This is a genomic window from Arthrobacter sp. ASL1, assembly GCF_056680475.1.
Window position 1 is genome coordinate 1,361,502 of record NZ_CM155284.1, and the last position, 54,164, is coordinate 1,415,665.

General features: G+C 66.9%; 62 protein-coding genes, 3 tRNA genes and 1 pseudogene (2 of these 66 cut by a window edge). 23 read left to right on the forward strand and 43 right to left on the reverse strand.

The genetic code is table 11. The features are described from left to right. From fliQ to AC1MEQ_RS06540, 26 genes are all read right to left on the reverse strand, one after another. On the reverse strand, positions 1-266 hold the 5' portion of the coding sequence (gene fliQ / locus AC1MEQ_RS06415) for a flagellar biosynthesis protein FliQ (RefSeq protein WP_479795015.1). The gene continues 10 nt to the left of window position 1, outside the view; 266 of the gene's 276 nt are visible here — the first part of the coding sequence; its start codon is at positions 264-266; its stop codon lies beyond the left edge, outside the window. 1 nt (position 267) lies between these two features. After that, complete coding sequence (fliP, locus tag AC1MEQ_RS06420; RefSeq protein ID WP_479795017.1) at positions 268-1,110, reverse strand: flagellar type III secretion system pore protein FliP; 843 nt, start codon at positions 1,108-1,110, stop codon at positions 268-270. Next, entirely contained in the window at positions 1,089-1,652 is a 564-nt protein-coding gene (locus tag AC1MEQ_RS06425; protein ID WP_479795019.1) for a FliO/MopB family protein, read from the reverse strand. The genes fliP and AC1MEQ_RS06425 overlap by 22 nt, the downstream gene beginning before the upstream one ends. Next, on the reverse strand, positions 1,653-2,399 hold the full coding sequence (gene fliN, locus AC1MEQ_RS06430; protein WP_479795021.1) for a flagellar motor switch protein FliN: 747 nt from the start codon (positions 2,397-2,399) through the stop codon (positions 1,653-1,655). Beyond that, entirely contained in the window at positions 2,396-3,331 is a 936-nt protein-coding gene (locus tag AC1MEQ_RS06435) for a flagellar motor switch protein FliM (RefSeq protein ID WP_479795023.1), read from the reverse strand. Before AC1MEQ_RS06435 ends, fliN begins: the two co-directional genes overlap by 4 nt. Positions 3,332-3,401: 70 nt before the next feature. After that, positions 3,402-4,220, reverse strand: coding sequence for an OmpA/MotB family protein (locus AC1MEQ_RS06440; RefSeq protein WP_479795025.1), 819 nt, complete (start codon positions 4,218-4,220; stop codon positions 3,402-3,404). Next, complete coding sequence (locus AC1MEQ_RS06445; protein WP_479795027.1) at positions 4,217-5,032, reverse strand: motility protein A; 816 nt, start codon at positions 5,030-5,032, stop codon at positions 4,217-4,219. Before AC1MEQ_RS06445 ends, AC1MEQ_RS06440 begins: the two co-directional genes overlap by 4 nt. A 3-nt stretch (positions 5,033-5,035) precedes the next feature. Further along, the gene (locus tag AC1MEQ_RS06450; RefSeq protein ID WP_479795029.1) at positions 5,036-5,296 is read right to left on the reverse strand and encodes a flagellar FlbD family protein; all 261 of its coding nucleotides are present in this window, start codon (positions 5,294-5,296) and stop codon (positions 5,036-5,038) included. Positions 5,297-5,524: 228 nt separating this feature from the next. After that, entirely contained in the window at positions 5,525-6,352 is an 828-nt protein-coding gene (locus AC1MEQ_RS06455) for a flagellar hook-basal body complex protein (RefSeq protein ID WP_479795031.1), read from the reverse strand. Positions 6,353-6,424: 72 nt separating this feature from the next. After that, positions 6,425-6,916, reverse strand: a complete 492-nt coding sequence (locus AC1MEQ_RS06460) for a flagellar hook assembly protein FlgD (protein ID WP_479795033.1) — start codon at positions 6,914-6,916, stop codon at positions 6,425-6,427. An 11-nt stretch (positions 6,917-6,927) separates the two neighbouring features. Continuing rightward, a complete protein-coding gene (locus AC1MEQ_RS06465; protein WP_479795035.1) occupies positions 6,928-8,397 on the reverse strand; it encodes a hypothetical protein in 1,470 nt (489 codons plus the stop codon). Next, positions 8,394-9,170, reverse strand: a complete 777-nt coding sequence (locus AC1MEQ_RS06470) for a C40 family peptidase (RefSeq protein ID WP_479795037.1) — start codon at positions 9,168-9,170, stop codon at positions 8,394-8,396. Before AC1MEQ_RS06470 ends, AC1MEQ_RS06465 begins: the two co-directional genes overlap by 4 nt. Beyond that, entirely contained in the window at positions 9,167-9,595 is a 429-nt protein-coding gene (locus tag AC1MEQ_RS06475; protein WP_479795039.1) for a flagellar FliJ family protein, read from the reverse strand. Before AC1MEQ_RS06475 ends, AC1MEQ_RS06470 begins: the two co-directional genes overlap by 4 nt. After that, positions 9,595-10,950 (reverse strand): FliI/YscN family ATPase, encoded by a 1,356-nt coding sequence (locus AC1MEQ_RS06480; RefSeq protein WP_479795041.1) that lies wholly within the window; start codon positions 10,948-10,950, stop codon positions 9,595-9,597. The genes AC1MEQ_RS06475 and AC1MEQ_RS06480 overlap by 1 nt, the downstream gene beginning before the upstream one ends. Further along, a complete protein-coding gene (locus AC1MEQ_RS06485) occupies positions 10,947-11,570 on the reverse strand; it encodes a FliH/SctL family protein (protein ID WP_479795043.1) in 624 nt (207 codons plus the stop codon). The genes AC1MEQ_RS06480 and AC1MEQ_RS06485 overlap by 4 nt, the downstream gene beginning before the upstream one ends. Next, positions 11,560-12,606: a flagellar motor switch protein FliG gene (fliG, locus tag AC1MEQ_RS06490; protein ID WP_479795045.1), complete on the reverse strand. Its 1,047-nt coding sequence runs from the start codon at positions 12,604-12,606 to the stop codon at positions 11,560-11,562. Before fliG ends, AC1MEQ_RS06485 begins: the two co-directional genes overlap by 11 nt. Next, on the reverse strand, positions 12,603-14,237 hold the full coding sequence (gene fliF, locus AC1MEQ_RS06495) for a flagellar basal-body MS-ring/collar protein FliF (RefSeq protein ID WP_479795047.1): 1,635 nt from the start codon (positions 14,235-14,237) through the stop codon (positions 12,603-12,605). Before fliF ends, fliG begins: the two co-directional genes overlap by 4 nt. Continuing rightward, on the reverse strand, positions 14,237-14,545 hold the full coding sequence (gene fliE, locus AC1MEQ_RS06500; protein WP_479795049.1) for a flagellar hook-basal body complex protein FliE: 309 nt from the start codon (positions 14,543-14,545) through the stop codon (positions 14,237-14,239). The genes fliF and fliE overlap by 1 nt, the downstream gene beginning before the upstream one ends. Further along, positions 14,545-14,937: a flagellar basal body rod protein FlgC gene (locus AC1MEQ_RS06505; protein ID WP_479795051.1), complete on the reverse strand. Its 393-nt coding sequence runs from the start codon at positions 14,935-14,937 to the stop codon at positions 14,545-14,547. Before AC1MEQ_RS06505 ends, fliE begins: the two co-directional genes overlap by 1 nt. Before the next feature lies 1 nt (position 14,938). Then, positions 14,939-15,280, reverse strand: coding sequence for a flagellar basal body rod protein FlgB (gene flgB / locus AC1MEQ_RS06510; protein WP_479795053.1), 342 nt, complete (start codon positions 15,278-15,280; stop codon positions 14,939-14,941). A 172-nt stretch (positions 15,281-15,452) separates the two neighbouring features. Then, positions 15,453-15,719, reverse strand: coding sequence for a hypothetical protein (locus tag AC1MEQ_RS06515; RefSeq protein WP_479795055.1), 267 nt, complete (start codon positions 15,717-15,719; stop codon positions 15,453-15,455). A gap of 25 nt (positions 15,720-15,744) precedes the next feature. Further along, complete coding sequence (fliS, locus tag AC1MEQ_RS06520) at positions 15,745-16,164, reverse strand: flagellar export chaperone FliS (protein ID WP_479795057.1); 420 nt, start codon at positions 16,162-16,164, stop codon at positions 15,745-15,747. Positions 16,165-16,166: 2 nt separating this feature from the next. Further along, entirely contained in the window at positions 16,167-17,477 is a 1,311-nt protein-coding gene (fliD, locus tag AC1MEQ_RS06525) for a flagellar filament capping protein FliD (RefSeq protein ID WP_479795059.1), read from the reverse strand. 133 nt (positions 17,478-17,610) lie between these two features. Continuing rightward, positions 17,611-18,483, reverse strand: coding sequence for a flagellin N-terminal helical domain-containing protein (locus AC1MEQ_RS06530; RefSeq protein ID WP_479796073.1), 873 nt, complete (start codon positions 18,481-18,483; stop codon positions 17,611-17,613). Positions 18,484-18,651: 168 nt separating this feature from the next. Beyond that, positions 18,652-19,506: a flagellin N-terminal helical domain-containing protein gene (locus tag AC1MEQ_RS06535; RefSeq protein ID WP_479796074.1), complete on the reverse strand. Its 855-nt coding sequence runs from the start codon at positions 19,504-19,506 to the stop codon at positions 18,652-18,654. Positions 19,507-19,617: 111 nt separating this feature from the next. Beyond that, the gene (locus AC1MEQ_RS06540) at positions 19,618-20,433 is read right to left on the reverse strand and encodes a sigma-70 family RNA polymerase sigma factor (protein WP_479795061.1); all 816 of its coding nucleotides are present in this window, start codon (positions 20,431-20,433) and stop codon (positions 19,618-19,620) included. 251 nt (positions 20,434-20,684) lie between these two features. Here AC1MEQ_RS06540 and AC1MEQ_RS06545 point away from each other — a divergent pair, with 251 nt between their 5' ends. From AC1MEQ_RS06545 to AC1MEQ_RS06575, 7 genes are all read left to right on the forward strand, one after another. After that, a complete protein-coding gene (locus tag AC1MEQ_RS06545; protein WP_479795063.1) occupies positions 20,685-21,170 on the forward strand; it encodes a flagellar protein FlgN in 486 nt (161 codons plus the stop codon). A 9-nt stretch (positions 21,171-21,179) separates the two neighbouring features. Beyond that, positions 21,180-22,568 (forward strand): flagellar hook-associated protein FlgK, encoded by a 1,389-nt coding sequence (flgK, locus tag AC1MEQ_RS06550; RefSeq protein ID WP_479795065.1) that lies wholly within the window; start codon positions 21,180-21,182, stop codon positions 22,566-22,568. A gap of 11 nt (positions 22,569-22,579) precedes the next feature. After that, positions 22,580-23,482, forward strand: coding sequence for a flagellin N-terminal helical domain-containing protein (locus AC1MEQ_RS06555; RefSeq protein WP_479795067.1), 903 nt, complete (start codon positions 22,580-22,582; stop codon positions 23,480-23,482). Beyond that, a complete protein-coding gene (locus tag AC1MEQ_RS06560; protein ID WP_479795069.1) occupies positions 23,479-23,859 on the forward strand; it encodes a flagellar assembly protein FliW in 381 nt (126 codons plus the stop codon). Before AC1MEQ_RS06555 ends, AC1MEQ_RS06560 begins: the two co-directional genes overlap by 4 nt. A gap of 146 nt (positions 23,860-24,005) precedes the next feature. Then, entirely contained in the window at positions 24,006-24,593 is a 588-nt protein-coding gene (locus AC1MEQ_RS06565) for a hypothetical protein (RefSeq protein ID WP_479795071.1), read from the forward strand. Further along, positions 24,590-25,063, forward strand: coding sequence for a HEPN domain-containing protein (locus AC1MEQ_RS06570; RefSeq protein ID WP_479795073.1), 474 nt, complete (start codon positions 24,590-24,592; stop codon positions 25,061-25,063). The genes AC1MEQ_RS06565 and AC1MEQ_RS06570 overlap by 4 nt, the downstream gene beginning before the upstream one ends. A 54-nt stretch (positions 25,064-25,117) precedes the next feature. Further along, positions 25,118-26,020 carry a DUF4031 domain-containing protein gene (locus tag AC1MEQ_RS06575; protein WP_479795075.1) on the forward strand — a complete coding sequence of 301 codons (903 nt, stop codon included), beginning with the start codon at positions 25,118-25,120 and terminating at the stop codon, positions 26,018-26,020. Positions 26,021-26,124: 104 nt separating this feature from the next. On the opposite strand, the gene groL is transcribed toward AC1MEQ_RS06575, so the two are convergent. The 3 genes from groL to AC1MEQ_RS06590 all read right to left on the reverse strand — a co-directional run bounded on the left by groL (position 26,125) and on the right by AC1MEQ_RS06590 (position 29,205). After that, complete coding sequence (gene groL, locus AC1MEQ_RS06580) at positions 26,125-27,762, reverse strand: chaperonin GroEL (RefSeq protein WP_479795077.1); 1,638 nt, start codon at positions 27,760-27,762, stop codon at positions 26,125-26,127. A gap of 357 nt (positions 27,763-28,119) precedes the next feature. Continuing rightward, entirely contained in the window at positions 28,120-28,851 is a 732-nt protein-coding gene (locus AC1MEQ_RS06585; RefSeq protein WP_479795078.1) for a LytR C-terminal domain-containing protein, read from the reverse strand. 54 nt (positions 28,852-28,905) lie between these two features. Further along, entirely contained in the window at positions 28,906-29,205 is a 300-nt protein-coding gene (locus AC1MEQ_RS06590; protein ID WP_479795080.1) for a DUF3263 domain-containing protein, read from the reverse strand. A gap of 143 nt (positions 29,206-29,348) precedes the next feature. On the opposite strand from AC1MEQ_RS06590, the gene AC1MEQ_RS06595 reads away from it, so the two are divergent. Further along, entirely contained in the window at positions 29,349-30,071 is a 723-nt protein-coding gene (locus AC1MEQ_RS06595; RefSeq protein WP_479795081.1) for a uracil-DNA glycosylase, read from the forward strand. A gap of 10 nt (positions 30,072-30,081) precedes the next feature. Here the strand turns inward: AC1MEQ_RS06595 and AC1MEQ_RS06600 are convergent, their stop codons facing one another. Beyond that, a complete protein-coding gene (locus AC1MEQ_RS06600; RefSeq protein ID WP_479795083.1) occupies positions 30,082-32,412 on the reverse strand; it encodes a threonine/serine exporter family protein in 2,331 nt (776 codons plus the stop codon). Between the two features lie 214 nt (positions 32,413-32,626). Here AC1MEQ_RS06600 and AC1MEQ_RS06605 point away from each other — a divergent pair, with 214 nt between their 5' ends. Then, on the forward strand, positions 32,627-33,658 hold the full coding sequence (locus AC1MEQ_RS06605) for an LLM class flavin-dependent oxidoreductase (RefSeq protein ID WP_479795085.1): 1,032 nt from the start codon (positions 32,627-32,629) through the stop codon (positions 33,656-33,658). A 55-nt stretch (positions 33,659-33,713) separates the two neighbouring features. After that, complete coding sequence (locus AC1MEQ_RS06610; RefSeq protein ID WP_479795087.1) at positions 33,714-34,061, forward strand: hypothetical protein; 348 nt, start codon at positions 33,714-33,716, stop codon at positions 34,059-34,061. Between the two features lie 53 nt (positions 34,062-34,114). Here AC1MEQ_RS06610 and AC1MEQ_RS06615 read toward each other — a convergent pair. The 3 genes from AC1MEQ_RS06615 to AC1MEQ_RS06625 form a co-directional block, all read right to left on the reverse strand. Then, positions 34,115-34,191: transfer RNA gene (locus tag AC1MEQ_RS06615), tRNA-Val, on the reverse strand. A 193-nt stretch (positions 34,192-34,384) separates the two neighbouring features. Continuing rightward, positions 34,385-36,466, reverse strand: a complete 2,082-nt coding sequence (locus AC1MEQ_RS06620) for an SH3 domain-containing protein (protein ID WP_479795089.1) — start codon at positions 36,464-36,466, stop codon at positions 34,385-34,387. A gap of 211 nt (positions 36,467-36,677) precedes the next feature. Then, complete coding sequence (locus tag AC1MEQ_RS06625) at positions 36,678-38,912, reverse strand: SH3 domain-containing protein (protein ID WP_479795091.1); 2,235 nt, start codon at positions 38,910-38,912, stop codon at positions 36,678-36,680. Between the two features lie 235 nt (positions 38,913-39,147). Between AC1MEQ_RS06625 and AC1MEQ_RS06630 the strand changes: the two genes are divergently transcribed. The 6 genes from AC1MEQ_RS06630 (at position 39,148) to AC1MEQ_RS06655 (ending at position 44,881) form a co-directional block, all read left to right on the forward strand. Next, positions 39,148-39,348: a helix-hairpin-helix domain-containing protein gene (locus tag AC1MEQ_RS06630; protein WP_479795093.1), complete on the forward strand. Its 201-nt coding sequence runs from the start codon at positions 39,148-39,150 to the stop codon at positions 39,346-39,348. Further along, complete coding sequence (locus tag AC1MEQ_RS06635; RefSeq protein WP_479795094.1) at positions 39,345-40,100, forward strand: MgtC/SapB family protein; 756 nt, start codon at positions 39,345-39,347, stop codon at positions 40,098-40,100. The genes AC1MEQ_RS06630 and AC1MEQ_RS06635 overlap by 4 nt, the downstream gene beginning before the upstream one ends. A 190-nt stretch (positions 40,101-40,290) precedes the next feature. Next, positions 40,291-40,521 (forward strand): hypothetical protein, encoded by a 231-nt coding sequence (locus AC1MEQ_RS06640; protein WP_479795096.1) that lies wholly within the window; start codon positions 40,291-40,293, stop codon positions 40,519-40,521. A gap of 178 nt (positions 40,522-40,699) precedes the next feature. Continuing rightward, entirely contained in the window at positions 40,700-42,541 is a 1,842-nt protein-coding gene (locus AC1MEQ_RS06645; protein ID WP_479795098.1) for a PAS domain S-box protein, read from the forward strand. Further along, complete coding sequence (locus tag AC1MEQ_RS06650) at positions 42,538-44,205, forward strand: NAD(P)/FAD-dependent oxidoreductase (protein ID WP_479795100.1); 1,668 nt, start codon at positions 42,538-42,540, stop codon at positions 44,203-44,205. Before AC1MEQ_RS06645 ends, AC1MEQ_RS06650 begins: the two co-directional genes overlap by 4 nt. Positions 44,206-44,215: 10 nt before the next feature. Continuing rightward, the gene (locus AC1MEQ_RS06655) at positions 44,216-44,881 is read left to right on the forward strand and encodes a TMEM175 family protein (protein WP_479795102.1); all 666 of its coding nucleotides are present in this window, start codon (positions 44,216-44,218) and stop codon (positions 44,879-44,881) included. 283 nt (positions 44,882-45,164) lie between these two features. Here AC1MEQ_RS06655 and AC1MEQ_RS06660 read toward each other — a convergent pair whose 3' ends face one another. Next, positions 45,165-45,383: a hypothetical protein gene (locus AC1MEQ_RS06660; protein ID WP_479795104.1), complete on the reverse strand. Its 219-nt coding sequence runs from the start codon at positions 45,381-45,383 to the stop codon at positions 45,165-45,167. Between the two features lie 14 nt (positions 45,384-45,397). Beyond that, positions 45,398-45,748 carry a hypothetical protein gene (locus AC1MEQ_RS06665; protein ID WP_479795105.1) on the reverse strand — a complete coding sequence of 117 codons (351 nt, stop codon included), beginning with the start codon at positions 45,746-45,748 and terminating at the stop codon, positions 45,398-45,400. Between the two features lie 315 nt (positions 45,749-46,063). Between AC1MEQ_RS06665 and AC1MEQ_RS06670 the strand changes: the two genes are divergently transcribed. Together AC1MEQ_RS06670 and AC1MEQ_RS06675 are read left to right on the forward strand one after the other, a co-directional pair. After that, entirely contained in the window at positions 46,064-46,456 is a 393-nt protein-coding gene (locus AC1MEQ_RS06670; protein WP_479795107.1) for a hypothetical protein, read from the forward strand. Positions 46,457-46,540: 84 nt separating this feature from the next. Beyond that, the gene (locus AC1MEQ_RS06675) at positions 46,541-46,816 is read left to right on the forward strand and encodes a helix-turn-helix domain-containing protein (protein ID WP_479796075.1); all 276 of its coding nucleotides are present in this window, start codon (positions 46,541-46,543) and stop codon (positions 46,814-46,816) included. Between the two features lie 153 nt (positions 46,817-46,969). Here AC1MEQ_RS06675 and AC1MEQ_RS06680 read toward each other — a convergent pair whose 3' ends face one another. The 6 genes from AC1MEQ_RS06680 to AC1MEQ_RS06705 all read right to left on the reverse strand — a co-directional run bounded on the left by AC1MEQ_RS06680 (position 46,970) and on the right by AC1MEQ_RS06705 (position 49,540). After that, positions 46,970-47,164 carry a hypothetical protein gene (locus AC1MEQ_RS06680; protein ID WP_479795109.1) on the reverse strand — a complete coding sequence of 65 codons (195 nt, stop codon included), beginning with the start codon at positions 47,162-47,164 and terminating at the stop codon, positions 46,970-46,972. A gap of 166 nt (positions 47,165-47,330) precedes the next feature. Then, positions 47,331-47,403: transfer RNA gene (locus AC1MEQ_RS06685), tRNA-Ile, on the reverse strand. Positions 47,404-47,657: 254 nt separating this feature from the next. Next, complete coding sequence (locus tag AC1MEQ_RS06690; RefSeq protein ID WP_479795111.1) at positions 47,658-48,263, reverse strand: hypothetical protein; 606 nt, start codon at positions 48,261-48,263, stop codon at positions 47,658-47,660. After that, positions 48,253-48,498 carry a type II toxin-antitoxin system HicA family toxin gene (locus AC1MEQ_RS06695; RefSeq protein WP_479795112.1) on the reverse strand — a complete coding sequence of 82 codons (246 nt, stop codon included), beginning with the start codon at positions 48,496-48,498 and terminating at the stop codon, positions 48,253-48,255. The genes AC1MEQ_RS06690 and AC1MEQ_RS06695 overlap by 11 nt, the downstream gene beginning before the upstream one ends. Positions 48,499-48,648: 150 nt before the next feature. Next, the gene (locus tag AC1MEQ_RS06700) at positions 48,649-48,873 is read right to left on the reverse strand and encodes a hypothetical protein (RefSeq protein ID WP_479795114.1); all 225 of its coding nucleotides are present in this window, start codon (positions 48,871-48,873) and stop codon (positions 48,649-48,651) included. Beyond that, positions 48,866-49,540, reverse strand: a complete 675-nt coding sequence (locus AC1MEQ_RS06705) for a hypothetical protein (protein WP_479795116.1) — start codon at positions 49,538-49,540, stop codon at positions 48,866-48,868. The genes AC1MEQ_RS06700 and AC1MEQ_RS06705 overlap by 8 nt, the downstream gene beginning before the upstream one ends. A gap of 107 nt (positions 49,541-49,647) precedes the next feature. Here AC1MEQ_RS06705 and AC1MEQ_RS06710 point away from each other — a divergent pair, with 107 nt between their 5' ends. Further along, positions 49,648-49,929, forward strand: coding sequence for a site-specific integrase (locus AC1MEQ_RS06710; RefSeq protein ID WP_479795118.1), 282 nt, complete (start codon positions 49,648-49,650; stop codon positions 49,927-49,929). Next, positions 49,865-50,071, forward strand: a pseudogene (locus tag AC1MEQ_RS06715) (hypothetical protein); the annotation flags it as partial. The gene AC1MEQ_RS06710 and the pseudogene AC1MEQ_RS06715, both read left to right, overlap by 65 nt. 216 nt (positions 50,072-50,287) lie before the next feature. Here the strand turns inward: AC1MEQ_RS06715 and AC1MEQ_RS06720 are convergent. Together AC1MEQ_RS06720 and AC1MEQ_RS06725 are read right to left on the reverse strand one after the other, a co-directional pair. Further along, positions 50,288-50,361, reverse strand: a tRNA-Thr gene (locus AC1MEQ_RS06720). A 113-nt stretch (positions 50,362-50,474) separates the two neighbouring features. Next, positions 50,475-51,353, reverse strand: coding sequence for a DsbA family protein (locus AC1MEQ_RS06725; RefSeq protein WP_479795120.1), 879 nt, complete (start codon positions 51,351-51,353; stop codon positions 50,475-50,477). A gap of 249 nt (positions 51,354-51,602) precedes the next feature. On the opposite strand from AC1MEQ_RS06725, the gene AC1MEQ_RS06730 reads away from it, so the two are divergent. The 3 genes from AC1MEQ_RS06730 to AC1MEQ_RS06740 all read left to right on the forward strand — a co-directional run. Next, positions 51,603-53,048, forward strand: coding sequence for an alpha,alpha-trehalose-phosphate synthase (UDP-forming) (locus AC1MEQ_RS06730; protein WP_479796076.1), 1,446 nt, complete (start codon positions 51,603-51,605; stop codon positions 53,046-53,048). Between the two features lie 2 nt (positions 53,049-53,050). Beyond that, positions 53,051-53,827, forward strand: coding sequence for a trehalose-phosphatase (gene otsB / locus AC1MEQ_RS06735; RefSeq protein WP_479795122.1), 777 nt, complete (start codon positions 53,051-53,053; stop codon positions 53,825-53,827). Between the two features lie 62 nt (positions 53,828-53,889). After that, positions 53,890-54,164 carry the 5' portion of an ABC transporter ATP-binding protein gene (locus AC1MEQ_RS06740; RefSeq protein ID WP_479795124.1) on the forward strand. Its footprint extends 871 nt past the window's final position, so only the first 275 of its 1,146 coding nucleotides appear in the window; its start codon is at positions 53,890-53,892; the stop codon falls past the right edge of the window.

The window sequence follows — 54,164 nt, forward strand, 5'->3', positions numbered from 1 at the left end:
TGCAGCAGGGAAGGCAGCTTGTCGAAGAGGTCGTGGGTGAACAGGATCATCTCCGAGATCATCCAGTGACCGCAGATGACCAGGGCGATGGCCACGGCGACGGCCTTGGGCACGAAGGAGAGCGTGATCTCCTGGATCTGCGTCATTGACTGCACCAGGGAGATGGCAAAGCCGACGACCAGCGAGGTAATGAGCACCGGTGCCGCCAGCTTGGCGGCGACCAGCAGGCCCGATAGCCCGATGTCCAGCACGGCATTGGTATCCATGTCAGCCACCACCCGACCCGTAGCTGCCGATCAGGGCCGTGATGATCAGTCCCCACCCATCGACCAGGACGAAGAGCAGGATCTTGAACGGCAAGGAGATCATCACCGGCGGGAGCATCATCATGCCCATCGACATCAGTGCCGAGGCCACGACCAGGTCGATGACCAGGAACGGAACGAAGATCACGAAGCCGATGATGAAGGCGGCGCGGAGCTCGGAGATCATGAAGGCGGGGATGAGCGTCGTCAAGGCGACATCGGCCGGGGTGCCGGGGTTCTCCATGCCCGCGGCGCGGGTCATCAGGGCGATGTCCTCCTCGCGGGTATGGGCCACCATGAAGTCCTGCAGCGGGGCGACGCCGGCTGAGAGGGCCTGGTCCAGGTCGATGGTGCCGTTCAGGTACGGCTGGACCCCGAGGTCGTTCATCTGCGTCAGCACCGGGGCCATGATGAACAGCGAAAGGAACAGCGCCAGGCCGGCGAGCACCTGGTTCGGTGGGATCGTCGGCAGTGCCAGGGCGTTGCGGGTCATCGCCAGGACCACGAAGATCTTGGTGAACGACGTCATCATCAACAACAGCGCGGGCGCGACCGACAGCAGCGTGATGGCGATGAGCGTGACGACGGCCGAGCTCGGCGTCCCGTTGGGGCCGTTGATGTCGATCGACAGACCGCCATTGTCGGGACCCGGTGACGGCTCAACGGGGGCGGCATGGCCGGTGGCGGCGGTGGCCAGCATCAGGCCGACTGCGGCCAGGAGCACGACGGCCGACAAGGCCAGCCAATGCAGGCGGCGGGCCGGGGCGTGCCGGAGTGCGGTACTCACGACGGGCCGCGGCGCCATGCCGCGGCAGCCTGTCGCCAGGTCTGTGCCGAGAGGATCGAGCCGGCCAACGGGGATGCGGGTTCCGTGCTGCGGGCGGCAGCGACCGGCAATCGGTCGAACCGAAGGTCTCGGCGGGTCAGGGGTGCTTCCTCTTCACCGCTGGCGGTCGCGGTCTCCGGGGTTTCGGATGCGGCGCCGGATTCGGAGCGAGCCGTTGACGGAAGACGACGGGTACGGTGGCGGGCGTCGTCCAGGTTCAGCGCGAACAGCCGGCCGCCGTCGCCGGCGGAGGGATCCTGCTCCTCGGGGACGGGCGCCGCGTAGCTGTCGAGCACGCTGACGGACTGCTCCCCGACGCCGAGCAGGTAGCGCTTGCCACCCACGTCGACGATCGCGACCGAGGTCTTGGCGCCGACCCCCTGCCGGGCAACCACGGAGATTTCACGCCGCTGTCCGGCGCCGCCGGCGCGGGGCAGCAGCTTCCGGCGCAGGACATAGAGCAGCCCCAGGACCACCGCCAGGGAGACGATGACGCGCAGGACAAGGAACAGGTTCTCCAACTAGCCGAGGCCTTCCGCGACGTCGAGGATCTGCGTGATGCGGATGCCGTAGTCCTGGTCCATCACCACGACCTCGCCGTGGGCGATGAGCCGCCCGTTGAGCAGCACGTCGGCGGGTGCGCCGGCGGAGCGATCCAGTTCGACGACTGCGCCGGGTTCCAGGTTCAGGACGTCGCGCACGGCCATACGGGTGCGACCGATCTCCACGGTGAGGGCCATCTCGACGTTGTTGATGCGTCCCAGCCGGGAGCCGACGTCGTTCCCGGCATCGGAGGTGGCGGACACGGTGGCGTCGTGGCCGGCGTGGCCGCGGATCCGCAGACCAAACCAGCCGGCCGCCTGGCCGTCGGATTCGAGGGCGAAGACGACGGTCTCGTTGTCGTCCAGCAGGGCTTCGGCGGTGGCCGCCGTCGCCGGGGACAGGACCCCGGTGCCGAGCACGCCGGTGGCGGATTCCAGCGCCGGGCGCAGGACGTCGGCGACGGAGATGAGCGAGGCATCCATGCCCTCGGTGCCGGCGAGCAGGCTGCCGTCGAGGTGGACGGCCACGTCGGCCGAGAGCTGGCCCACGAACGTGGCGGTGACGGTTTCGCCCGAGCCGCCAAGCAGCGTCCAGTCGCGGGCACCGGTGTGGATGCGGGCCGTCAGGGAACGCGTGGTCGGCAGGACGGAGGCCAGTGCCTCCGCGGCGGAGACGTAGAGCTCGGTCGAATGCAGGACCGGCTGGCTGGTCTGGTTGATGGTCATGCGGGGTTCTCCTCGGTGGAAACGACGACGGCGGCAATGCGTCCGCTGCGGGTGCCGACGGCGGCACGACCGAGACGACGCCCGTCGACGGTCAGCTGCAGCGGTTGGTGGGACGGGTGCGGCAGGGACAGCACGTCGCCCACGGACAGGTCGAGTATGGATTGCGGGGTGACCCGCTTGGGGGTCATGACCAGTGCGACGTCGATGGGGATCGCGGCCAGCTGGCGGGTGATCTGCTCGACGGGGTTGCCCGCTTCGGCCTCGGAGTGCGCGCCTGAGTGGGCGGCCCCGAGATGCGGGAGCATCGCATCGGCCGGAAGGGCGATGGTGGAGGTGATGGTTCGCTCCCCCACACGGACGTCGAACGTGGCGACGATGAACACTTCGGATTTGGGAGCGGCCTGGGCGAACTGGGAGTTGTACTGCACCGTGTCCACGGTTAGCGGGGCCTCGAGCAGCGTGCCCAACGAGTAGTGCAGGTCCTCGAGCGTCTCGTCCAGCATGCGACGCAGCAGCGTGAGCTCGATCCGGGTGAAATTGCGTTCGGGGACGTCGACGGGCGTCGGGCTACCCAACATGTGTGAGGCCCAATTGAGGGCCCCCGCGGCGGGGAACTGCACGACTGCCTTGGCCTCCAGGCCCTCGATGTCGCACAGGATCATCGCAGTGGTGTCGGGAAGATCGGCGACGTAGTCGTCATAGGTGCTCATGCAGACGCGGAGCAGGGTGACCTGGGACATGACCCTGACCTTGGCGGTCAGCTGGGTGCCCCATTGGCGGGCGAAGGTCTCGAAGGCCAGCTCGAGGATGCGGGAATGTTCCCGGGCCAGCGTGGCGGGACGACGGAAGTCGTAGACCTGCACGGTCCGGGTCAACGGGGATTCGGGATCGGGCGCCCCCACAGCGGGCCGGTCCACAGACGATACTGTCACGGGGTCCACTATCGGACGGTTCGCCGTCGATGTAAGCCATGTGTCGGAGGTTATAGGCCCGCTGGTTCTGCTAGGTACGGGACGGCGCAGTGGACAGCAGAGACCGAACGCTTTCGGGCTGGTCGGACAGGACGACCACGTCGACGCGCCGGTTCAGGGCGAGGTTCTTCTTGCCGGGGACTGGGCGGGCATCGCCGTAACCGACGGAGGCGATCCTATTGCCGCGCACGCCGCCGTCCTCGACCAGCGAACGCAGCACGCGGGTCGCCCTGCTGGCCGAGAGCTCCCAGTTGGTCGGATAGGGGTCCACGGGTTTGCGCACGTCGGCGAACCCCTCGATCTCGAAGGACCGGTCGGTGGGAGCCAGGACCGGGGCGATGGCCTCGAGGATCTCGGTGGCGTTGTCGGTCAGGTCGGCGCTGTTCGGCTTGAAGAAGGTCTCGGCGCTGACCAGACGGATGGTCAATCCGCGTTGGTTGATGGTGAATGCGGCGGCACCCTTGTGGCCGGTCTTGTCCAGCCGTTGTTCGATTTTGCGGCGCAGTTTCTCGAGGTCGGCCTTTTCGGCCTCTGCGGCCTTCATCAGGTGCTCGCGGGTATCCAGCGCCACCTGTTGATCCGTGAGCAGGCCCTTCTTGCCGACCTCCTCGGGCCGGACGATGACGCCCTCGGCGGTGTCGACGGTCTGCGACTGCTCGACCCCGAAACCGGTGGCCAGGGAGGCCTTGAGTTTCTCGAACTTCGCCGTATCGACGGTGGACATGGCATAGAGGACGATGAACAGACACATCAACACGGTGACCATGTCCATGTAGGAGGCCATCCAGCGTTCCTCGCCGCCATGCCCTTCTTCCGGCTTCTTGCGGCGACCACCCCGCCCGCGGCTCATGCTGCTTCCTGCAAACCGTCCGCGGCCGGGCCGTCAGCCTTGCCCTTGGCCTTGCCCTCCGCCAGTTCGTGGGCGGGCACCATGGCACGCAGGCGTTCGGCGAGCAGCATGGGCTGGCTGCCGGCCTGGATGGAGAGCACCCCTTCCATCGCCAGGACCATCCGGTCGGCTTCGAGTTCGGAGAGCCGCTTGAGCCGGGCGCCGATGGGCAGCCACATGAAGTTGGCGGAGACCAGTCCCCAGAGCGTGGCGACGAAGGCCGCGGCGATCATGTGCCCCAATTCGTCGGGCTTGGAGAGGTTCTCGAGCACGTGGGTCAGCGAGACCACGGTTCCGATGATGCCGACGGTGGGGGCAAAGCCGCCCATGGTCGCGAAGAACTTGTGCCCGATGGCGTCGGTGCTTTCCTTCGTCGCGATGTCGTCTTCGAGCTGCAGGCGCAGGTCCTCGCCGTCGACGCCGTCGGCGAGGTTCTGCAGTGCACGCGAGAGGAAGGGGTCCTTGGTTTCAGCTGCCTCGTGCTCCATCGCGAGCAACCCGTCCTTGCGGGCGACTTCGGCGAGCGACACGAGGCGGTCGATGAGGGCCTTGGGTGACTCGATCTTCCCCTTGAAGGCCTTGGGCAGTGCCTTGACCGCTACCAGGGCGTCACTGATCGTGCCGCTGGCAACGCCGACGGCGATGGTCCCGAAGAACACCAGGATCATCGGTGCCGGCAGCAGGATCGACGTGATGCTGGCACCCTCCATGATCAGCATCGTGAACATGGCGCCAAAGGCCAGCACGAGCCCAATCAGGGTTGCGGGATCCATATGTTAAACCGTCCTCGGGCGCAGCGGGAGTGTTCCATCGGGGGTCGGGTCCGTGGGCGCCGCGGAATCCAGACCGCGCGCCGAGGAGACGACGCGGGAACGGAATTGCACGATCAACTCAATGACCTCGTCCATCGGTTCCACCACCACGTACTTCGCGCCGTTCAACATGATCAGCACGGTGTCGGGGTTTTCCTGGATCCGTTCGATGAGGTCGGGGTTGATCGCAAAGCGGCTGTGGTTCAGCCGGGTCACGACGATCATGGGCCCGTCCTTTCACGACCCACTGTCGGCAGCCTGGGCGGCGGCGTTAGCCGTGGACAGCCTCCGGTCGGAGGCCTGCGTCACGGTGGTCGGTGCGGCCGGCCGCTCCGGCGCATGCGCCGTCCGCGGAACGGCGCCGGAAACCAACCACCTCGACGATCCCCCCAAAAGCGAGGACGGGGACCATGATCTTCATGGTCCCCGTCTTCCGGTCTGCCGGAACCGGCGTTAGCGCTTGAGGTTGGCCAGTTCCTGCAGGACCTCGTCGCTGGTGGTGATGATGCGGGCGTTGGCCTGGAAACCGCGCTGGGCCACGATCAGGTTGGTGAACTCCTGGGCGAGGTCGACGTTGGACATCTCCAGTGCTCCGCCGATGATCGAGCCGGCGCCGTTCTGGTCCGCGGTGGCGACCTGCATGGTCCCCGAGTTGGCGGTGACGGTGTAGCTGGAACCCCCGGCCTTCTGAAGGCCAGCCGGGTTGGTGACGGTGCCCAAGGCAATCCGGGCGATCGCCTGCTGGGACCCGTCCGTGAAGTTTCCAGTCAGGGTTCCGTCCGAGCCGAGGGTGTAGGACTCCAGGTTCGGGAGGTTCGGATCCAGCCTGATATCGCCAATCGGACCTCCGACCACACCGTTGGTGGCCGTCCATCCCTGGACGATCCCGCCGTCCGGGCTGGTCAGCCGGCCATTGCCGTCGAAGTCGAAGGCCCCGGAGCGGGTCAACGAGGTGGCGTTGCCCTGCTTGGTGATGAAGAACCCGTTGCCGGAGATCATCATGTCGGTGGCCTTGCCGGTGCTCTGGGTGGAGCCCTGGCCGAAGTTGGTGCTGATGCCGGCGACCTGCACGCCAAGCCCGACCTGGGCGGGATTGCCGCCGCCGGTCCCCGCCTGTGGTGTGGTGGCACCCTGGCTCATCTGGGACAGCGTGTCCTGGAACTGCGTCGAGGAGGACTTGAAGCCGACGGTGTTGACGTTGGCGATGTTGTTGCCGGTGGTGTCGAGCATCGTCTGGTGGGCGCGGAGGCCGGAGATGCCGGAATACAGCGAGCGGAGCATGATGTGCCTTTCAGCGGAACGGTCGGTGGAGCTGGTCGGTAATGCTGGTGGGTCGTGCCGGGGTGCGGTGGTTTAGGCGGAAGTGGCCGGAGCCGGGTCAGGATCCCCCGGGCCGGCTTCCGTCGGAGCAGGTGCCGGGTCGGTGGTTTCGGCCGGTCCTTCGGCCGCACGGATGGAGGCGATCTGTGAGTACGGGATCTGGGTGGTGCCAATGGTGACCATGGGGTCCGTACCGGAGAACGAGACGGCGGTGACGATCCCGGTCTGCGGCCTATCCCCGGCGGTCGTGACCTCCTGGCCCATGAGCGAGGCCGCGGCCGCACGCTGCTGCATCGCCAGCGCCGAATCCTGGGTCGAACTCAGTGCGTTGAGCCGCTCCATGGACGCCAGCTGGGTGGTCTGGGCGATCATGTCGTTGGTGTCCATCGGCGAGCTCGGGTCCTGGTTGGCCAGCTGGGTGACCAGCAGGTGCATGAAGACCTCGCTGTCCATGGTCTGTTTCGGGGCGCGGACCGGTTGGGCCGTCGCGCCCATCTGCGCCGGGTCGATCGCTGGAACTGTCATGGTTTTCCTTCCTAGGCCAACACGTCGAGGCGGGATGTGTCGGCGGGGGTGCCGGTCGTGTCGGTCGGCTGGTCGAGGACGGGGACGACGTCGGATGCAGGCTCCGGTAGCCCGGTTCCGGTGGTCTGCCCTGGGGTGGCGCGGCTGCCGGGGTGTTGTCCGGCGGCGCCCTGCTGCTGCCCGCTGCCCGGTGTTCCAGGCTGTTGCCCGCTGCCCGTCCCGGGTCCCGAGTCCTGCCGGTCCGGAGTCGCCAGGCTCACCGACCCGTGGCCGAGGAGCGCCAGGTCACGCCTGAGGTCACCGAGCAGGTGCCGCAGCGCGTCCCGGCCGGCGTCCGTCGGGGCCATGAGCTCCACGCGCAGGCCATCGACCCCGAGGTGGGCCTTGACGGTGACCGGGCCGAGCCCGTCGGGGGCGACGTTGACGGTCATCGTCCGGTCCCCGTGCGGGCCGGCGGCCAGCGTGGCAATGGGGCCGGCGAGTTGGCGGTTGAGCGGTTCGGGCTGCTGCGGTGCCGCGGCAGGCGTGGCGGCGGTCGGTGCGTGGACGGGTTGGAGCGCGGGTGATGACTGCACCGAGAAGGCTCCGGCAGGCTGCACCGCGGTGGTCGTGGCCGGTGCAGACCCCGACGTCGCAGGTGTATCGCCCGTAGCGGCCGGCGATGTCGATACCGAGGCATTCGCGGTGGCCACGGTGGCGGCGGCGATCGGTGTTGCCGCCGGGAAGGCGGTGGTTGCGTTGGATGGTGCCGCGCCCGTGGTGGTGGTCGTGGCGCCGGATGGTGCCGCTCCGGCGACGGGGGTCGCCGGGGATCCCGCCACAGGAGCGGCCAAAACAGCGGGGGCTGGACCCGGTGCCGCGGCCTCGGCGTTCGGGACAACTGAAGGTGCCGACTGTGGCTGGCCTTGCTGTGCCGCGGGCGTGGCCATGGCCTGGGCCGTGGCCTGCGCCGTGGCCGGGACCTGGGCGCCGGATGACGCGGGCGCCGGGATTGACGCAACATCGGCACCGGAATCCGCAGGAACCCCGGACCCATCGACGCCGACGTCAGTGGTCACGGCATCGACGGGAGCAGCTGCCGGATCGTCGGTTGCCACGACCGTATCGACAGTGTCGGAGCTCGTCGCCTCGGGCCCGATCGCAGATGTCGCGGGAGCGGCGGCGGGCAGCGGGGCCTGTCCGGGGAGCACCAGCGTCGGTGCCACTGGTGCGGCTTCGGCCGCTGGGCGGGAAACTACGGTTGCCGGCGCCCCGGCGGTGTCGGGCTGCGCGGACCTCTGGTCGGTGGTGCCCGATTGGCCGGTTTGGCCGGTTTGGTCGGGCTGGCCGGACGCGGTCGTGCCGGGTGCGGTGCCGCCGAGCTGCTCGGCGAGGGCCGCGCCGAAGGAGGCGCCGCCGTCGTGCACGGTGGAGGCCTTGCCTCCGGTTCCAGCGGCCGGCGCGGCGGTGGTGGCGGGCGCGGGGCTCAGGACGGCGTTCATGATGCCGCCCCGGCGAAGGCCGCCTGCTGCAGGGCCAGGGCGGCCGCAGCCCCGGACGACGCGGCCGGAGCCACCGTGGCCTGGGCCTCGGCCGGGACGATGCGGCGGATGGTCATGATGTCCTTGTCCTTCTCGAACAGTTCGCGGATGCTGACCTTCTCCCCCGGCCGGGGTGCGTGGATCATCTGGTTGTCGCCGAGGTAGATGCCGATGTGCTTGCCGTTGCGCAGCACCAGCAGATCGCCGGGCTTGGCCTGCGCCAGCGAGGGGACCTCGGTGCCGACGGTGGCCTGCTGGCGCGCAACGCGTGGCAGGTCGATGCCCAAATCGCGGAAGGTGTGCTCGACCAGCGACGAGCAGTCCAGGCCGATCGCCGGGTTGTTTCCGCCCCAGACGTAGGGCACGCCGAGGTACTTCTTCGCGGTGGCGACCACGTCGGCCCCGGTCGTTTCGCCGTGCTTCTTGACCGGGCCGACCTCGTCGGCGGTGCCGGTGCGCTTCGCGCCGGTGGCGGCCGCGGGGTCCTGCTTCAGTGCGGTGGCCAGGGCGCCGGAGAACGCGTCGGCGCCGGTGGTCCCGGATCCGCCGGCCACGCCGGCGGCGGAGCCGGCCAACGTGGTGGCCGCCAGCTGGGCGGCTGCGGAGGCGGCGGTGTTCGACGAGGACCCGGTCGCCGCGGCGGTGGCCGAGGACGCGCGCTGCTGGGCGCCGGAGACCTGGGCCAGCGTCGACTGGATGGTGGTGATGCGCCCGAGCGCTTCGGTGATGCTCATGATCCGTTGTCCTTTGTGCGTCGTCCACGGGACGCCACTTCATCGAGTGCTGCCTGTTCACGGGCCAGGTCCCCGGCGGCCAGGGCCGCGTGGTGGCGATCGCCGAGCTTCTGCAGCACGAGCGCGTCGCGGCGGGCCAGCCGGTAGTGGTCCCTGGCGGCGTTCGCCTCGTCGGCGAGGCTTTCGACCAGTCCGTCCAGTTCGACGAGCATCCCCCGGGTGGAGGCCCTCACGGCGGCGACGGCCTGCAGGGCCTCGATGCTGTCCGCTTCCAGTGGGGTGGCCTCGGCGCGGGCGCGCAGCCGATTGACGCGTTCGTGTCCCTCGCGCAGCCCGGAATTGGCGGCGGCGAGCTTCCCGGCGGCCTGGGCCTCCTGGGAATCGCGCAGGCGCAGCAGGCCGGCGAGGCGGAAGGCTCGGGACATCAGGCCACCCCCATGTTGTTTACGAGAGAGGTGAGTTCGGACCAGGCCGCGGTGGCCGGTACGGGGGCGTCGAGCCGCTGGCAGAGGAACGCGTTGATGTCGTCCTCGTGATCGACGGCGGCATCGACCAGCGGGTTGGTCCCGCGCTGGTAGGCACCGACGTCGAGCAGGTCCTGGGCGGCCCGGCGGGCGGCCAGGATGCGGCGCAGCGACGCGGCGGTGGCCGCATCGTCGCGGGTGGTGACCCGGGAGGCGACGCGGGAGACCGAGCCCAGGACGTCGATGGACGGGAAGTGCCCGGCGACGGCGAGCTTGCGGTCCAGGACCACGTGCCCGTCGAGCAGGGAGCGGGCCGAGTCGGCGATGGGTTCGTTGTGGTCATCGCCATCGACCAGGACGGTGTAGATCCCGGTGATGGACCCCGTGGCGTCGGTGCCGGCGCGTTCGAGCAGGCGGGCCAGCAGCGAGAAGGTCGAGGGCGGGTAGCCGCGGGTGGCCGGGGGTTCGCCGGCGGAGAGGCCGATCTCGCGCTGGGCCATGGCCACACGGGTCAGCGAGTCCATCATCAGCAGCACGTCGGAGCCGCCGTCGCGGAAGTGCTCGGCGATGCGGGTGGCGGCGAAGGCGGCGCGAAGCCGCATGCGGGCGGGCTCGTCGGAGGTGGAGACGACGACGATGGACCGGGCCAACCCCTCGGGTCCGAGGTCCTCCTCGAGGAACTCGCGCACTTCGCGGCCGCGCTCGCCGACGAGGGCGATGACGTTGACCTCGGCGTTGGTGCCGCGGGCGACCATGGACAGCAGGGAGGACTTGCCGACGCCGGAACCGGCGAACAGGCCGATGCGCTGGCCGCGGCCGACGGCCGTCATGGTGTCCAGGGCGCGGACCCCGAGCTGGAGCTGCTCGCTGATGCGCGTGCGGTCCATCGGATTGGGCGGCTCGTTCTCCAGGGCGACCAGTTCGTGGCCACCGAGCGGTCCCTTGCCGTCGATGGGCCGGCCCAGTCCGTCGATGACCCGGCCCATCAGGGCGTGGCCGACCGGGATCAATGCCGGGCGCCCGGTGGTGCGCACTTCGTCTCCGGCGGAGATGGATTCCAGGGCGCCCAACGGCATGCAGTGCAGGGTCTTGCGGGTGGCGGCGACGACCTCGGCCGGGACGCGGGCCTCGCCGATGTGCACGACGGCGCCGACGGGGCAGGACAGCCCGGAGACCTCCAGGCCGAGGCCGAGGATGGAGGTGACGACGCCGACGCGGGCGGGAGACGCTGCGGCGAGCACTGGCGGCAGCTCGGGCAGCCGGGATCCCACCGTCGGTCTGGGTCCCGTTCTGGGTTCCGTGGCCAGCGCGTTCATGCGTCATCACCACGCAGGGCGGCCCGGCAACGGGCCAGCGCCTCGCCGATGCGTGCGTCGAGGAAGCCGTCCTCAAAATTGGTGACCGCGTCGCCGCGCTCCAACCGGGGGTCGGCGACCAGGTCGATGCGCCCGTCCAGGTCAAGCCCGGTGGGCAGGACCGCCAGGTCGTCGGGGTGCAGGCGCACCGCTTGGACGGTGGAGGCATCGACGCCGGCCAGAGCGCGGGAGAGGGCGGCGCGGGCACCGTGTTCGGTGTCCAGCAGTTCGGTGCCCAACACGGCCTGGGCCAGGTCGAGGGCCGACTCGGCCAGCAGCTGGGAGGCGTCCTCGATGACCGGCAGCATGCGCCGGTGCAGCGCGACGGCGGCGGCGTTCAGGGTGGCCACTGCCGCGGAGAGATCTCGTTGGCGTCCGATTTCGGCGGCGTGGTGCCGGCGCTGGATTTCCGCGCGCAGGTCGCGGACGTCGGCCTCGGCGGCGCGCCGGCCGGCCGCGTAGCCCGCCGCGTAGCCGCTGGCCCGGGCCGCGGTGGCCTCGCCGGTGGTCGCCGCGGTGCCGACGGCGGAGAAGACCGCGGGACGGAAATCTGCCGGGTCGGTGATGGTCTCAGAGAACATAGTCGTCTTCGTCCCCGCGTTGCACGGTGATCTCGCCCTCGGATTCGAGTTGGCGGATGGAGCGCACGATGTCGGCGCGGGCCTGTTCGACCTGCGAGACCCTGACCTTGCCCATGGCCTCGATCTCGCCCTTGAGGATCTCCTGGGTGCGGTCGGAGATGTTCGCGCGGATCGTGTCCACCACGGGTGCGGCTGCGCCCTTCATCGCCAGGGCGAGGGTCTTGGGGTCGATGCCGCGCAGCACGCGCTGGACGTCGCGGCGGTCGAACTTCACCAGGTCGGCGAACGTGAGCATCCGCGAACGGACCTCCTCGGCGAGCTCGGGGTCGTTGGCGTCCAGGCTGGCCAGCAGGTCGCGTTCCATGGCGACGTCGGAGCGGTTGATGATGTCCACCAGCGGCTGGATGCCGCCGACGACGTCGGCCTCCTCGCGGGGGCCCACCATGGAACCGGCGCGGGCCTTGAGCGCTTCGGCGACGATCTTGATGTACTCCGGGGAGGCCGAACCCATGGCGGCCAGGGCCCGGGCGACGTCGGTGCGCAGCTCGGACTCGAAGCCGGCCAGCACCGCCGAACCGATGTCGGCGGGCAGGTGGGCGATGACCAGGGCGATCGTCTGGGGCAGTTCGCCGTCGAGCAGCGAGACGATCTGGGTCGCCTCGGCCGCGCCGAGGAACTCGAAGCTGCGCCCGGCGTTGGTGCTGGCGATGCGGTCCAGCACGGAGGAGGCTCGTTCGGACCCGAACGATGCCTCGAGCAGGCCGGCGGCGAAGTCCTTGCCGCCGCGGGTCCCGGCCTTGCCGGAACTGGTCAGTTCATGGACCTCGGCCAGCGCCTGTTCGGCGACCTTGCTCTCGACCCGGCGCAGGCGCACGAGTTCCGCGGCGATCTCGTCGGCCTCCGCCTCGGAGAACTGGCGCATGACGGCCGCGGCGTTGGCCCGGTCCATCTGCATGAGCACGATGGCGACCTTCTGGGTGCCGGTCAGTTCGGTGACGGTCGGCTGCGCGCCGGCCATTTCGGTGACGGAGCTCATGCGTTGGCCCGATCATCCATGACCGTGCGCAGGTAGTCCGCCATCATGGCGGGGTCGGAGGCCGCCATGGCGTCGAGATCCGTGCGCTGCTGGGCCGCATTGGCGTCCGCTCCGAAGCCCGCTGTAGCGACCGGTACCGGGATGGGCGCCGCTACGGCCGCAGGGGTCGGGATGGACGGAATGGAGGTGGTCGACGGGGAACCGAGGGACTGGAAGGTGTCCTTCAGCGGCTCGTATTCGTGGAATTCCCCGATGTCCAGCGGTTCGCGGTTCTGCCGGTTGCGGCGGCGGAACAGGATGACGGCCAGGATGAGCAGCAGGCCGAGCACCGCGGCACCGGCAATGACCAGGGTCCGCATCAGTTCGGCCTGGCGGGCTGCCTCGGCGTCGGCGGTCGCTGCGGCCAGGGCGTCCTTGGCAGCGGTGGCGTCCGTGGCGTTGAACGGGATGAGGTTGACGCTGACCAGGTCGCCGCGCTTGGCGTCGACGCCGGCGGCGGCGCCGATCATGTCGGTGACCTGCTTGACGTCCAGGCCGGGGGCCGCGTTGGCGTCCAGGGCAACGGAGATGGTCTGGCGTTTGAGCGTGCCGGCCGGGATGGTGCGGTCCTCGGTGACCTTGTTGACGGCGTTGGTGCGGTCGCTGTTCTTGGAGGTGAAGGTGCCGTCGCCGTTGGCGTTCTCCGGCACCGCGATGTTGTCCGGGCCCAGCACACCGGCGCTGGTCCCGCCGCCGCCGGCGTAGTTCTCGGTCTTGGTGGATTCGGTGAGGGCGGGCTTGCCGTCCGGGTTGGTGAAGGATTCCTCCTTGCGCTGCGCCGATTCCATGCTCATGTCCGCGGCGACGGCGACGGTGGCGTTGCCCCGGCCGACGACCCGGTCGAGCATGCCCTGCACTGCGTTGGTGGTGCGCTCTTCGTAATCTGAGGACTGGGCGTCCACTCCGCCGGTGGCGCCGACGCCGACGGCGGAGAGCAGCGTGCCGGCGGAGTCGACGACTGCCACGTTGTCGGGCTTGAGCCCGTCGACGGCGGCGGAGGCAAGATGCACCACGGATTGGACCTGGTCGCGCGTCAGCGTGGTCCCGGGGGTGGTCTCGACGAAGATCGAGGCGGTCGGGTCGACCTTGGAGTCCACGAAGACGGTCTCCTCCGGGATGGCCAGCTTCACCGAGGCCATCTTGACGCCGTCGAGCGCCTCGACGGTCTTGGCCAGCTCGCCCTCGAGGGCGCGCTTGTAGGTGACGGACTGCTGGAACTCACTGGAGGTGACCCCCATGTTGTCCAGCAGCGAGTAGCCGGCCTGGCCCGCACCGGCGGTGGGCATGCCGGCGGCGGCGGCCTTCAGCCGCGCGTCGTACACGTTCTCCTGCGGCACCATGATGGTCGAGCCACCGTTGCTGAGCTCGTAGGGCACCCCATCGGTCTTGAGCTGGTCGACGATCGCCGACGCGTCCGCACCGTCCAGCCCGCTGAACAGCGGCGAGTACTTCGGCTGCGTCATGAAGGTGCCCAAGGCGATGGCGCCCAGGACCAGCACGGCGATGCCGATGATCGCGACGGTGCGCTGGCCGACGCTGAAGCCGCGGAGGGTGGCGCCGAGCTTGGCCAGCGGCGCGGGAACGTTTGCCATCAGGCTTGCATCCTCATGACCTCGTTGAACGCCTCGACCCCGCGATTGCGGAAGGTGGCGGCCATTTCAAGGGCGATGGAAGACCGGCTGGAGGCCAGCGTGGCGGCGTGGATGTCGGTGAGGTCACCGGTGACTGCCTTGATGGCCAGGTCGTTGGAGGTGGACTGCAGCGACTGCACGTTCTCCAGGGCGCCGGTGAGCGTGGAGGCGAACTGGGAACCGTCGGTGGACGGCATCTCCGTCTTGGGCGCGTAGCCGGTGGCGGTGGTCGGTGAGACCCCCATGACGGGAGGGATGACGGCGGGCATCAGTTGCGTCCGATCTGGAGTGCGGCCTGGTAGGTTTCCTTGGCCCGGTCAACGACGGCGGCGTTGGCCTGGTAGCCGCGCTGGGCCATGATCAGCGCGCCCATCTGCTCGGAGTAGTCGATGTCCGGGTAGCGGACGTTGCCGTTCGCGTCGGCGAGCGGATTGCCCGGCTCGTGCACCACCCGGCCGGCGGCGTCGCCGAGTTCGGTGCCGGCAACGTACACCCCGTTGTCGTCTCCCCCGGCCTGGGCCAGCACGTAGCGGGCCCGGAAGGCGTCGCCGCTCGTCGCGGTGGCGGTGTTGATGTTGGAGAGGTTGTCCGCAACGGCGTCGAGCCACTTGCGGTGTACGGTCAGGGCGGTTCCGGCGATGCCGATGGCGTCCAGGGGCATGTCAGTTGCTCCTCAGTGCGGTGCGGATTCCGTTGAAGGTTCCGGAGGCGGCCTGCGTGGCGAACTGGTAGCGCAGCACGGTGTCGATGTTCGACAGCGTCTCGGTATCCATGTTCACGTTCGAGCCGTCGAGCCGGGTCGGCTCCAGCGAGGTGGCCTTCGTGGCCGTCGCGTGGCCGTCGCCGTTGGCCACGGAGCGGGCCAGCGTGTCCTCGAAGGAGACGCGTTCGGCGTGGTAGCCGGGCGTATTGACGTTGGCGATGTTGTTGGCGATGGCACGCTGGCGCATGGCCAGGCCATCGAGGGCGCTTTCCAGCGCGACCGACGTGACGGATTCGAACACGGCTTACCGCTCCAAGGTCGAGACACTGCCCGTCCGTGGGCCATAAAGGGGTGAGCAATCCGTGCTCACTGGCAACCATCGGCCGGTGATACCGGTCCGTTAGCGGTTGCTTCAAGATTCGATGAAAACTTTCTGTCAATCCGAGATACCGGGTCCAACCGCGAAGCGCAGATCAGCCCGAAACGTCTAGGTAGACGGACGAGCCGCCATCTTCGGCCAGCGGCACCGAGCGCACCGCGGCCAGCTGCCGGGCGATCTCGTCCCGCGCCGCGGCGGTTCGTGCGGCGGCCTCGTTCAACGCGGCGAGCAGGCCCTGCGCACGGGGTGCCAATTCCGCGGGCAGTGGACCAAGCCCGGACGGCGGCGTCCAGGGCGCGACGACGGTGCCGACTTCGGGGGCCCGGTTCGCTTCCAGCTGGTACTCAAGGTCTTCCAGCACGTGTGTCCAGGCAACATGGGCGGTCCTATCCAACACTCAGGGCCCCGGCGGCCAACGGCGCGGCAGCTACCTGCTGCTGCGCGGCCTCGTGCCAGCTTTGGCGCAGCGGTTCGAGCAGCTCGATGCATTCGCGCGTCCTGGCTGCGTCGCGGGTGGTGTTGGCGTTCATCATCGCAGTGGTGGCATAGGTGTAGAGCGCCATCAGGTCCGCGGCGCCGTCCCAGACGTCGAGCTTCAACGTGCTGGAGAGCTCGGCGACGATGGCCTGCGCGTGGATCAGGTTCTCCGAGGCCACGGTCCATTGCTCGTTCTGCTGGGCGGCCTCGGCGCGGCCGAGGTCCAGGAGCAGACGATCGTAGAGCATCGTCAGCAGGCGTGCCGGGCTGGCGGAGAGGACGGCCTCGCGGTTGAGCTGGGCGCGTTTCTGGGCTGCATTCATCATCATGGTTAGCTTCCGTTCGTGCTCGGGAGCGAGGACAGTTGGGCGGTGAGCCAGGAGGACTGGGAGTTCAGCGAACTGAGCTGGACCTCCATGGCGGCATAGGTCTTCTCGAGCGTGGCGCGACGGGTGGCGAGGCGGCGGTCCCAGTCCATGACCTGGTCATCCAGGCGGTTGATGGTGGATTCCTGGCCTTTGATACGGGCGGTAATCTGGCCGTCGTACTTGTCGGACATCGCAACCGCTGTGGTGTTGATCCGCGACGCGATCTCCTGCAATGTCGCCTCCACGGCTGCGGGGTTCGCAGCCAGGGCGGCCTGGAACTTCTCGTCGTCGTAGTCGATGGTGCCGGACTTGTTGATGCTGATGCCGATCTCAGACGGCGACTTGCCGTTAACCGGTAGCGTGGCGGCTGAGAGGATCCGCTGGTTCACGTCTCGGGCCGTGCTATCGCCAGTGAAGATCATGGCCTTCGTCGCACCGTCGGCGGCGGAAGTGACCGAGGAGTTGGCGGAGATGAATTTGAAGAGCCCATTGAGGTTGTCGACCAGGCCCTTGGCGACTATGCCGGCTGCTTCCCGGTCGCGCTCCACGGTGACCGTCACGGATTCGGTCGAGGCCTTGGCGACGGTGATGTCCACGCCGGGCAGCAGGTCCTCAAAGGTGTTGGTCGACGAGGAGACAACCTGCTCGGCGGCGGTACCAGACCAGAGTGTGACGCTCGCATCTTGAGCGGTTTTGACCGGGATCAGCGCTCCCCCGGCTGCGCCGGAAATACTGAACTCCCCCGCGGCCCCGGTTTCGGCGGCCGAGAACTGGAGGCGATAGGTGCCGTTGCCCGCTGCGACCTTGACGGCCTTGACTCCGGCTTCGGAATTATTGATAGCGCGGACCACATCGTCAAGCGAGGTGGAATCGGCGGCGATATCGACGGCGGTGCCGTCGGACTTCGTGATGGAGAATGAGGATTCGGTCCACTCCGTGACGGGCGCGGATACGGCTACCTTGGCCTGGGCGACAGCACTGACGACGAAGTCGATGGAACCCGGTGAAGCGCCACTCCCCGCGCTGGCTTTGGCGGCGTCGGAGCTGCTGGATGTGGTGAACAACTGCAGGGAGTCTGGCTTGGCCGTCTTCTCCGTCAGGTCGGCCAGGTCGGCGACCTTGGTGTTCAGGGCCTGCAGCGCGGAGATCATGGTCTGCGTTGCGGAGACCTTGTTCTTGAGGATGTTCTGCGGGATGGCCTCGGCCTGCATGAGCGTGTTGATCAGGGCCGTGGTGTCCAGGCCGGACGATAGACCGTCGAGCGCGATGCCCATGCTGTCCCCTTTGGTGGTTTCTGGTAGTACTTGATGCGTTCCGCGAACGGCGCGTGGCGGCCGTTATCTGGCGGGGGGCCGGTCCGGCCGCCACACACCGTTCGTGGAACTTTCAGTTCAATGCGTCAGTGGCCTAACGCAGGAGCTGAAGAACTCCCTGGTTCGCCTGGTTCGCCTGGGCCAGCATGGAGGTGCCTGCCTGGGAGAGGATGTTCGAGCGGGTGAACTTCACCATCTCGGCAGCCATGTCGACGTCGCGGATCCGGGACTCGGCGGCCGTGAGGTTCTCACGGCCAACGTTCAACGAATTGATCGCGGATTCGAAACGGTTTTGCACGGCACCGAGTTCCGAACGATTCGTTGAAACTGCAGTGATTGCCGTATCAATGGCGGTGATCGCCAATGCGGCATTCGCGGCCGTGTCGAACATGAAGTTCGCGGCGTCAGGCGTATGCGTGCTCGCGGCCCCTGCCGCTCCGTAGGTAATCGCTGTGATCGACGCCAAGGAAGCCTTCATGTCGGTCATGTTGACCTGGATTTGCGACGACGTCGAACCGTCAGCGCCGACCTGGAACGACATGGCAGCACCCTTGAGCAGGTCAATTCCATTGAACTTCGTCGTATCCGCGATCCGCACGAGTTCATCCGTGAGACCCGTAACTTCTTCCTGGATCGCCGTGCGGGAGTTTGCGTTGTTGGAGTCGTTGCCGGCTTGGACGGCCAGATCACGCATACGCTGAAGGATGGAGTGGACCTCGGTCAGGGCGCCTTCAGCGGTCTGGATGACCGAGATGCCGTCCTGGGCGTTGCGGGCGGCAACGGTGTAGCCGTTGACCTGCGAACGCAGGCCCTCGGAGATCGCCAGGCCAGCCGCATCATCGGCGGCCCGGTTGATGCGCAGTCCGCTGGACAGCTTCTCCAGCGACTTGGAGAGGTCATTCTGCGTGTTGCCCAGGTTGCGCTGTGCGTTGATCGCAGAAAGGTTGGTGTTAACGGTCATACCCATGGTGATTTCCTCCGTGAAGTGGGTGATTGCGCGACGTTCGTCCATGAACGTCGCTTTCGTAGGTTCCCAGAGCAATTCTGAGAACACATCTGGACAGCCTTCTCCGACTTCGTATCAACGTGGACGCAGAAGACTGGCTATTCCGGTCGCAGTTCATCGATGAACGAATCAGCGGAGAAGCTGCAGGACACCCTGGTTCGACTGGTTCGCCTGGGCCAGCATGGAGGTGCCGGCCTGGGAGAGGATGTTTGAACGGGTGAACTTGACCATCTCGGCAGCCATGTCGACGTCGCGGATCCGCGATTCAGCGGCAGTCAGATTTTCACGCCCAACATTCAGACTGTTGATGGCCGACTCAAGGCGATTTTGTGAAGCGCCCAGTTCGGCGCGTGCGGTGGACACGCTGGTGATTTGCGTGTCGATGGCGGTGATGGATGTGGCGGCCGCCGTGGCGGTGGCAAAGCCTGCCGTCGCCAGCGTGGTGATTGCAGTTCCGATGGCTGCCACATCGGCCGGCTTCAGGTCGACGATGATCTGGTTGCTGGATGTCCCACCGGCACCAACCTGGAAGCTCAGCTGGCCCGTTCCATCACCGGACGTGGCACCCGTCAACAGCGAAATACCGTTGAAGTTCGTGGTCGCAGAGATGCGGGTGAGTTCCTCGCCCAGCTGTTCGACTTCGGTCTGGATCGCAGTGCGGGAATCTGCGTTGTTGGAGTCGTTGCCGGCTTGGACGGCCAGATCACGGACTCGCTGAAGGATGGAGTGGACCTCGGTCAGGGCGCCTTCAGTGGTCTGGATGACCGAGATGCCGTCCTGGGCGTTGCGGGCGGCAACGGTGTAGCCGTTGATCTGCGAACGCAGGCCCTCGGAGATCGCCAGGCCAGCCGCATCATCGGCGGCCCGGTTGATGCGCAGTCCGCTGGACAGCTTCTCCAGCGACTTGGAAAGGTCATTCTGCGTGTTGCTCAGGTTGCGCTGTGCGTTGATCGCAGAAAGGTTGGTGTTAACGGTCATACCCATGGTGATTTCCTCCGTGAAGTGGGTGTTCATGCGAGGTCCGTCCGTGGACCTCAACCACACCTATCGGCAGGACTCCCTATGGGCGTTAGTTGTATGGAAGAAAAGATTCCGTCAGAGCGCCGGCGCAGCCGGATTGAGCCGGTGTACGACGTCGGCAGTGCGGGCGATCCCGCCGGCAGCCTGCTCGCCAAAGGCCTTAAGGTATCCGCTACGACGTTGGGCCGCCACGCGAGAAACCGGTTCGGGAGCAGCTTTCTGCTCCGTGTCGGCATAGTGGGCCTGCATACCGTCGCGGAGCAGACGCATGGCCTCCGAGCGTTGCTGGGAGACTGCCGAGTGGGTGATTCCCAATTCGGCGGCAACTTCCTTGACCGTCGATCCCTCGAAGTAGATGCGCTGGACGATGTGGCGCATCTTCTCCGGGAGCACCTTGACGGCGGTGCGGACCATTGCAGTGCGCTCATCGGCGAGCAGTCGCTGCTCGGGAGTTTCGGTTTCGGCGACCAGGTAGTCGGCCATGACATCGTCGATGCCGACGACGGTACGGGCGGCATCCTGCATAGCAGCGTGGACTTCGTCTTCGGCGACGCCCAGTGCGTGGGCGAGCTCCGCCGTCGTCGGCGTGCGCCCTAGGCCAGCGGTCAGCGCTTCTTGGACGCTCTTGGTTTCCTTGATGCGCTTGCGGGCGCCACGTGTGGCCCAGTCGCTGGAACGCATATCGTCGGCGAAGGCGCCCACGATGCGCCGGCGGGCATAGGCGCCGAAGGGGACACCGAGCGTCGAATCGAAGGAGTCGGCTGCCGTGATGAGGGCGATCGTGCCCACTGAAACCAGGTCCTCGCGTGAGAGATGGGTGGCCTTGGCACACATCTCGGCGGCCAAATAACCGACCAACGGAAGATTGTCGACAACCATCTGGTTGCGCACAGAACTATCCACTTACTCGCCCCAATCAAGTAAATAGCGGCCAGCCATACCGACCGCTTGGGGCAGAGCGAAAATCCCCCCCACAGCAGATATTAGTTTAACTTTGTGGAATTTGGATACCCCTAATTTCGTTCTTCTTGTGTGGGGCTCCTAACGGTGTCGAAAAGCCAGCCGATAGACTCCTGTATGCCGGGGGGCAACATGGAAGATAGGCGTGAGGTCTACCCGACAAGCCGAGGGGATCGTGGCGCATGAGTGCCAATGAATTATCCGCACTGTTGTGGAAAGAACGTGAGCTGCTGGAGCTTCTCCAGTTCAAGCTCGAGGAAGAACAGCTCCTCTTGGTTTCCGGGAAGAGCCGCTGGATCGGCATGGCCACCCGCGAAGTCGAAAGCATCCTGGAGAAGGTGCACACTGCCGGGCTGACGCGTTCCGTCGAAGCGGCCTCGGTCGCAACCGCGTGGGGACTGCCCGCAGACGCACCGCTGGCCGACATTGCCGCCCAGGCGCCCAAGGGCCCTTGGACCGACATCCTGGCCGCACACTTGACCGCGCTGCGGGAGATCACCGACCAGATCGCCACCCTGCGCGAAGCCAACGAACAATACCTGCGTGCGGCCTACCGCTCCACCCAGGAGACCCTGGCCACGCTCGACGACGAACGACCCGGCTACGACAAGACCGGAACCGGGGCTGCCACCCGCGTCGGCGCACGCATCATCGACACGAGCCTCTAGGACGAGACCATGAGCACCTTTAGCGGATTGAACACGGCGATGACCGGGCTGAATGCCGCCCGCATGGGCCTGGAGACCACCGGTAACAACATCATCAACGTCAACACCCCCGGCTACACGCGTCAACGCGCCGAACTCACTGCCGTGGGTGCTCTGGCGTCCACGGGGCTGATCGCCTCCCGTCCCGGCCTCGGCCAAGGAGTTTCGGTTGCCGGCATCGCCCGGCTGGCCGACGCCCACCTGGACGCCCGGTTGAACTCAACGTCCGGTGCCGTCGGCCAGGCCGATACCCGGGCCGCGGCGCTCATGGACATCGAGGCGACCCTGCGCGAGCCCGGTGAGAACGGGCTGTCAGCCCTGCTGGGCAAGTTCTGGAACGCCTGGGAGGGCGTCGCCAACCAGCCAGGCGAAGCGGCGCCTGCGACCGTCTTGATCTCCAGCGCGAACGCTGTCGCCGACCGGCTGGAGCTCATGCACGGCGAGCTCTCCGACCAGTGGTCCGCGCAGCGCACCGCGCTCGACACGATGGCCTCGGAGTTGAACTCCACTGCGGCACGTGTGGCCGAACTCAACGGAAGCATCAAGTCCACGATCGCTGCTGGCGGCAACGCCAACGAAATGCTGGACCACCGCGCGATGCTGGTCAATCGGCTGGCCGAGCTCTCCGGGGCGACTTCAAGCGAAAATGCGGGCAGCTTTGAGGTGAAGATCGGCGAGAAGGTCCTGGTTTCCGGTACGGCTTCCACCCCGCTGACTGTCGCCGGAGGCGAAGCCCTCGGAAGTGCTGATGGCGGCCCCACCGTGGACTTCGATGTGCAGGGCGGACGCATTGCCGGCGCACTGTCGCTCCTCGGCCCGGCCAATGGCACGGGAACCGGTGGCGCCATCGCCCAAATGGCCGCTTCGCTGGATGGCGTAGCCAAGAACCTCGTCGAGTCCGTCAACCAGGCCCACCGGCAAGGTACTACGGCCGGCGGCGTCACGGACAGTAATTTCTTCGATCCAAACAAGACGACTGCCGCTGACCTCTCCGTTATTGTCGGCTCCGCAGCCGAACTTGCAACGCGTGGCGAAGACGGCGGGAAGCTGGACGGTTCCAATGCCTCTCTCATTGCCGATCTCGCGACGAGCAAGGACGGCCCAGACAAGCAATGGTCCACTGTCGTCGTCTCCGCAGGCCTGGCAGCCCAGGCCGAAGCGCAGCAGTCTGTCACCGCTGCTCTCGCCCACAACGCGGCGGCAGCCCAGCAGCAATCGGCGACCGGCGTTTCACTCGATGAGGAAAACGTCGCACTGCTCGCCTACCAACATGCCTACCAGGGCGCCGCGCGCGTCATGACCGCAGTCGATGAAATGCTCGATACGCTGATCAACCGCACCGGCATCGTCGGACGCTAGGGGAAGGAACCATGATCACCCGCATCACGAACGCCGGCATCAGCGCCGCCGCCACCCGCAATCTGCAGACCGCCATGCAGCGGCTGGCCACGGCGCAGACCAATGCCTCCTCGCTCGAAGCGATTTCCAAGCCCAGCGACAACCCCGCAGGCGTGGCCACCTCCATGGCGGTCCGTGCCGAGACGCGCGCCAACGCCCAGTACAGCCGCAACGTCGGCGACGCCCAAGGGTGGCTGGCCACCGCGGACACCGCGCTGGCGTCGGCGACCACCGTCCTCAATCGCGTTCGTGAGCTCACCGTTCGCGGAGCCAACGACGGCAGCATCAATGCCAACGGCAAAGAAGCCATCGCCATCGAGCTCGAGACGCTGCGCGACAGCCTGATGGATGCGGCGAATACCCATTACGCCGGGCGCACCATCTTCGCCGGAACCTCCGACGCCGGCGTTGCCGTCGTGAAGAACGACGACGGTTCCGTCACTATCCCGCCCTCCGGCGGCAGCGTCGACCGACGCACAGGAGCCAACACGACCATCCGCGTGGACACGGATGCCACGGCCGTCTTCGGCCCTGCCGAGGAAGGCGGAGACGACGTGTTCTCGCTGATCAGCAACATCATCAAGGACCTGCGCGCCGGGACGAACATCTCCTCCCGCATCGATCAGGTCGACGCCTCCATGCAGCAGGTACGGGACGCCCAGACCTCCGTCGGTGTCCGCCATGCCACGGTCCTGGCCGCGAAGTCGTCGCTGCTCGACGACGCCGTCGTCTTGGAGGGCCGGCGCTCGGCCGTCGAGGACATCGACCTGGGCACCGCGATCCTGGACCTGAAGACCCAGGAGGTCGCCTACCAGGCGGCCCTGGCCGCCTCGGCCAAGGTCCTGCAGCCGACGCTGATGGACTTCCTGCGATGAGCACGCGTCTGGCCTTCGCCGCCCCAATGCCCGGGCTCACCGACCTGACCGAGTTCACCCTCGAACCGGTCCAGGATGCCGTGGGCCTTTACTCACTCGATTCGGCCACTAGCCCGGACATCCGCTTTTTCGTGTTGGATGCGGCCACGCACCTGCCGGACTACACTCCGCGGTTCTCCGCCGAGCAGCTGGCCCTCGTCGGTTCCCCAGCGAAGCAGCAGCTGTCCGTGCTGACCCTGGTCAATACGTCGGATAGCGAGGCCACGGTGAACCTGCTGGCCCCGGTGCTCGTGAACCCCGAAACCGGGGCCTGTGCCCAGGTGATCCTCGAGGGCCAGGATTGGCCGCTGCGCTCCCCGCTGGGCGCCACTGCCTGAACAAGTGACATCAGGGCCGGTATATGCTCCGCGGCCGCGGGGCGTAGAGAGGTGAAAGGGGGGGGAGTCCTTGCCCGGCCCGTCGCTCCGTCGATGAGGCCCACACGGCTTCACTTTCACAATCGATGAATGTACCATCACCGAATATGAAGAGTCATAGCCCATCTCTCTCCCCGTTCATGCGTTCTGACGCACAGGGCGACATCCTCGCCGTGCTTCTGCTGAGCCCCGACCGTGAGTTCAGCCTCAGCGACTTGGCCCGGCAAACTGGAGCCCTCGGAGCCACGGTGCACAGGGAAGTCGAACGTTTGATTGAGTTCGGGCTCCTTCTCGATCGCCGTGTGGGCCGAACTCGCGTCATCAAGGCGAACACCTCCAACCGGATTTATGGCCCGATGTCGGAGATCATCATCGATACGTACGGACCGCGGCCCGTCCTCCAGGACGTCCTGTCAAGTGTCAATGACGTGGAGTCCGCATATATTTACGGTTCGTGGGCAGCGCGCCGGTCCGGCATCCCCGGACCGCCGCCCAACGACATCGATGTCCTGGTGCTCGGGTCGCCTAACCGCACGGAGCTGGCGCGCGCTGCGACGGAGGCAGGCCGCCGCTTGGGTCGTGAGGTCAACATCCATAGATCCACCCGCCAAGCCTGGGAAAACGGTGACGGGCCGTTCGAGCGGACCGTCAAGGACCAGCCGATCGTCGAACTTTCCTTACAGGCTGCGGCATGAGTATCAACCGCTGGGCGCAGGGTCGGGCAGTCGTCGATGATCTCCTGAAGCGGGGACAACTCGAACGGGTCGCCGCCAGCCGCGAGCTCGCAGACCTCATGATCGATCAGGCCGTAAAACACCTGGAGTCAGCACTGCTACTCGCACCAGTGGACACTGCAGGGGCTTTCCAGCTGGCCTACGACGCCGCGCGGAAGGCCTTGGCGGCCGTCTTGGCCAATCAAGGACTCCGCGCCAGAGGCGCGGGCGCCCACGCCACTTTGTATGAGGCCGTACGAGCACAGTTGCACCCGCCACTAGGCAGAGATCTTGAGCCTTTCGGTTGGATGCGACCACTACGCAATGACACCGAATACCCCAGTCTGGATCGGCCGGTCGCCACGGCCGATGATGTAGAAGAAGCCACCGCGGCCGCCGCCGTCATCATTCAGCGGGCCGCCAAGGTGCTGGGCAGCATGCCCATCTACTAACCCCGCTGGGCGCCACGGCCTGATCGGTCGCGGCGCTCCGGGTAATCTGGGCCCATGGCCATCCTCATCGATCCCCCACTGTGGCCCGCCCACGGCACGGAGTTCTCGCATCTGGTCTCCGACGTCTCGGTCGAGGAACTCCATGCCTTCGCCGCGGCCGCCGGACTCACCAACCGCGCCTTCGACCGCGACCACTACGACGTGCCGCGCAAGCGGTTCGACGATCTCGTCGCCCGCGGTGCGCTGCCGGTACCGGCCTCCGAGCTCGCCCGGCGCCTCATCCGTTCCGGCGTGCGCATCCCGGCCCGGCAGCGCCCCGAACGCCTCGACGGCGTCCTCACCGACGCGTGGGACCGCCTGCTGCCGGGCCATCCGGGTCTTTCCGCCCGGCTGATCAGCCGCTGGTCCGAGCCCCACCGGCAGTACCACGACCGCGCCCACCTGCTCGCGGTACTGCGGGCCCTGGACCTGCTGCGCTCACGCGGCGAGCCGGTCGGCCCCTACCCGCGGGCACCGTGGCTGGCCGCCTGGTTCCACGACGCCGTCTACCGGGGCGTCGCCGGGCAGGACGAGGAGCAGTCCGCCCAACTGTCGGAACGGCTGCTCCCGTCCGCAGGCGTCCCCGCGGACGAGGTGACCGAGGTCGCCCGCCTGGTGCGGTTGACCGCCAGCCACTGGCCAGAGGCGGACGACGCCGGCGGACGCCTGTTGTGCGACGCGGACCTGGAGGTCCTGGCCCGGCCCCGGCCCGCCTACGCCCGCTACGCGGCCGCCGTGCGCCGCGAGTACGCCCACGTCCCCGAGGCGGACTTCGCGGTCGGCCGTGCGGAGGTGCTGCGCACCCTGCTGGCGACGGTCCCGCTGTACGCCACGGCCACCGGCCAGCAGTTATGGGAAGTGGCCGCCCGGGAGAACCTCACCGCCGAGCTGGCCGACCTGGGTTACCCGGCGCCCTGACCCCGCTCCGAGGCAGCCGCCGGTTAAAGCCGCCGGCGCGGCCACCTCCGTGAGGTGGCCGCGCCGGCGTCGTACTAATGGGTAGGGCTGGAAGGCCCGGGTGGCTAGAAGCCTCCCATGCCGCCCATGCCGCCCATGTCATCGCCGCCGGGCATGCCGGCACCAGCCTTTTCCGGCTTGTCGGCGACAACGGCCTCGGTGGTGAGGAACAGGCCCGCGATGGACGCCGCGTTCTGCAGGGCAGAGCGGGTCACCTTCACCGGGTCGTTCACGCCGGCCTTGAGCAGGTCCTCGTAGACGCCGGTGGCGGCGTTGAAGCCGTGGCCCGAGGGCAGGCCCTTCACCTTGTCGGCGACGACGCCTGGCTCCTGGCCGGCGTTGAAGGCGATCTGCTTCAGCGGAGCCTCGATGGCGACCTTGACGATGTTGGCGCCAGTGGCCTCGTCGCCTTCCAGGGTCAGCTTCGCGAAGGCCTTCTCGCCGGCCTGGATGAGGGCTACGCCGCCGCCGGCGACGATGCCCTCTTCCACTGCTGCCTTGGCGTTGCGCACTGCGTCTTCGATGCGGTGCTTGCGCTCCTTGAGCTCGACCTCCGTGGCGGCACCGGCCTTGATGACTGCCACGCCGCCGGCCAGCTTGGCCAGGCGCTCCTGCAGCTTCTCGCGGTCGTAGTCCGAATCGGAGTTCTCGATCTCGGCGCGGATCTGGTTGACGCGGCCGGAGATCTCCTCGGCGTCGCCCGCACCCTCGACGATGGTGGTCTCGTCCTTGGTGACCACGATCTTGCGGGCGGTGCCCAGCTGGTCCAGGGTGGCGGTCTCGAGCGAGAGGCCGACCTCCTCGGAGATGACCTGGCCACCGGTGAGGATGGCGATGTCGGCCAGCATGGCCTTGCGGCGGTCGCCGAAGCCCGGTGCCTTGACGGCGACGGACTTGAAGGTGCCCTTGAGCTTGTTGACGACCAGGGTGGCCAGGGCCTCGCCCTCGATGTCCTCGGCGATGATCAGCAGCGGCTTGCCGGACTGCATGACCTTCTCGAGGATGGCGACCATGTCCTTGACGGACGAGATCTTGGAGTTGACGATCAGGATGTACGGATCCTCGAGGACCGTTTCCTGGCGCTCGGCGTCGGAGACGAAGTAGGCCGAGAGGTAGCCCTTGTCGAAGCGCATGCCCTCGGTCAGCTCGAGGTCCAGCCCGAAGGTGTTGGACTCCTCGACGGTGATGACGCCTTCCTTGCCGACCTTGTCCAGTGCCTCGGCGATGAGCTCGCCGATCTGGGTGTCGCCGGCGGAGATCGACGCGGTGGCGGCGATCTGCTCCTTGGTCTCGATCTCCACGGCGGAGGCGAAGAGCTCGGCGGTCACTGCCTCGACGGCCTTCTCGATGCCGCGCTTGAGCGACAGCGGGTCGGCGCCGGCGGCAACGTTGCGCAGGCCTTCCTTGACCAGGGCCTGGGCCAGCACGGTGGCGGTGGTGGTGCCGTCGCCCGCGATGTCGTCGGTCTTCTTGGCGACCTCCTTGACCAGCTCGGCGCCGATCTTCTCGTACGGGTCGTCCAACTCGATTTCCTTGGCGATGGAGACGCCGTCGTTCGTGATGGTGGGGGCGCCCCACTTCTTCTCGAGGACGACGTTGCGACCGCGCGGGCCGAGGGTCACCTTGACGGCGTCGGCCAGGGTGTTCAGACCCCGTTCGAGGCCGCGGCGTGCTTCCTCGTCAAATGCAATCATCTTGGCCATAGTGGCTAGTGGTCCTTTCGGGACAGTCATGCGAATTCATGGTCCAGCTGAAACGCCCGCGACGGACGGGTGGGGGTCCTGCGTTGTCTGAACGCCGTTCCCCTACCCTCGTTGCAACTGATCCGGGGGTCACGCGGTGTGTGTGGGGCCGCGCTGCACGACGACGGATTCGATCCGTGCCGCGCTTAGCAGTCCCAACACCCGAGTGCTAAGTCAATTATTGGCACTCCCCACCCGAGAGTGCAAGCCGTTGGCGCGGATTTCGTGAAAATACACCGAAGTTGACCGGCAAGCGTTCGCCAGGAGCACAGGTTCCGGGCGTGTCCGCCGGGTGTCCGCCGGCGGTGCGGCTCGTTCCTAGAAGTCGGAACCGAGGACGACGGCGATGGAACCGGGGATGTTCGAGGTCTGGTAGACCGTGCCGATCCCCAGGGCGCTGGCGGCCTTCTCGGCCGTGGCCTTGTCCGCATCGGACTTGTAGTAGACGATCGACGTGTTGACCTTCTTGGTCCAGTTTGCCGCGCCGACGTTGGTGAACCCGGCGCCGGAGAGCGTGCTCTGGCCGGAGGCCGCCAGTCCGGAACGGCGCGATCCGTTGAAGACGCCGATCTTCGTGGTCAGGTCGGGCCCGGCGTTGGCCGCGCTGGACGATGCGGCGGCCGCCGAACTGGAGGAGGCCGCGGCCTCGGATTCCTTTGCCGCGGAATCGGCGGCGGCAGACTCGGCTGCGGCCTTCGAGGCGGCAGCCGCGGCGGCCGCGGCGGATTCGGATGCACCGGCACCGTCGGTCGCGGCCCCGGAGGCGCCCTGCGTCGCGGACGATGCACCGGCGTCGCCCGAGGTGGACGCGGACGGAGCGCTGGATGAGCTGGAGGATGCTGCAGCGGTGGTGGCGACCGGCTCGCCGGTCAGCTGCGGCAGGACGAAGTAGCTGAAGAGCCCGACGACCAGGGCGAGGACGCCGAACGCCACGATCCACCCCAGCGGCGAGCGGCGCGCGGCCGTCCCGACGATGGCCTGGCGGTGGACACCCTTGCGGTTGGTGAATTCCGGGACCCTGTCGAACTCGTCGTTCGGGTACTTCGTCATCGCTGTCCTTGGTTCCTTTGGTGCGTCAGGCAGGTGGTGGCGCGGCCCTCCGCCCTACGCATCGCCTGCCAGCCGGCGGGCGCTACGTGCGCGGTGCCTCGTCGATCGAAGTCTACGCAATCTTTTGACCAACATCGGGTCATGGGCCAACGCGGCGTCCGTGTCGATCAGCGCGTTGAGCAGCTGGTAGTAGTTCGCCGCCGACAAGTCGAAGAGCTCGCGGATGGCCTGTTCCTTGGCGCCGGCGTACTTCCACCATTGGCGCTCGAGGGCCAGGATCCGCTGGTCACGTTCGTCCAGGGCACTGGTCTCGTCGACGTCGAACTCCAGCTCGCCGGCTTGAACCGCCATCATGTGCCTCCTCGGGCCGTCTCTGTTGCTGCATCCCGCGGCCCGGCCGTCGCCGGCGCGCGGGGTCTTCCCCACCCTCCATGATAGGGGCGAATCACATCGATGTCATTTGGCGTGCGGCGCGTCCCGCCGGGCAGAATGGGCCCATGGACACCGATGCGCCGCAGACCCCCTGGCCAATGGCCCCGGATTGGGCGCTGGCCCTGGATCCGGTGCTGCCACGGTTGCGCGAGGTCGAGGCCGAGCTGTCGCGGCGCCGCGATGCCGGGGAGCTCATCCTTCCCGCCCCCGGACACGTGCTGCGCGCCTTCCACCGCCCGATGGCCGAGGTCAAGGTCCTCGTCCTCGGCCAGGACCCGTATCCGACGCCAGGCCACTCGATTGGGCTGGCCTTCGCCGTGGACGCCGCCGTGCGCCCGCTGCCGCGCAGCCTGGCCAACATCTTCGCCGAATACACCGCCGACACCGGCAACCCGTTCCCCGCCACCGGCGACCTCACGCCGTGGGCCGACCAGGGCGTGCTGCTGCTGAACCCCATCCTCACGGTTGCCGCCGGGCAGACCAATTCACACCAGAAGCTGGGCTGGCAGGAGATCACGACCGCGGCGCTGACGGCACTGGCCGGCCGCGGCACCCCGCTGGTCTCGATCCTCTGGGGCCGGCACGCCCAGCGCTTCGAACCCCTGCTGGGCACGACGCCGGTGATCACCAGCGCACACCCCTCTCCCCTGTCTGCGCGGCGCGGCTTCTTCGGCTCGCACCCGTTCACCCGGGCCAACGAACTGCTGGCGGACCAGGGGGCGGAGCCGGTGGATTGGCGGCTCCCGGCCGCCGAACCGGCCCCCGAAAACACCCTGCCAGGGCTGTAGGAGAGCGCGGTCAGCGCCGGCGGATGCGCCGGCGCTCGTGGGTGTTCCAGCCCTTGGTCAGGGGACGGGCCACGGTGTCGCCGAGCACGACGCCGCCGGCGATCGCCAGGATGATCGTGAAGGCGTTGAACATCTGGATCAGGCCGATCGACATGTCGCCGGCATCGATCGTGATCCCGTACATCGCACGGAAGATCATCAGGCCGGGCAGCAGGAAGGCCACCGCGGGGACGGCGACCACCAGCTGCGGGGCGCCCATGCGCAACGCGACCCAGCGCCCGAGCCCGCCGACCACGACCGCGGCCACCGCCGGGGTCAGCCGCTCCCCCACGCCGAGCTGCTCGGCCAGCAGGTAGGCCAGGTAGCCGGTCATGGCGACGCCCGCGGTGGGCAGGACGAGGGAGTGCGCCGTCTGTTCGAACACGCCGACGCAGGCCACGGCCACAAAGACCAGGAACACCAGGAACGGCTTGGGGTAGTCGATCTGGGCCACGTTGGCGACGTCCAGACGTTTCATGCCCAACATGGCGCCGGTCACCAGGGCCGCGGTGATGCCGGCGATGATCGCCCCGTAGATCAACATCGAGGAGAAGAAACGCCCCGCGGCGGTGACCGGGAAGCCGTTGATGGCGTCCTGTACTGCCGAGACGAACCGGGACGAGGGCAGCAGCAGCATGATCCCACCGGCCACGACCACCGCCGGGGAGATCGGCGCATTGACCGCCCATAACAGCATCGCGATCGCCGTCGTCACGGCCGAGCCGAGCCCGATGGTGAAGAACTCGGGGACCCGCCAGCGGCCGACGGTGTCCATGATCTGGGTGATCAGGCAGAAGGAGACGAAGCCCAGCAGCGCCCCGAGCCAACTGCCACCGATGAAGACCACGAAGGCTGCGGTGAACCCGCCACCGCCGGCGGTGGCCATCCAGCCGGGGAAGGGCTTGGGCTGGCGCAGGATCTGGTGCAGCCGGTCAGCCGCCTGGGTGCGGGTCACCTCGCCGGCCACGATGTCCGAGACCAGTCCGTGCAAGTTCGCCAGGCCGCGGTAGTTGCTCGTCCAGGACCGCACGACGCGCAGCAGTGCGACCGGGTTCTGGTCCTTCGGAGCGTAGTTGAGGTGGATCGACTGGTTGGTGATTTCCACGTCGACGTTGCGCAACCCCAGCGAGGCCGTCACGGCGATGACGCTGGTTTCCGCCTGCAGGGCACCTGCCCCGAACCGGAACATGGCCTCGGCCATGTCCAAGGCGAACTCCAGGATCTGGCGGGCGTTCGCATCGAACTCCGGTGCCTGCTGGATCGTCGGGTTGGCATACGGGCTGCCGACCAGGCGGTCCACGATCGAGAACGCCTGCGTGGGCGGCGACTCGGTGTGCATGATCTTGGAGAACATGCGCCGGGCCACCGGATTGGCCCTGCTCGCGGCCCGCGCCACGGTGGGCAGCGGGTTCGCCGGACGCACCGGCGCCCACGGCGAACGGGTCGTACCCGGGACAACGACCTGCTGGGCAGCGGTCTGCAGTCCGGTTCGGGCCTCCGGCGGCACCACATTGCCGACACGGGCCACCGCGGGGTCGATGGGGACCGTAGTGGTCGGCGGGGGCACCGAGGGTGCGGGCTTGGGCCGCCGGGCCGCCGGGATCTTCCAGGCGGTGGGCTTGCGGGGGCCGCCGGGGGCCGCCGGTGCAGTGGTGCCGGTCCCGGGCGCGGTGGAGCGGTTCGATGGCCTGCCGGGGCGTCCGGGCCAGCCGGGACGGGTCTTGCGGCCCCTGCCGGAGGGCGCGTCGGACGTCGCGGGGGCCGACGCACCCGCTGGACCGGTGTGGGCGGTGGCCGGGGTGGGGGACGTTTCCGTGTCAGCCGGGGCAGCAGCCGCCGATGCGCCGGTGGCGGGGGCTGGGGTCTTGGGGGTTCCGCCGGGGGCAGACACGATGGGTGCCTCGGCGGTTCGCGGGGTCACGCCGTCCCAGTCGGGTTCGGTCTTTGAGCGGTCATCCGGTGAGCCGGGCAGGTCGACGCTGCCGCTGGGCAACACGTGGTCGGTGCGCGGGCGGGCCTGCTCGTCGGTTTCGAGGGCCTCAGGGATGTAGGCCAGGGCGCCAGTGGGCTCGGTCTTCACCCAGTCCTCGTGGAAGCCTGGGGACGCATCGGCATCGCCGGTGGCGCCGGGATCGCCGTCATCCTCGGTGGCACGGGAACCGGTCAGGCCCAGGCGGCTGAACAGACCGGCGGGTTGCTTGATCTCTGACGTCGGGATCCGCGGCATCGACCCGACGGGTGGGTTCGGGTCCTCCGGGCGCTCGGTGGTCTCGGAGGGCTCCGGCGTCTGGCGGTCGGGCACGAAGTCTCCTGTTCTGGCGGGGTGTTCCGCAGCCAACTCTACAACCGCGGCGGCCCCCGCAAGAGGGCCTTGCGGGCCAGTGTGTCCAACGTCAAACGGCGGCCGTCAAACCGGCCGGCCACTCGGCGGAACAGGACCCCGGCCGGGCGGGAATACCCGCCGCCACAAACGGGTTATTGTATGCGAATGCATGTAAACCACTTCTGGAGGATCCATGACACAGCTTGAGATCGGCGTCGAGACGTTCGGCGACGTCACCGAAGACGACGCCGGCGCCCTGCTCCCCCACGCCCAGGTCATCCGCAACGTCGTCGAGGAGGCCGTGACCGCCGAGCAGGCAGGCCTGGACTTCTTCGGCGTCGGCGAACACCACCGCGACGACTATGCCGTCACCGCCCCCGAGGTGGTGCTGGCCGCGATCGCGGCACGGACCGAACGCATCCGGCTCGGCTCGGCCGTCACGGTGCTCAGCTCCGATGACCCCATCCGTGTCTTCGAGCGGTTCGCCACCCTGGACGCCCTGTCCAACGGGCGGGCCGAGACGATCCTGGGCCGCGGATCCTTCGTCGAGTCGTTCCCGCTGTTCGGGTTCGACCTAGCCGACTACGAGGTGCTCTTCGATGAGAAGCTCGCCCTGTTCGCCAAGCTGCTCAAGGAGGAACCGGTGACCTGGAGCGGGCGCACCCGGGCACCGCTGAGCGGCACGCGCGTCTTCCCGCCGACCGCCAATGGCCTCACGGCCTGGGTAGGCGTGGGCGGCAGCCCCGAATCGGTGGTCCGCGCCGCCCGGCACGGCCTGCCGCTGTTCCTGGCGATCATCGGCGGGAATCCGCTCGCGTTCGAGCCGCTGACCCGGCTGTACCACCGCTCGCTGGAGGAGTTCGGCCAGCAGCCGCAGAAGATCGGCGCGCATCTGCACGGCCTGGTGGCGGACACCGACGAGGAGGCCGCCGAAATCCTCTGGCCGCACTACAAGCGCACCATGGACCGGCTCGGCGCCGAGCGCGGTTGGCCGCCGGCCAGCCGGATCCGTTTCAACGCCTCCGCCGGGGAGAACGGCAACCTGCTGCTCGGCTCCCCCGAGACGGTCGCGCGCAAGATGGCCACGATCGCCGGCACGCTCGGGCTCTCCCGCATCGACATCAAGTACAGCGCGGGAACGCTCCCCCACGGCCCCATGCAGCGCAGCATCGAGCTGCTCGGCGACAAGGTCAAGCCGCTGGTGTTGGACATGCTGGCGGGCTGAGCCGGCCCCTGGACGCGACGACCCCCGGCAGGTGCCGGGGGTTTTTCGTGTCTGGATGCCGCTCCCCCATCTCCAATCCGTAACGATCTCCGGCCGGCAGTGGCTCACCAAGATCCGCGCCGACAGCGTCGCCGGGCTCGCGGTGGGATTCCGGCTCATCGATTCCTGGTCCTCCTCTGCGCCCGGGGAACTCGTGGTCACCATGGATGCCTCGCTGCCGCACTCCACGGTGGCACAGATGCCCTATTGGACGATCGACCAGGAGCTACGAGGGACCGCCGTCACGATCCTCGACAACATCTACTTCGACGCCCCGGAGCTGGAACGGATCACCGTGAAGCTCAACGGTTCGGCCCATGCGGAAACGGTTACCCGGACCGACAAGTGGTTCCAACACGACTGATTCGGCGGTCCGCGCACGCAAAAACCCCCGGCGCCTGCCGGGGGTTTTTCGTGTGGTGGATCTTACTGGACTCGAACCAGCGACCTTTCGCGTGTGAGGCGAACGCTCTAACCAACTGAGCTAAAGATCCGGGGTCGTGCGCCGCGGAGGCGTACCTAGAAAGGGTACCGGAGGCTCCGCCCGGCACCAAATTCACCGGTGCCGAATTCGCCGACCCCGGACAGAGGACGACGGCGGTGCCTCCACCCCGGCCACCGCACCCCGGTGGGGGTGAAGACCGAGGCGGGGACACCGCCGTCGTGCTGCTTGCTACCGGTCCTGCGCTACTTCAGGTACTTCGCCGAGGCGTAGCCGGTCTTGCCCTTGTAGGTGACCTTGGACCAGCCCCTGGACGTCGAGGCCACGGTGACCCTGGCGTTCTTCGGGATGACGAGCACCCGCTTCTTGGAGGTGGAGGCTCCGGCGCGCAGGCTCAGGTTCGCCGTCGTCTTCTTGCTGGAGGTTTTGACGACCTTCTTGGCCGGCGCCTTCTTCACCGGTGCCTTCGCGGCGGCCTTGCGCACCACGGGCTTCGCCGCCACGTTCTGCAGGTAGCTCGCCGACACGTAGCCGATTTTGCCCTTGTAGGTGACCTTCGACCAGCCCCTGGACGTCGAGGCCACGGAGACCTTCGCGTTCCGCGGGACGACCAGCAGCGACCTGTGCTTCGTGCTGGCCCCCGAGCGCAGGTTCAGGTTGGCCTTGGTCTGCTTCGTGACCGTTTTGACGACCTTGGCGGGGGCCTTCTTGACCGGTGCCTTGACGACCGGCTTGGGCTTGACGACCGGCTTCTTCACCGCGGGCTTCGCCGCCGCCACGTTCTTCAGGTAGCTCGCCGACACGTAGCCGGTCTTGCCCTTGTACGTGACCTTCGACCAGCCCCTGGACGTCGAGGCCACGGAGACCTTCGCGCTCTTCGGGATGACGAGCAGGCGCGCCGTCGAGGTCGAGGCGCCCTTGCGCAGGCTGAGGTTCGCGCTCGTCTGCTTGGTGGTCGTCTTCGCCGGGGCCTTCTTCACCGGCGCCTTGGCAGGAGCCTTGACGACCGGCTTCTTCACCGGGGCCTTGACGACGGGCTTGGGCTTGGCAGGGGCCTTGGCCGGGGCGATCAGGTAGGCCGTGGACGTGTAGCCGGTCTTGCCCTTGTACGTGACCTTCGACCAGCCCGCCGAGGCGGAAAGCTGGGCGACCTGGGCGCCCTTCGGCAGGACCATCACCACTGCCTGCTTGGTGCTGGCGCCCTTTCGCAGGTAAACGTTCGACTTGACCTGCAGGGTAGTCGACTTGGCCGGCACCGACGGCTTGACGACGGGCTTGGGCGCCGGTTTGGCCGGGGCCTTGACCGGCGGAGCGGCCGGCCGGGTCCGGCTCAGGTAGGTGGCGGAGATGAATCCGGTCTTGGACCCGTACGTGACGCGCATCCAGCCGCTGGACGTGCCGGTGACCTTCACCTGGCCACCCTTGGGCACCGTGCCCAGCACCGAATACCCGGTCGAGGGGCCCTGCCGGTAGTTCACGTTGGCGGTGGCGTAGTAGTAGAGGCCCGCCGCTACCGGCTTGACGTCGATCTTCTGCGGGTTGGCGGCCACGCGGGACGGGGAAACGGCGCCGTGCAGGGCCCAGCCGTTGGTGCCCCCCGCGGTCACCCGCACGTAGCCGTTCGCGTAGGCGCCGGGCACGGAGGTCATCGGCGTTCCCTTGCGGACCAGCTTGACCAGCTTGGACGACGACGATGAGGTCGCCCGCAGGTTCAGGTCGCTCGCGGCCCAGTAGTTGCAGCTCTTGGGCAGCGTGAAGTTGTAGACGGTCGTGGCGTGGCGCTTCATGTCGACGCCGTACCGCTTCAGCCACGCCATCGGGTCGATGGTCGGGCCCTTCATCCAGCCGGCGGAGCCCCACACCTCGAAGTGCAGGTGAGGTGCCGTCGAGGCACCGGAGCTGCCGACGTCGGCGATCCGCTGGCCGGCCTTGACGCTCTGGCCGACCCGGACGTATTTCCCGGCGTTGTACATGTGGATGTAGGCGGTGTAATAGGTCTTGCCGCCGAGCAGGTGGCGCACGACGATGTAGCCGGCGGTGCCGCCGTACACCCCGTTGTGCGTTGCGGTCACGACGCCGTTGGCCACCGCGTAGATCGGGTTGCCGTTGCTGGCCGCGAGGTCCTGGCCCAGGTGCATCGTGGTGCCGTTGCGCACCGGGATGCAGCGCGGGCCCTGGGTGGAGGAGAAGCGGTAGGTATTGGGTTTCAGCGGGGAGACCACGGTCTCCTTGGCCGGTGCCGCGTACACGGGTCCGGCGCCGATGGTGCCGGCAATCAGTGCCACCGCGGACATGGTGGACCACAGCAGTTTCTTCGTCTTGTTCATTTTGGCGCCCTACATTCACAGGTCGGGATAACGGGGTACTGCCCTTGGTGTGGATGAAGTGGGCAGCGAAAAAGCCGCTTTCCCCCTGCTTGCGGGCAGAGTGCCCCAAGCGGCGCTGGACCACCCAGTTCCAGCGCACTTTGATCATAGGTTAGGTTTCATGGCCATGTGGTCCTGCTCGGTCCGGGACGGCCAGGCCCGGACCGGACCACTACCGGCCGGCCATGCCGGTCACCCAGGAGCTCTTGGTGGCGATTCCGGAGCGGAACTTCGATCCGCTGATCGTGCGCACCATGCCGGTCGAGGTGGTGGCGGTCGCCGATTTGATCGTCAGGTCGCTGTTTTTGGCCACCTTCACGCCGGTCACGTTGCTGGCGCCGAAGGCCCTGGCCACCTGCGACTGGGAAGCCGTGTTGGTCCAGGAGCGGTTCGGGTTGCCGCTGGAGGCCAGCAGCGACCAGTGGTCGTCGCGGGACTGCAGGTAAGCGTGGTTGCTGCCCCATACGGTGGCCGAGCTGCGGGTCCGTCCGCCGGTGGACGATGAGTAGACCGCGTCGATCAGCGAGCCGGAGTACAGCAGGACCGCAGCGGAGACCGGGGTGCCGGCCGAATTGCGACGGTTGGTCGCGTCGACGGCTGCCTTCCAGCGTTTGCCGTAGTAGGCGCCGGATCCCTCGTTCTCCTTGTTCCACGCGGTGAACTTCTGCGAGGCGACCTCGTCGTAGACGTTGCAGTCGCAGCTCTTCTTCAGCGACGACATGTTCCGCATGGCGTAGGTCCGCCCGGCCACGGCCTGGGCCTGCAGTGCCGCGGGCTGCCACGACGACGGCATCTCTGCGAGGCCGTAGAGGTATTCATCGTTCAGCCGCACGATGTTCACGAGGTTCAGCCGGCCCGCGAGCACCCCGACCTCGATCTTGCCGTGGCGGTAGTTCACCGTGCCGTAGCCGTCGTTGGCCTTGGGGACGGCAACGGTCGTGGCCTGCGAGCCCGAGCGCCAGAACCGGGTGTTCTGCCACTGAACGGTCAGCTTGCCCGCGGGGCGGTAGGTTTTGGAACCGATCTTGGCGCTCACCTTGCCCGATGACACCGACAGGGAGACCTTCCCGCTCGTCGTGGCCAGGACCTTGGAACCGTCCAGGAGCCGCAGCGAACCATTCGCGGGGTCCACGGAGGACGTCGATGCCGAGAGGACCTGCACGCGGATATCCGACGCCGCCCGGGACGTCGTGTAGGACATCGTCGCCGGTGCGTAGTAGTGGTTCAGGATCGCCGCTGAGCTGCGGCCGGCCTTGGCCTGGCCCTGGGCGCCGTACTGGCTCATGCCCACGCCGTGTCCCCAGCCGGCACCGGTGACGGCAAAACTGGTGGGGACCCTGGTGGCCGAGGGCTTGGCCGCCGTCCTGAGGAAGGCCTGGGAGACCCACCCGGTTGTCGTTCCGTACTTCACCTGGACCCAGGTGCCGCCCTGCGCCGCCGAGCCGGTCTTCGTGACCGTGTCTCCGGTCGGGATGGTCACCAGGACCGAACCGGACGGTGCCGACGTGCGCAGGTTGAGGTTGACCGTGGTGGCGAAGTTGACGGGCGTTGCCGGCTTGGCCGGCGTTGGTTTCAGCTTTGCGGGTGACGGCTTCGGTTTCGCGACGGGCTTGGGCTTCGGCTTGGAAACCGGCTTCGGAGGGTTCTTGAGGTACTTCGAGGACAGCCATCCGGTCTTACCGCCCGTCGCGACCCGGGACCAGGATCCCTGGGTCGAGGTGACGGAGACCCTGGCGCCCTTCTTCACCAGGGTGATGACCTTGTATTTCGTCGAGGCACCGGAGCGCAGGTTGACGTTCGTCGTCGCGACCTTGGCGACCGGCTTCCTCGCAGGTGCCTTGGCTACCGGCTTCTTCGCCACCGGCTTCGGCGCGTGCTTGAGGTACTTGGAAGACAGCCATCCGGTCTTGCCGCTGGCCGTGGCCCTGGACCAGGTGCCCCTGGTCGAGCTGACGGAGACCTTGGTCCCCTTCCTCACCAGGGTAATGACCCTGTACTTCGTCGAGGCACCGGAGCGCAGGTTGACGTTCGTCGTCGCAATCTTGGCGACCGGCTTCTTCACGGGGGCCTTGGCTGCTGCCTTCTTCGTGGGAGCAGGTTTCTTCTTGGCCGGGGCTGGCTTGACCAGGTACCTCGACGACACCCAGCCGGATTTCTTCCCCACGGAAACCCTGGACCAGCTGCCCCTCGTGGAGGAGACGCTGACCTTGGTCCCCTTCTTGAGCGTCGTCACCACACGGGACGAGGTGGACGCGCTGGTCCGCAGGTTCAGGTTGGCGGACGTCTGCTTCGCCGTGGCCGCAACCGCCAGGTCCGCGACGGGCCCTCCCATGGATCCGGCGACGAGCGCGACGGCCAGGGCGAAGGCCGCGAGCAGGCGCCGGGCCGGGTGGTCGAATTTCTTCAACGGTGTCTCCTATCGGGGGCCGTCGCCTGGTGGGGCCACGGTCGAAGTGCATCCGGCGTGTTGCCGCGGCACCGTGGACGTGTTCGAGTATTATTCGCGCGTCACAAGCGTCCGGCTGCTACTGTCGACCGCCGTCGAACATCGGTAAGGGGAAACGGCCTGCCATTCCCGGCCGCGGCCGTGCGGCCCGCACCGGCCGTTCCCCGCAGTGGTGCCATGCGGTAAAGTCCGCCCCATGGAGACCACCCCGGGGAGCGACCTGCCGCGGACAAGCGCCCCTGCAGAGCGCGCCTTGGCCGCCGCCGGCATCACCTCGCTCGCGGAGCTGTCCAAGCGCCCCTGGAACGAGGTCTCCCAAATGCACGGCGTGGGGCCCCAGGCACTGCGGATCTGGCAGGCAGCGCTGGACGAACATCGGCCCAAGGAGAGCCCATGATCCTGGGCGTCGGGACCACCTGGTGGCAGATGCTCATCTGCCTGGCAGTGGCGTTGGTCCTTTCCACGGCCATTGGGTTCGAACGCCAGCTCAAGGCCAAGTCCGCGGGCATGCGCACGCATACGCTCGTGGGCTTGGGCGCAGCGCTGTTCACGATTGTCAGCAAGTATGGTTTCGCGGACGTCATCGCGGCCGACGTGCAGAACCACGTCAACCTCGACCCGTCCCGTGTGGCGGCCCAGATCGTGTCCGGCATCGGCTTCATCGGAGCGGGCCTGGTCTTCGTGCGGCGCAACCGGGTCCGGGGGCTGACCACTGCGGCTTCCATCTGGCTCACTGCTGCCGTTGGGACCGCGTCAGGTGCCGGACTCGTCATCCCGGCCATATTTGTGGTCCTCGCCCATTATCTGGTGGCCTCCGCGTACCCGTGGATTGTCCGCCGCACATCATTGGGCAATCGAACCGACCACGCACTGCAGGCCAGATACGTGGACGGGACCGGTGCCCTGCGTTCGATCCTGCAGACCTGCACCAAACAGGGATACCAAATCCAGGGATTCACCACGCAGCGGGACAGCGGCAGCAGCGGAGCGATGAGTCGTCTCATGAAAGGCACCGAACGCCCGCTGCGGGCCGACGAGGTCAGCGTGGAACTGGAAATCGAAGGCACCGGGGACCTGAACGAGCTGGTCCACCACCTCTCCGAACTGGAAAACGTCACCGGGGTCAGCGTCGAGGACCAGGCCGAATGACGGGCCGCTAAAGCGTCGACAGAAGTGAAGCCAGACCCCTGCGAGCAAGATCGGCTGTCACCACGTTCTGGCCCGTCTCGCCGCCCCCGGTGCGGAAGCCGCAAGCCGCCCCGACTGGGGTAGCATGACCAAAACTTCACCGGACGGACCACCGTCCTGCTGGTCCGTCCGGTGTACACAGGGGGAAATCATGAAACGACCGCATCCGGTGACACACCTTTTTGCCGTGGCCCTCATCTTGTGGGTCTTGTCCGCGGGATTTGGGGTGGTCGCTGCCTTGAGCTTCGATCTGACTGCCGGCCGGCTGCCACTGCCAGCGGCTCTCGCGGGGGCTGCGGCGATCGGCTCGACCATCTTCCTCCTGTGGACCGTCTGGCGGGCATGCCGGGCCCTCGACTTCCTGGTAGCCACCCAACAATAACCAGTTCCTCGTTCCCGCCGCGCACGAATACCCCGGCAGATCCGCCGCGGAACGCCGAAGGCGTGTATCGGTACGCCGAAGAGGGGACTTCGCACCCCCTCCGTTTGCTGTCAAACAGGTGTATATTCCTATGACCGCCCGCCGTTCGGCGGGCGGAGGTTCCGTGAAGGGGCATCCCATGCCGCACGACGGGCTCGGCATCGACTCGTGGCCCCACGCGGTCTCGGCGCGCCTATTGGACCAGAGCGCCGACCTGGCTTGCGTCCTCGGTTTCGATGGGCGGTTCCGGGAAGCGACCGGCGGCTGGGCGGCACTGCTCGGCTGGACCACCGGACAACTACTCGGGCAACCACTCAGCAGTTTCGTCCATGAGGACTACGTCGAGTCCACGCGTGGGCACCTGGATACAACACGGGACGGCACCACCGTTGCCCGCTTTCAGAACTGCTATCTGGCAGCCGACGGGTCCGCCCGGTGGCTGCTGTGGACGGTCGTCGGGCAACCCGACGAACAGACCTTCCGCGCCGTCGTTCGTGACCTGACACCTCGGCACGAAGCCGAGGCCCAGATGCGCGAAAGCGAACGGCGTTACCTGGACCTCATCGAATCCGCGCACGACATCGTGCAGAGCATCCTCCCGGATGGACACTTCGGGTTCGTCAACCGCGCCTGGCACGATCTTCTCGGCTACACCCCCGAGGAGCTGCCCGGGCTAACACTGTTCGACATCGTTTCCGAGATCGACCACGACCACTGCACGCTGCTCATCGGCCAGATCATGAGCGGGAAGTCGTTCGACCATGTCGAGGTCACCTTCGTTGCCAAGGACGGACACAGCTTCCCGGTCGAGGGGAATGCGACGGGTCGATTTCGAGACGGTCGATTCGTTGCGACGCATACGTTCTTCCGGGACGTGAGCGACCGCAAGCAGGCCGAGGCGTTGCAGGCCGCCTATCAACGACAGCTGGAGGAGGAGGTGGCCGAACGCTCCGCGGCCCTCGTCCAGAACGAGAAGCTGGCGACGCTGGGTCGGCTCAGCGCAGGACTGGCCCACGAACTGAACAATCCCGCCGCCGCGGCGCGTCGCGGCGCGGCCCTGCTCGAAGACGCGTTCTCCAAGACCTGCGCGGCGCTACTCACCCTGGCCCGCGCAGCCCAGGGGCCCGCCGAGGCCGGCCGGCTGGCCGAACTCATCGAAGGTGCTGCGACCCAGTCGGCGGATGCCGACCGGCTGGACCCCTTGAGCCGCGGCGACCGTGAGGACGAAGTCGAGACGTGGCTGGCCGCGCACTGCCTCGGCGCATCCTGGGAGTCCGCGGGTCCGCTCGTGGACCTGGGCATGGACGCCGAGGGACTGGATGCCCTCGCTGGTTCCTTCGAACCGGGCCATCTGGGCAGCGCCATCACTGCATTGGCCGAGGCTCGCACCGCCTACGGGCTCATCGCGCAGATCGGGCACGGCTCGGCGCGGATCTCCGAAATCGTCGGCGCGCTGAAGGACTACAGCTACATGGACCGCGCGGCCGTGCAGGACGTCGACGTGCACGAGGGCCTGGACGGCACCCTCGTCATGCTCCAATCCAAGCTCAAACAGGGCATCGAGGTTGTTCGCGACTACGGTGCCGACGTGCCGCGTATCGAGACCCTGGGCAGTGAGCTGAACCAGGTGTGGACCAACATCATCGACAACGCCGCGGATGCGCTGGGCGGCTCCGGACACCTCGCCATCCGCACACGGGCCGTTGATGGCGGCGTCTCTGTCGAGATCGAAGACGACGGCCCCGGGATTGCGCCCGAGACGGTCGGCAAGGTGTTCGACCCGTTTTTCACGACGAAACCGCCGGGGCAAGGCACGGGGCTGGGCCTGAACATCGTGTTCAACATGATCCGCGGCACGGGAGGCAACATCGACGTGCAGTCCGCTCCCGGGCGAACCGTTTTCCGGGTCTGGCTGCCGCCTCGACGGCCCGTTGCCGATGACGCACACGGTAATCCGCCAGCACCCAGGATCCAGCCATGACCGATAGCCCGTCCGCCCCGCTCCGCCCGGTCATTCTCGTCGCGGACGATGATCCGGCCGTGCTCGGCGCCGTGCGCGGAGACCTCCGCAGCCGGTACGGACGCCACTACCGGGTGCTGACCGCCTCAGGCGGCCAGGAGGCGGTCGAAGCGCTTCACCGGTTGAAGGTGCGGGGCGATCCCGTCGCGGTCGTCGTCTCCGACCAGCGCATGCCCGACGTCACGGGCTCCGAGGTGCTCACCGCGGCTCTGGAACTGTTCCCGGAAGTACGGACCGTTTTGCTCACGGCCTACGCCGACACCGATGTCGCCATCGGCGCCATCAACGACCTGCATCTGGACTACTACATCCTCAAGCCGTGGGATCCCCCCGAAGAGCGGTTGTTCCCCGTCATCGACGATCTGCTCGGGGACTGGCACGCCCACTACCAGCCAACCCAGGCTGTGACCCGGGTCATCGGGAGCCGATGGTCAGCCCGGACCCACGAGATCCGCGACTACCTGCAGCGCAACCAGATCCCCATGAAGTGGTTCGACGTCGATGTCAGCGAGGAGGGCCGGCTGCTGTCCGAGGCGGCTGGGGTGGACAGCCTCCCGCTCGTGATCACTCCCAACGGAGACACCCTCCACTCCCCCGAGCTCGCCGCTCTGGCCTCCGCTCTGGGCCACAAGACGCATGCCGACGCGGAGTCGTTCGACCTGGCGATCGTCGGAGCGGGCCCGGCCGGCCTCGCGGCCGCCGTTTATGGAGCGAGCGAGGGGTTGCGGACCATCTGCATCGAGCAGCTCGTCCCCGGCGGGCAGGCTGGCCAGTCCTCGCGCATCGAGAACTATCTGGGTTTTCCCAACGGCATCTCCGGGACTGATCTGGCCCGCCGCGCCGTGACCCAGGCGAAGCGGTTCCACGTCGACGTGCTCGCTCCGACTACCACGGTGGGCCTGGACCTCGCCGGTCCCTATCCCCGTTTGGAGCTGGCGGATGGTTCGGCGATCAGCTGCGGTGCCATCATCCTCGCCTGCGGCGTCGCCTACCACAGCCTCAACGTGCCCGGAAGCGCCGAGCTGGAAGGCCGCGGCGTGTTCTATGGCGCGGCACTGAGCGAGCGCGATTCAGTACGGGGCGAGGACATCGTCGTCGTGGGTGGGGCGAATTCTGCAGGACAGGCGGCGGTTTTCTTCTCCGAGTACGCCCGCTCCGTGACGATCCTATGCCGGGCCCACGAGCTCGGCGCAAAAATGTCCGCCTACCTCGTCGACCAGATCGCCGCACACCCGAACATCTCAGTGCGCTGCGGCGCGTCCGTCAGCTCCGTGGGCGGGCCCGACCGGCTCAGGACCGTGACGATCCTGGATGCCGAGACCGGAGTCACGAACGAACTTGCCGCCTCCGCGCTGTTCGTGTTCATCGGGGCGTCGCCGCGCACCGACTGGTTGCCGCCACAAATCATCCGCGACGCGCGCGGATTCATCCTCACCGGCTCTGCGCTGGGCGATCGGCGCCACCGGACGGTGGATGGCGAACGTGACCCGTTCCTCTATGAGACGAGCTCCCCGGGAGTCTTCGCGGTCGGCGACGTGCGGGCGAGTTCGATCAAGCGGGTCGCGTCGGCCGTCGGCGAAGGGTCGGTCGCGGTGCAATTCGTCCACCAGGTACTGCGTAGCTGAAGGGGCAAGCATGACGAGCAACCATCGATCCGGCAGCTCGGGTCAGGACCGCTACGGGCTCGGCAGGGTGGAGGCGTTCTCCGATGGCGTCATCGCAGTGGCCATTACGTTGCTCGTGCTGGACCTGCGAGTGCCCGAGCCCGGCGAAGGAGGTAACCTCGCACACCGCCTCGGCGAGCTGTGGCCCAATTTCCTGGCCTATGGCATATCGTTCCTGGCCATCGGGGTCTACTGGCTCAACCATCATGCGGCCTTGCGGAGGTTGAAAGCGGTGGACCATGCGGTGCTCGTGGTGAACCTGTTGCTCCTGATGTGCATCGTCGCCCTACCCTTCAGCACCTCGCTGTTCGCGACGTACCTTGACGCAGGGGCCGGCGGCCATTTGGCGGCCGTAGTCTATGCCGGTTCGTTTCTGGTGACATCGTTCGTGTTTTGGGGACTGCAGTACCTCATCCTGGTGCGTCGGCGGCATCTGTTGCGCGTTCCGTTGACGCGGGCGCAGCAACGCGCGCTCCTGCTACGGGGCGCGGTGGCCATCCCGGCATATCTGATCGCGGCATTGCTGGGGCTCGTGACGCCGTACCTGACCTTGGCCGTCTGCATCATATTGGGGCTGTTCTACTTTGTCCCTGGCCGCCTTTCGGGGCGCACCGGCACCCCCTCAGCTCCCCCGTGAACCGATGGCACCGCTAGGTGAGCACGAACCCCGCAGGAACGTTCCACCCGTTGGCATCCGGCTCAAAAAAGTTGAACCGTCGATCTGTCGTGGGAGCGCAGGACCGCCAAACAAACCGCCGTGGAGGGGCGAGGTGAGCCGGCTCCTCCTCCATCACGGAAAGGTATGCCGGTACTTCGTGGAGCCCCCTGCCGGATTCGAACCGGCGACCCCCTGTTTATAAGGAACGTGACCAGAAGTCTTGAGCGTCCGGAGAATATCTGACAGTCCGGACTATGGGGATTCAGGCCTTCACCGTCCTCCTTGTCCTGCCCGTATCAAGCAGTCTGTGCCCACATCGGTGCACACCAGACCGTCCTGCGGCCAGGGCGGTCTCGGCGGAGACTCCGGCGGTGCCTGCGGCCACCTGCCACTTCGACGACCCGAGGGAGTCCATGGCCTTGCTGATCCCGCTTTCGAACGGGCCGGCGTCGAGGCCGATGATCGCGCTGACTTCTCCCAAGCTGAGCGCCATGGTCAGACCGCCGCCAGCTCGGCCCACGCGTCACGCGTCGCGGCGAACCCCTCGAGGTGCCACTTCGCGGCCGCAGAAGCTGCGCGGTTAATCGTGTCCCAGCCCAGTCCGGAATCACGCATCCGGGCCGCCGAGTCACCAAGGGCAACCTTCTGGAAGTTCACCCGGGCGAGTGCCATGCTCTGGAAGCCTCGAGTGTTCTGCCCCTTGGCGATTCGGGTGATGTTGTCGATGAGCTCGACGAGGTTGCGGCGTGCGGTATCCCATACGGGCGCGACCTCGTATTCAGTGCCGGCGATGGGGATGATGAGGCGGGTCGCGTTGTGGACCTGGCGGGTGGAAAGCTGGGGCATGTGATCGTCCCTTAAACGAAAAACGAAAGCAGGACCTGTTAGGGGTCTTGCTTCCGAGGTGTTGGTGTAACTTGTTGTCTCCATTCTACCGGTAAACCCCGACATTTAGGGGCAAAATCAATTTTCCCACAAGGTATTTTCGTGCGATGGTCGAGCGCTGGTCTCTTGTCAGCAGAACAACAGACTTCGCTCTGACTACGACGTATGCGCTCTGTGCGAGCAGGGTGTGTGCGTCCCGTCGAATCTCGCAGGCTCGGCTAGGTCGATTGCTTCCGAGCCCATACGATAGCTTGACACAACAACACTGGGGGAACCATGAAGAAGAAGATCGCCGCCGTCCTGCTGTCCGGATTGCTGCTGGCCGGATGCTCGACGCCCACCGAAGAGCCCGCCCCGTCCTCGCCAGAGGCGGCCGCGGCAACGAGCGTGGCCCCGGCGTTAGACCGCACCGCGGAAGTCCAGAAGGTGGCCGGAGACCACGTGCTGAAAGCCGAAGAGACCGACCCGGGCCGCATCGTCGTCGAAACGGATCTCGTCGACCCGCGGGGCGCGGACGGGTCGCCGGCAGCCCAGCAGGCTATCGCAGTTTGCGAGGCCGTCGTCCAACTCGGCGACGTCGAGCACGTGTCCTTGATGGAGAAGGACGGCACATCCTGGATCCTTTATGGTCACCCGATGGTGCCGAAGGGCGAATGCGGCGAGGTATAGCCATCTGACGGGCAGACTGTCCCCATGACAAGCGAACAGGTGAAACGTCGCATTGGCAAACTGGTAACGGAGGCGGCCGCGGAAATGGGCCTCTCCCGTACTGAGCTGGCGAAGCGTGCCGGCGTGGCAGTGGGGGCCCTCTACATGTTGGAGGCGGGAAAGTCGTGCCGCAGTCGGCAACGCGTCGAAAGATTACGGACGCCCTCGGGTGGCGGCCCGCGCCGTGCAGCAACTACTCGAGTCGGGCAGGGATCCAAGCGCGGCCACACTCGACGACTTACGAGAACCGACTCCTGCCGCACAGGCGATGCCATTGTCTCAAATCCCAGACGCCGAACTCCTGGCAGAGCTAACCGCTAGGTTGATGATCAAGAATGCGGAGTTGGCACAGTTGCGGATGCAGGTTTTCCCGTCGCGTACTGTGGCGATCGAGCCGGGGCAATTGGGGTAATGTCCGCGGGAAGGTCGGTAGCGGGGTGCGATCCCATAGGAGATCGCACCCTTTGAGGCTAGCTAGTCAATGTTGCCTGAATACGTGCCACTGATCAGAGCGTAGCTCTTGGCCAGATTCGCCGCTGCAGCCCCATGACCCTTCTCCAACGAGCTGCGCAGTTCCTCTAGAAGCGCGATCTGAGTTTTGGCTTGCTGAAACGCAGCCTTAGTTCGCATCTCGCTCATTGTGGTGCCGCCTTGTTCTTCTGCCATCATGGCCTCCTCGTTCGTTTCCGCCGGCCTTATGCGGCCAGTCACATCGAACGATAGCCCAACCGGATCAGCGTATGGCATGACTATTTTCAGCTAAGCGAATCGACCGGTCGAAGTTCATGCGGACATGCCAAAGGGACCGGGGCTTGCGCCGCATCGGACCAATGGAAGCGAATGGCGGGACTCGAACCCGCGACCAGAAGCTTATAAGGCAACTGCTCTATCCAACTGAGCTACATCCGAATGGCCCCAGCGAGGGGGTATCGCATGTAACTTATCATGGGCCGAGGCCTAAAACCCCTTTATGAGATCCCGGCCCACGGCGTCGAGGACATGTGGGAAGGAGTGCCGGTTCAGGTGTTACCTCAGGCAATACGTCGCTGGCTAAGTCTCGATGGACAGTCTTGCGATTCCGCGGAGAACGAGTAATGCCGCCGCGGTTATCTTGACTGTCGCGGACGCATTGTCGGAACTAAATGCGCATGTCCAAGATCGCTTAGGCGCCAACCAATAAATGCTCGTGCCGAACGGGCTCGACACCGTCAGTGCCGTTGATTCGGCCCATGAGGTCTCCTATTCGAGCATCCTCATCAAGTCCGAAATCAGTCAGGTTCTTACGATGGCTGTCCGTCGACGAAAGGGACAAGCCGACAAAGTCAATCGACCCCTCGCCATTTGGAGCCCCAACCGTAATCGGCTGATCTGCGGCTGCAGAGGCCATCACGTCGCGAACACGATCTTCCGCCAACGCGGCAACGAACACGAAATCACCAAGCGCATCCGACTCGGCGTAAGATCGAAGGTTTTCATCAAGCTCAATCGCCCCTGCGATATGAGCGGCAACTCTACTTCTTGCACCACTGTTGAAATCCTGTCGTGCCCGGACAAAATACTGCCGATCTAGAACTTCAAGAGCGTTTTCGACGTGAACATCAAAGGTCCCTATCGGATCCAGACCAGCTGCCACAGCCAGTTGATGCAAGACTGTTGCCGGCGGGAATTGATCGTAAGCCGCGACAATTCCGGGAAGTTGAGGACTTGCCACCGAACAGGCGAACCCGTCTCCCCAAGAGGTTAGAATCATTTGCGCGTTATTTACCACTTACGGCCTCCTTCGCCTCTTGGTAGCTGAGTCCAATCTGTCTCATCAGCAACTGCTTGACAAGACCTCCGGCTATTTCTTTGCCCGAATGGAAGCTCCACGTGATGTTTTTCCGGCCTGGACATTTCATAACGTCATGGGAGCCTTTTCCATTCCCAGATGACTCGTACCCAAGCCGCTTGATGATCTTGAGGAGCTTCTTGGCGTCCATCGAGGGGAAGTCGCTTGATCCCATATCTGCTACCCCACCATGCAACGGAACACACCTACGCTTCGTAATCTATCAGCGAGTCCGCCACGGCGCGTAATCCGATTCCCAAGCGGGGCGATGGTGCCCCTGCGCCGCCGGCTCGGAGGTTCCGACGGCACAGGGAGTCTGGTGGGGTCAGGCTGCGTCGTCGGGCGGGACGACGACGGGCGGGTTGCCGCTGCGGGGGCTGAACGCCTGCAAGCTGACCACCGGCGGGCCGTGCGGGTGCAGCCCTTCCCCCGCATTCACGGGCGGCTGATAGTCGCTCGCCTTCGGGTCCACCGCGGCGTCCCGTAACCGGGTGCCGTCGACGACGTCGAGGGCGGCGTCACGCTGCGGCTTGGCTCCCGCGTCACGCATTGTCGGACTCCGCGGCCTTGAGGTCGACACCGGCCACCTGTCCTGCGTAGTGGGCGGACAGGGCCCCAACCAGTCCCCCTCCGGCGTGGTGGCCGGATGCCGTGAGTTCTGCCGACGACAAGGCCGCGTCGAGTTGCGCCAGGTGCGGGGCTTCGGCCAGTGCGGACGCGAGCGCCTTGTCTCCGGTCAGGTCGGCCCACCGGGTCGTTACCGAGCGATCCAGGGCGGACACGTCCACCGGGCCGCGGCCGCCGGTCAGTCCCTCCCTCAGCGTCTCCGGGCCCCGCTGGGCGTCGTGGTAGGTGGGTGCCCATTCCTTGATGCCGTAGAGCATGGCCGGGTCGGCGTTCTTCACGACGCCGGCAAGGCCCCGGCCAGCGTCCAACAGCATCTTGGCGCGTTCCCATCCGTCACGGGTCGATCCCTCGGGCTTCGTGGTCCGGCGCGTGGCTGAATCCACGTCGACGCGGACGCCGCCCGCCAGTGCTCGGATGCTGGCGGCCGCGGCGGCGTACTTCGCCCGGTTCCGTTCGGTCAGCTTGGCCCGGTCGGTTTGCAGCTCTTTCACGGTCAGGTCGGGGTCGTGGTGGGTGGCCGTTTCGCGCTGGGCGATGGTGTAGTCCTTGTTCAGCTTCGACAGGCGGGCGGTGAGTTCCTGGGCGGTCATGGTGTTCCCTCTTTTAGTGGTTTGGCCGGTCGGCCCTTCGGTTTTGGGTGTTCTCACTTTGCGCTCACGGCCTTGTTTGCCCTTGTCAGGACTTCTGGACTTGCGGGGTGGTCATGTTCACCGGCCTGCGCCGCGGCGAAGTGACGGGCCTGCGATGGAACGACGTTGACCTTGCGGCCCGCGTGCTCATGGTCCGCAACACCCGCGTGCAGGTCGACGGCGCGGTGCTCGACCAGGAGGATGCGAAGAACAAGTCGTCCAAGGCGCTCGTGGAGCTCGACGACGCGGCAGTGGGCGCGCTCATGGCGTGGCGGTTCCGTCAGGATGCCGAGCGTGACGAGTGGGGGCGATCCGTGGACGGACACCGGGCACGTGTTTACGACGAATGACGGCCGGCCGCTGCAGCCCACCTATGTGACGCGCCAGTTCGAGAAGCTGCGACTCGAGGCGGACCTACCGAAGATGACTTTCCACGGATCCGGGCATGAGCACGCCTCGCTGTTGATCGCGTCCGGCGCGGACATCGCCCTGGCGTCGAAGCGGCTGCGGCACTTCAACATCGCTACGACGGCGAACACGTTCACGCATTTGATCGCGTCGGCGTCCCGTGATGCGGCGTCCCGCGCCTCGTCGATGGTGCCCCGCAAACCGGCCCCTGTTTACACATTGCACACACTGAAAGGTATATCGGACATGAAGAACGCCCTTGCCGGAACCTCGGAAGGCTCTGACAAGGGCGTTTGCGCGAGCCCCCTGCCGGATTCGAACCGGCGACCCCCTGTTTACAAGACAGGTGCTCTGGCCAACTGAGCTAAGGAGGCGGATCTGCCGGAAGACCGGCAGCATGATCAAGATTAGCCCAAGTGCACTGCCGAGCGGAAAACGGATGGCCCCGCTGAAGCGGGGCCATCCGTTGGGAGCCTGTGCAGCCGGATTACTTGCTGTCGGCCACGGCCTTGTCCAGGAGCTGCATCAGGTCCTGGGACTGCATGTCCCATTCCTTGCCGTTGACATAGACGGCAGGGGTCCCGCCGACCTCGTACTTGTTGAACGTGGTGTTCACGAACTGGGCCCAGGGACGGAACTTGGTTCCGTCGGCGCAGGAGGAGATATCGCCGGCACCTGACTGCTTGGCAATCTCGGCCAGCTTCGCGTTCGGCAAGCCCTCGCTGCCTTCCTCGGGCTGCTGCTTGAACAAGGCCGTCAGGTAGTCGTTGAATGCCTCCGGCTTGGAATCCGCGACGCAGGCCACCGCGTTGGCTGCACGCGAGGAGTAGTTCGTCGGTGACGTGCGGTCTAGGAACGTGGCGATCCGGTATTCCAGCTCGATGTCCCCGGCCTCGGACATCTTGGTCAGCTCGGCGCCATATTGCGCCTCGAACTGCTTGCAGACGGGGCAGCTCATGTCGGCGTAGACGACGACGTGAGCCGGTTCCCCCTTCTTGGCGGTCTGCAGGCCGGCGGGCAACTTTTTGCCGTCGGCGCCTGTTCCTGCCTCGGGGATCTGGTTCATGTCCACGGTGGTGGCAGAGGTGGCGGCCAATCCGTCGGTGGTCAGCGTGTAGCCACCGTACTGGTTGCCGTGTGCGGGCGCCGGACCGGACGCGGCGACGTCACCATTGTTGTTGTTGTTCTGCACGATGATCGTCGCGATGACGGCAATGATCACCACGACGGCCACGACGACGCCGAGCTTTAGGAACAGGGACTTGCGCTTGGACGCGGCCTGCTGCTGTTCGTAGACCTTGCGTGCCTGCTCGCGGGCGGTAGCAGTCCTCTCGGCCTTGTTGGGCCGCGGGGCGTTTGATGCCATGAAAGAACATTCCTTCTGTGGAGGAGTCGGTCGGGGAATCCCCACCTAGTTTAGGGCACCAATGCTGTGTGTCTCCCGTGAACGGGCTCTGGCCATCCCGGCACATAAGAATGCACTGCCGATCCATGCCGCATAAGCTCGGGGCCAGAGGTATCGTCCCGCAGGCCAAGGAGGCAAGCCGTGCCCGACACAGTAAGCAGCACCCAGGATCCCCGCAGTACTGCGGCGTCACGCGAACGCCGCGCGCCCGTGACCGCCCCCAAGAAGGCCGTGACCGGCGACTTCGATTTCGTCGTGGTGGCCAACCGGCTGCCGGTGGACCGCGTCACAACCGCCGCGGGGGACGCCGAATGGCGCCGCTCCCCCGGAGGCCTGGTCACCGCCCTGGCGCCGGTGATGGCCTCGGCCGGCGGCGCATGGGTCGGCTGGCATGGGGCGATAGACGAGAAGCTCGAGGAGTTCAACGAGGACGGCATGCACCTGGTCCCGGTGCCGCTGAGCCAGGAAGACGTCGAGCTGTACTACGAGGGGTTCTCCAACTCGACGTTGTGGCCCCTTTACCATGATGTGATCATGCCCCCGGAGTTCCACCGCACCTGGTGGGACCGCTACCGCGAGATCAACGTGCGCTTCGCCGAGGCCGCCGCGGCAGCCGCCTCGAAGAACGCCACCGTGTGGGTTCAGGACTACCAGCTCCAACTCGTCCCACGCTTGCTGCGGGCCATGCGGCCGGACCTGAAGATCGGCTTCTTCAACCACATCCCGTTCCCTCCCTTGGAGATCTTCGCCCAGCTGCCGTGGCGGCACCGTGTGCTGGAGGGGATCCTCGGCGCCGACCTGATCGGCTTCCAACGCCAGTCCGATGCCAACAACTTCCTGCGCTGTGTGCGCCGCTACCTCGGCTTCACGGTGAAATCCCAGCGCGTCCACGTCCAGGACGAGGACGGCACCCCGCGCCGGATCGCCCGCGCCGAGGCCCATCCCATCTCCATCGACTCGGCCCTGATTGCCCAGCTCGCCGAGGACCCGGACGTGCGGGAGCGTTCGCGCGAGATCCGCGCCGACCTGGGCAACCCCGAGGTGATCCTGCTCGGTGTCGACCGGCTGGACTACACCAAGGGCATCCGGCATCGGATCAAGGCCTTCGGCGAGCTGCTGGCCGACCAGGAGCTCAGCGTCGGACAGGCCACCCTGGTCCAGGTCGCGAGCCCCAGCCGCGAGCATGTGGACCACTACATCACCCTGCGCGAGGACGTTGAAGGCAGCGTGGGGCGCATCAATGGCGAGTACGACACCATGAGCCACATAGCCGTGCGCTACCTGCACCACAGCTACCCGGTCGAGGAGATGGTCGCCTTGTATCTGGCGGCCGACGTCATGCTGGTCACCGCGCTGCGCGACGGCATGAACCTGGTCGCCAAGGAGTACGTGGCTGCCCACGCCGACAACCGTGGAACGCTCGTGCTCAGCGAATTCGCCGGTGCAGCGGACCAGCTACGGCACGCCGTACTGGTGAACCCCCATGACATCGACGGGCTCAAGGATTCGATCATGGAAGCCGTCCGCATGCCCGAACAGGAGTCCGCCCGCAGGATGCGCATCATGCGCCGCCATGTCACCACCAACGATGTCGCGCGCTGGTCGCGGAACTTTCTGGATTCGCTGGCCTCGGCCGGCGAATCGGAGGACGACTAGCCATGGCGCTGGATGCCGGCCTGCGCCTGGCCCTCGACGGACTGCGCGACGTCCGACTGCTGCTGGTGGCGATGGACTTCGACGGGACCATGGCACCTTTTGTCGACCTCCCGGCTGACGCCCGTGCGCTCCCCGCCTCGGCGGAGGCCTTCGCCGAGCTGGGCGAGGCGGAGAACACCGTCACCGCGCTGCTCTCCGGCCGGGATCTGGCCGGTCTGCGGGCCGCAGCCCAGCCGGGGCCGGAGGTCCTGCTGGTCGGCAGCCACGGTGGCGAACGTTGGGCTCCCGAGGTCCTGGCCGGCACCGAAAGCAGTTCCATCCGCCTCGACGACGCCCAGGCCGACCTGCTCACCACCGCGGGTGCCGTACTGGAGGAGATCGTCGCCGCGCATGCGGGAACCACCCTGGAACACAAGCCGGCCGGCGTCGTGCTCCATGTACGGCAAGCCGAACCCACGGTGGGCACCGCCGCGCTCCGCGAGGCCCGCCGGCGGCTGGAGCCCCTGGGCGGCCTGACCCTGGGCGATGGCAAGAATGTGTTGGAGTGCTCGGTCATCCGCGCGGACAAGGGCTCCGGGCTGGAGTGGCTGCGTGACGTCGTCGACGCCGACGCGGTGCTCTTCGCCGGTGACGACGTGACCGATGAGGACGCCTTCGCGGTCCTGCGCCCCGGCGACATCGGCGTGAAGGTCGGCCCCGGCATGACGCGAGCCGGTTTCCGGGTCGATGGAATTGGCGATGTCCCGGACCTGTTGCAAATGGTCCTCGGCGTGCGATGATTGTGACACCATTCACAACGGATCGTCGGGCACGTACCTGCCCGTGAAGGGATTGATCAATCATGGCCACTGTCACCTTTGACAACGCAACCAGGCTGTACCCGGGAACCCAGAAGCCCGCAGTCGACAAGCTCAACCTCGACATCGCGGACGGTGAGTTCCTCGTCCTCGTCGGCCCCTCCGGTTGCGGGAAATCGACCTCGCTGCGCATGCTCGCCGGGCTGGAGGACGTCAACTCCGGCCGCATCCTCATCGGCGACCGAGACGTCACCGACGTCCCACCCAAGGACCGTGACATCGCCATGGTCTTCCAGAACTACGCGCTCTACCCGCACAT

Bases quoted from the DNA above. Each gene is read 5' to 3' on its own strand.
- AC1MEQ_RS06665 (WP_479795105.1), bottom strand. From the start codon at position 45,748: ATGCCCCAGCTTTCCACCCGCCAGGTCCACAACGCGACCCGCCTCATC.
- AC1MEQ_RS06475 (WP_479795039.1), bottom strand. From the start codon at position 9,595: ATGTCCCGAGCCTTCCGCCTCGCCGGCCTGCTGCGCCTGCGCGATTCC.
- AC1MEQ_RS06485 (WP_479795043.1), bottom strand. From the start codon at position 11,570: ATGTTCTCTGAGACCATCACCGACCCGGCAGATTTCCGTCCCGCGGTC.
- AC1MEQ_RS06595 (WP_479795081.1), top strand. From the start codon at position 29,349: ATGGACACCGATGCGCCGCAGACCCCCTGGCCAATGGCCCCGGATTGG.
- AC1MEQ_RS06505 (WP_479795051.1), bottom strand. From the start codon at position 14,937: ATGCCCCTGGACGCCATCGGCATCGCCGGAACCGCCCTGACCGTACAC.
- AC1MEQ_RS06675 (WP_479796075.1), top strand. From the start codon at position 46,541: ATGGGCCTCTCCCGTACTGAGCTGGCGAAGCGTGCCGGCGTGGCAGTG.
- AC1MEQ_RS06635 (WP_479795094.1), top strand. From the start codon at position 39,345: ATGATCCTGGGCGTCGGGACCACCTGGTGGCAGATGCTCATCTGCCTG.
- AC1MEQ_RS06450 (WP_479795029.1), bottom strand. From the start codon at position 5,296: ATGATCGTCGTGACCCGGCTGAACCACAGCCGCTTTGCGATCAACCCC.
- fliS (WP_479795057.1), bottom strand. From the start codon at position 16,164: ATGATGATGAATGCAGCCCAGAAACGCGCCCAGCTCAACCGCGAGGCC.
- AC1MEQ_RS06655 (WP_479795102.1), top strand. From the start codon at position 44,216: ATGACGAGCAACCATCGATCCGGCAGCTCGGGTCAGGACCGCTACGGG.
- fliE (WP_479795049.1), bottom strand. From the start codon at position 14,545: ATGCCCGCCGTCATCCCTCCCGTCATGGGGGTCTCACCGACCACCGCC.
- fliN (WP_479795021.1), bottom strand. From the start codon at position 2,399: ATGACCATCAACCAGACCAGCCAGCCGGTCCTGCATTCGACCGAGCTC.
- AC1MEQ_RS06575 (WP_479795075.1), top strand. From the start codon at position 25,118: ATGGCCATCCTCATCGATCCCCCACTGTGGCCCGCCCACGGCACGGAG.
- AC1MEQ_RS06610 (WP_479795087.1), top strand. From the start codon at position 33,714: ATGCCGCTCCCCCATCTCCAATCCGTAACGATCTCCGGCCGGCAGTGG.
- AC1MEQ_RS06535 (WP_479796074.1), bottom strand. From the start codon at position 19,506: ATGGGTATGACCGTTAACACCAACCTTTCTGCGATCAACGCACAGCGC.
- AC1MEQ_RS06680 (WP_479795109.1), bottom strand. From the start codon at position 47,164: ATGATGGCAGAAGAACAAGGCGGCACCACAATGAGCGAGATGCGAACT.
- AC1MEQ_RS06630 (WP_479795093.1), top strand. From the start codon at position 39,148: ATGGAGACCACCCCGGGGAGCGACCTGCCGCGGACAAGCGCCCCTGCA.
- fliG (WP_479795045.1), bottom strand. From the start codon at position 12,606: ATGAGCTCCGTCACCGAAATGGCCGGCGCGCAGCCGACCGTCACCGAA.
- AC1MEQ_RS06670 (WP_479795107.1), top strand. From the start codon at position 46,064: ATGAAGAAGAAGATCGCCGCCGTCCTGCTGTCCGGATTGCTGCTGGCC.
- AC1MEQ_RS06650 (WP_479795100.1), top strand. From the start codon at position 42,538: ATGACCGATAGCCCGTCCGCCCCGCTCCGCCCGGTCATTCTCGTCGCG.
- AC1MEQ_RS06620 (WP_479795089.1), bottom strand. From the start codon at position 36,466: ATGAACAAGACGAAGAAACTGCTGTGGTCCACCATGTCCGCGGTGGCA.
- flgK (WP_479795065.1), top strand. From the start codon at position 21,180: ATGAGCACCTTTAGCGGATTGAACACGGCGATGACCGGGCTGAATGCC.
- fliF (WP_479795047.1), bottom strand. From the start codon at position 14,237: ATGGCAAACGTTCCCGCGCCGCTGGCCAAGCTCGGCGCCACCCTCCGC.
- AC1MEQ_RS06570 (WP_479795073.1), top strand. From the start codon at position 24,590: ATGAGTATCAACCGCTGGGCGCAGGGTCGGGCAGTCGTCGATGATCTC.
- AC1MEQ_RS06585 (WP_479795078.1), bottom strand. From the start codon at position 28,851: ATGACGAAGTACCCGAACGACGAGTTCGACAGGGTCCCGGAATTCACC.
- AC1MEQ_RS06590 (WP_479795080.1), bottom strand. From the start codon at position 29,205: ATGATGGCGGTTCAAGCCGGCGAGCTGGAGTTCGACGTCGACGAGACC.
- AC1MEQ_RS06695 (WP_479795112.1), bottom strand. From the start codon at position 48,498: ATGGGATCAAGCGACTTCCCCTCGATGGACGCCAAGAAGCTCCTCAAG.
- AC1MEQ_RS06645 (WP_479795098.1), top strand. From the start codon at position 40,700: ATGCCGCACGACGGGCTCGGCATCGACTCGTGGCCCCACGCGGTCTCG.
- AC1MEQ_RS06530 (WP_479796073.1), bottom strand. From the start codon at position 18,483: ATGGGTATGACCGTTAACACCAACCTTTCTGCGATCAACGCACAGCGC.
- AC1MEQ_RS06605 (WP_479795085.1), top strand. From the start codon at position 32,627: ATGACACAGCTTGAGATCGGCGTCGAGACGTTCGGCGACGTCACCGAA.
- fliD (WP_479795059.1), bottom strand. From the start codon at position 17,477: ATGGGCATCGCGCTCGACGGTCTATCGTCCGGCCTGGACACCACGGCC.
- fliP (WP_479795017.1), bottom strand. From the start codon at position 1,110: ATGGCGCCGCGGCCCGTCGTGAGTACCGCACTCCGGCACGCCCCGGCC.
- AC1MEQ_RS06560 (WP_479795069.1), top strand. From the start codon at position 23,479: ATGAGCACGCGTCTGGCCTTCGCCGCCCCAATGCCCGGGCTCACCGAC.
- AC1MEQ_RS06565 (WP_479795071.1), top strand. From the start codon at position 24,006: ATGAAGAGTCATAGCCCATCTCTCTCCCCGTTCATGCGTTCTGACGCA.
- AC1MEQ_RS06445 (WP_479795027.1), bottom strand. From the start codon at position 5,032: ATGGATCCCGCAACCCTGATTGGGCTCGTGCTGGCCTTTGGCGCCATG.
- AC1MEQ_RS06640 (WP_479795096.1), top strand. From the start codon at position 40,291: ATGAAACGACCGCATCCGGTGACACACCTTTTTGCCGTGGCCCTCATC.
- AC1MEQ_RS06700 (WP_479795114.1), bottom strand. From the start codon at position 48,873: ATGCGTGACGCGGGAGCCAAGCCGCAGCGTGACGCCGCCCTCGACGTC.
- otsB (WP_479795122.1), top strand. From the start codon at position 53,051: ATGGCGCTGGATGCCGGCCTGCGCCTGGCCCTCGACGGACTGCGCGAC.
- AC1MEQ_RS06465 (WP_479795035.1), bottom strand. From the start codon at position 8,397: ATGAACGCCGTCCTGAGCCCCGCGCCCGCCACCACCGCCGCGCCGGCC.
- AC1MEQ_RS06555 (WP_479795067.1), top strand. From the start codon at position 22,580: ATGATCACCCGCATCACGAACGCCGGCATCAGCGCCGCCGCCACCCGC.
- groL (WP_479795077.1), bottom strand. From the start codon at position 27,762: ATGGCCAAGATGATTGCATTTGACGAGGAAGCACGCCGCGGCCTCGAA.
- AC1MEQ_RS06545 (WP_479795063.1), top strand. From the start codon at position 20,685: ATGAGTGCCAATGAATTATCCGCACTGTTGTGGAAAGAACGTGAGCTG.
- AC1MEQ_RS06705 (WP_479795116.1), bottom strand. From the start codon at position 49,540: ATGACCGCCCAGGAACTCACCGCCCGCCTGTCGAAGCTGAACAAGGAC.
- AC1MEQ_RS06455 (WP_479795031.1), bottom strand. From the start codon at position 6,352: ATGCTCCGCTCGCTGTATTCCGGCATCTCCGGCCTCCGCGCCCACCAG.
- AC1MEQ_RS06440 (WP_479795025.1), bottom strand. From the start codon at position 4,220: ATGAGCCGCGGGCGGGGTGGTCGCCGCAAGAAGCCGGAAGAAGGGCAT.
- AC1MEQ_RS06725 (WP_479795120.1), bottom strand. From the start codon at position 51,353: ATGGCATCAAACGCCCCGCGGCCCAACAAGGCCGAGAGGACTGCTACC.
- AC1MEQ_RS06480 (WP_479795041.1), bottom strand. From the start codon at position 10,950: ATGAACGCGCTGGCCACGGAACCCAGAACGGGACCCAGACCGACGGTG.
- AC1MEQ_RS06470 (WP_479795037.1), bottom strand. From the start codon at position 9,170: ATGAGCATCACCGAAGCGCTCGGGCGCATCACCACCATCCAGTCGACG.
- AC1MEQ_RS06460 (WP_479795033.1), bottom strand. From the start codon at position 6,916: ATGACAGTTCCAGCGATCGACCCGGCGCAGATGGGCGCGACGGCCCAA.